At 40.3% G+C, this 57,671-nt stretch carries 55 protein-coding genes and 1 pseudogene (2 of these 56 running past the window's edge); 31 read left to right on the forward strand and 25 right to left on the reverse strand.

Annotation, left to right across the window (positions count from 1 at the left end; all coding sequences use genetic code 11):
- Together stlD and stlC are read right to left on the reverse strand one after the other, a co-directional pair.
- On the reverse strand, positions 1 to 498 hold the 5' portion of the coding sequence (gene stlD / locus AAC155_RS00535; RefSeq protein WP_113040608.1) for a beta-ketosynthase StlD. 651 nt of this gene lie to the left of the window's left edge; the window shows 498 of its 1,149 coding nt (coding positions 1–498); it begins with the start codon at positions 496 to 498; the stop codon falls past the left edge of the window.
- The gene (gene stlC, locus AAC155_RS00540) at positions 499 to 1,446 is read right to left on the reverse strand and encodes a stilbene biosynthesis aromatase StlC (protein WP_113040609.1); all 948 of its coding nucleotides are present in this window, start codon (positions 1,444 to 1,446) and stop codon (positions 499 to 501) included. It lies immediately after the preceding gene.
- A gap of 690 nt (positions 1,447 to 2,136) precedes the next feature.
- Between stlC and AAC155_RS00545 the strand changes: the two genes are divergently transcribed.
- The 3 genes from AAC155_RS00545 to AAC155_RS00555 all read left to right on the forward strand — a co-directional run bounded on the left by AAC155_RS00545 (position 2,137) and on the right by AAC155_RS00555 (position 4,032).
- The gene (locus tag AAC155_RS00545; protein WP_262405091.1) at positions 2,137 to 2,259 is read left to right on the forward strand and encodes a hypothetical protein; all 123 of its coding nucleotides are present in this window, start codon (positions 2,137 to 2,139) and stop codon (positions 2,257 to 2,259) included.
- Between the two features lie 4 nt (positions 2,260 to 2,263).
- Positions 2,264 to 2,395: a hypothetical protein gene (locus AAC155_RS00550; protein WP_262405092.1), complete on the forward strand. Its 132-nt coding sequence runs from the start codon at positions 2,264 to 2,266 to the stop codon at positions 2,393 to 2,395.
- A 245-nt stretch (positions 2,396 to 2,640) separates the two neighbouring features.
- Positions 2,641 to 4,032 carry an amino acid permease gene (locus tag AAC155_RS00555; protein ID WP_113040610.1) on the forward strand — a complete coding sequence of 464 codons (1,392 nt, stop codon included), beginning with the start codon at positions 2,641 to 2,643 and terminating at the stop codon, positions 4,030 to 4,032.
- A 393-nt stretch (positions 4,033 to 4,425) separates the two neighbouring features.
- Here AAC155_RS00555 and AAC155_RS00560 read toward each other — a convergent pair whose 3' ends face one another.
- The gene (locus AAC155_RS00560) at positions 4,426 to 5,268 is read right to left on the reverse strand and encodes an alpha/beta fold hydrolase (RefSeq protein WP_113040611.1); all 843 of its coding nucleotides are present in this window, start codon (positions 5,266 to 5,268) and stop codon (positions 4,426 to 4,428) included.
- Between the two features lie 532 nt (positions 5,269 to 5,800).
- Between AAC155_RS00560 and AAC155_RS00565 the strand changes: the two genes are divergently transcribed.
- The 6 genes from AAC155_RS00565 (at position 5,801) to AAC155_RS00590 (ending at position 12,147) form a co-directional block, all read left to right on the forward strand.
- Positions 5,801 to 6,331 carry a fimbrial protein gene (locus tag AAC155_RS00565; RefSeq protein ID WP_113040612.1) on the forward strand — a complete coding sequence of 177 codons (531 nt, stop codon included), beginning with the start codon at positions 5,801 to 5,803 and terminating at the stop codon, positions 6,329 to 6,331.
- Positions 6,332 to 6,444: 113 nt separating this feature from the next.
- On the forward strand, positions 6,445 to 7,119 hold the full coding sequence (locus AAC155_RS00570) for a fimbrial biogenesis chaperone (RefSeq protein WP_113040613.1): 675 nt from the start codon (positions 6,445 to 6,447) through the stop codon (positions 7,117 to 7,119).
- A gap of 37 nt (positions 7,120 to 7,156) precedes the next feature.
- Positions 7,157 to 9,697 (forward strand): fimbria/pilus outer membrane usher protein, encoded by a 2,541-nt coding sequence (locus AAC155_RS00575; RefSeq protein WP_113040782.1) that lies wholly within the window; start codon positions 7,157 to 7,159, stop codon positions 9,695 to 9,697.
- A gap of 19 nt (positions 9,698 to 9,716) precedes the next feature.
- Positions 9,717 to 10,709 carry a fimbrial protein gene (locus AAC155_RS00580; RefSeq protein WP_113040614.1) on the forward strand — a complete coding sequence of 331 codons (993 nt, stop codon included), beginning with the start codon at positions 9,717 to 9,719 and terminating at the stop codon, positions 10,707 to 10,709.
- A 211-nt stretch (positions 10,710 to 10,920) separates the two neighbouring features.
- A complete protein-coding gene (locus tag AAC155_RS00585) occupies positions 10,921 to 11,064 on the forward strand; it encodes a hypothetical protein (protein ID WP_158536453.1) in 144 nt (47 codons plus the stop codon).
- Between the two features lie 549 nt (positions 11,065 to 11,613).
- On the forward strand, positions 11,614 to 12,147 hold the full coding sequence (locus AAC155_RS00590; protein ID WP_113040616.1) for a hypothetical protein: 534 nt from the start codon (positions 11,614 to 11,616) through the stop codon (positions 12,145 to 12,147).
- 343 nt (positions 12,148 to 12,490) lie between these two features.
- Here the strand turns inward: AAC155_RS00590 and hrpA are convergent.
- A pseudogene (gene hrpA / locus AAC155_RS00595) lies at positions 12,491 to 16,222 on the reverse strand (ATP-dependent RNA helicase HrpA); the annotation flags it as partial.
- A 266-nt stretch (positions 16,223 to 16,488) separates the two neighbouring features.
- Here hrpA and AAC155_RS00600 point away from each other — a divergent pair.
- Positions 16,489 to 17,091: an FMN-dependent NADH-azoreductase gene (locus AAC155_RS00600; RefSeq protein WP_113040618.1), complete on the forward strand. Its 603-nt coding sequence runs from the start codon at positions 16,489 to 16,491 to the stop codon at positions 17,089 to 17,091.
- A 78-nt stretch (positions 17,092 to 17,169) separates the two neighbouring features.
- Here AAC155_RS00600 and AAC155_RS00605 read toward each other — a convergent pair whose 3' ends face one another.
- From AAC155_RS00605 to AAC155_RS00615, 3 genes are read right to left on the reverse strand one after another with little or no spacing between them, the layout of a single operon-like run.
- Positions 17,170 to 17,496, reverse strand: coding sequence for a YdbL family protein (locus tag AAC155_RS00605; protein ID WP_113040619.1), 327 nt, complete (start codon positions 17,494 to 17,496; stop codon positions 17,170 to 17,172).
- 12 nt (positions 17,497 to 17,508) lie between these two features.
- Positions 17,509 to 17,706 carry a YnbE family lipoprotein gene (locus AAC155_RS00610; protein WP_011146401.1) on the reverse strand — a complete coding sequence of 66 codons (198 nt, stop codon included), beginning with the start codon at positions 17,704 to 17,706 and terminating at the stop codon, positions 17,509 to 17,511.
- On the reverse strand, positions 17,703 to 20,330 hold the full coding sequence (locus AAC155_RS00615; RefSeq protein ID WP_191214672.1) for a YdbH family protein: 2,628 nt from the start codon (positions 20,328 to 20,330) through the stop codon (positions 17,703 to 17,705). Before AAC155_RS00615 ends, AAC155_RS00610 begins: the two co-directional genes overlap by 4 nt.
- A gap of 356 nt (positions 20,331 to 20,686) precedes the next feature.
- On the opposite strand from AAC155_RS00615, the gene AAC155_RS00620 reads away from it, so the two are divergent.
- The 3 genes from AAC155_RS00620 to AAC155_RS00630 all read left to right on the forward strand — a co-directional run bounded on the left by AAC155_RS00620 (position 20,687) and on the right by AAC155_RS00630 (position 23,070).
- Positions 20,687 to 21,691 carry a 2-hydroxyacid dehydrogenase gene (locus tag AAC155_RS00620; RefSeq protein ID WP_113040620.1) on the forward strand — a complete coding sequence of 335 codons (1,005 nt, stop codon included), beginning with the start codon at positions 20,687 to 20,689 and terminating at the stop codon, positions 21,689 to 21,691.
- A 21-nt stretch (positions 21,692 to 21,712) separates the two neighbouring features.
- The gene (gene hslJ, locus AAC155_RS00625; protein WP_113040621.1) at positions 21,713 to 22,126 is read left to right on the forward strand and encodes a heat shock protein HslJ; all 414 of its coding nucleotides are present in this window, start codon (positions 21,713 to 21,715) and stop codon (positions 22,124 to 22,126) included.
- Positions 22,127 to 22,449: 323 nt separating this feature from the next.
- Complete coding sequence (locus tag AAC155_RS00630; RefSeq protein WP_113040622.1) at positions 22,450 to 23,070, forward strand: hypothetical protein; 621 nt, start codon at positions 22,450 to 22,452, stop codon at positions 23,068 to 23,070.
- A gap of 68 nt (positions 23,071 to 23,138) precedes the next feature.
- Here AAC155_RS00630 and AAC155_RS00635 read toward each other — a convergent pair whose 3' ends face one another.
- From AAC155_RS00635 to AAC155_RS00650, 4 genes are all read right to left on the reverse strand, one after another.
- Positions 23,139 to 23,780: a hypothetical protein gene (locus tag AAC155_RS00635; protein WP_113040623.1), complete on the reverse strand. Its 642-nt coding sequence runs from the start codon at positions 23,778 to 23,780 to the stop codon at positions 23,139 to 23,141.
- Between the two features lie 189 nt (positions 23,781 to 23,969).
- Positions 23,970 to 24,401, reverse strand: a complete 432-nt coding sequence (locus tag AAC155_RS00640; RefSeq protein ID WP_112876029.1) for a YcgN family cysteine cluster protein — start codon at positions 24,399 to 24,401, stop codon at positions 23,970 to 23,972.
- 23 nt (positions 24,402 to 24,424) lie between these two features.
- On the reverse strand, positions 24,425 to 25,081 hold the full coding sequence (locus tag AAC155_RS00645; RefSeq protein WP_113040624.1) for a fumarylacetoacetate hydrolase family protein: 657 nt from the start codon (positions 25,079 to 25,081) through the stop codon (positions 24,425 to 24,427).
- Positions 25,082 to 25,142: 61 nt separating this feature from the next.
- Complete coding sequence (locus AAC155_RS00650; protein ID WP_113040625.1) at positions 25,143 to 25,415, reverse strand: YcgL domain-containing protein; 273 nt, start codon at positions 25,413 to 25,415, stop codon at positions 25,143 to 25,145.
- A 144-nt stretch (positions 25,416 to 25,559) separates the two neighbouring features.
- On the opposite strand from AAC155_RS00650, the gene minC reads away from it, so the two are divergent.
- The 3 genes from minC to minE are packed head-to-tail and all read left to right on the forward strand — an operon-like array spanning position 25,560 to position 27,352.
- The gene (gene minC, locus AAC155_RS00655) at positions 25,560 to 26,243 is read left to right on the forward strand and encodes a septum site-determining protein MinC (RefSeq protein WP_112876033.1); all 684 of its coding nucleotides are present in this window, start codon (positions 25,560 to 25,562) and stop codon (positions 26,241 to 26,243) included.
- A gap of 23 nt (positions 26,244 to 26,266) precedes the next feature.
- Entirely contained in the window at positions 26,267 to 27,079 is an 813-nt protein-coding gene (gene minD, locus AAC155_RS00660) for a septum site-determining protein MinD (RefSeq protein WP_113040626.1), read from the forward strand.
- Positions 27,080 to 27,082: 3 nt separating this feature from the next.
- The gene (gene minE / locus AAC155_RS00665; RefSeq protein ID WP_112876035.1) at positions 27,083 to 27,352 is read left to right on the forward strand and encodes a cell division topological specificity factor MinE; all 270 of its coding nucleotides are present in this window, start codon (positions 27,083 to 27,085) and stop codon (positions 27,350 to 27,352) included.
- Positions 27,353 to 27,494: 142 nt separating this feature from the next.
- Here the strand turns inward: minE and rnd are convergent, their stop codons facing one another.
- The 5 genes from rnd to AAC155_RS00690 all read right to left on the reverse strand — a co-directional run bounded on the left by rnd (position 27,495) and on the right by AAC155_RS00690 (position 34,712).
- Entirely contained in the window at positions 27,495 to 28,622 is a 1,128-nt protein-coding gene (gene rnd / locus AAC155_RS00670) for a ribonuclease D (protein WP_113040627.1), read from the reverse strand.
- A 90-nt stretch (positions 28,623 to 28,712) separates the two neighbouring features.
- Positions 28,713 to 30,401 (reverse strand): long-chain-fatty-acid--CoA ligase FadD, encoded by a 1,689-nt coding sequence (fadD, locus tag AAC155_RS00675; RefSeq protein ID WP_113040628.1) that lies wholly within the window; start codon positions 30,399 to 30,401, stop codon positions 28,713 to 28,715.
- A gap of 831 nt (positions 30,402 to 31,232) precedes the next feature.
- A complete protein-coding gene (locus AAC155_RS00680) occupies positions 31,233 to 31,814 on the reverse strand; it encodes a Slp family lipoprotein (protein ID WP_113040629.1) in 582 nt (193 codons plus the stop codon).
- A 98-nt stretch (positions 31,815 to 31,912) separates the two neighbouring features.
- The gene (gene tsaB / locus AAC155_RS00685; RefSeq protein ID WP_113040630.1) at positions 31,913 to 32,608 is read right to left on the reverse strand and encodes a tRNA (adenosine(37)-N6)-threonylcarbamoyltransferase complex dimerization subunit type 1 TsaB; all 696 of its coding nucleotides are present in this window, start codon (positions 32,606 to 32,608) and stop codon (positions 31,913 to 31,915) included.
- Positions 32,609 to 32,801: 193 nt separating this feature from the next.
- A complete protein-coding gene (locus tag AAC155_RS00690) occupies positions 32,802 to 34,712 on the reverse strand; it encodes an ATP-dependent DNA helicase (protein ID WP_113040631.1) in 1,911 nt (636 codons plus the stop codon).
- A gap of 100 nt (positions 34,713 to 34,812) precedes the next feature.
- On the opposite strand from AAC155_RS00690, the gene AAC155_RS00695 reads away from it, so the two are divergent.
- From AAC155_RS00695 to AAC155_RS00715, 5 genes are all read left to right on the forward strand, one after another.
- Positions 34,813 to 35,157, forward strand: a complete 345-nt coding sequence (locus AAC155_RS00695) for a RidA family protein (protein WP_113040632.1) — start codon at positions 34,813 to 34,815, stop codon at positions 35,155 to 35,157.
- 491 nt (positions 35,158 to 35,648) lie between these two features.
- Positions 35,649 to 35,981, forward strand: a complete 333-nt coding sequence (locus AAC155_RS00700; RefSeq protein WP_113040633.1) for a helix-turn-helix transcriptional regulator — start codon at positions 35,649 to 35,651, stop codon at positions 35,979 to 35,981.
- The gene (locus tag AAC155_RS00705) at positions 35,971 to 36,231 is read left to right on the forward strand and encodes a hypothetical protein (RefSeq protein ID WP_191214690.1); all 261 of its coding nucleotides are present in this window, start codon (positions 35,971 to 35,973) and stop codon (positions 36,229 to 36,231) included. Before AAC155_RS00700 ends, AAC155_RS00705 begins: the two co-directional genes overlap by 11 nt.
- A 526-nt stretch (positions 36,232 to 36,757) precedes the next feature.
- On the forward strand, positions 36,758 to 36,994 hold the full coding sequence (locus AAC155_RS00710; RefSeq protein WP_113040634.1) for a hypothetical protein: 237 nt from the start codon (positions 36,758 to 36,760) through the stop codon (positions 36,992 to 36,994).
- Complete coding sequence (locus AAC155_RS00715; RefSeq protein ID WP_146748031.1) at positions 36,960 to 37,205, forward strand: hypothetical protein; 246 nt, start codon at positions 36,960 to 36,962, stop codon at positions 37,203 to 37,205. Before AAC155_RS00710 ends, AAC155_RS00715 begins: the two co-directional genes overlap by 35 nt.
- A gap of 67 nt (positions 37,206 to 37,272) precedes the next feature.
- Here the strand turns inward: AAC155_RS00715 and mdtI are convergent, their stop codons facing one another.
- From mdtI to zwf, 3 genes are all read right to left on the reverse strand, one after another.
- Complete coding sequence (gene mdtI / locus AAC155_RS00720; protein WP_113040635.1) at positions 37,273 to 37,605, reverse strand: multidrug/spermidine efflux SMR transporter subunit MdtI; 333 nt, start codon at positions 37,603 to 37,605, stop codon at positions 37,273 to 37,275.
- Position 37,606: 1 nt separating this feature from the next.
- On the reverse strand, positions 37,607 to 38,023 hold the full coding sequence (gene mdtJ, locus AAC155_RS00725) for a multidrug/spermidine efflux SMR transporter subunit MdtJ (protein ID WP_112896147.1): 417 nt from the start codon (positions 38,021 to 38,023) through the stop codon (positions 37,607 to 37,609).
- Positions 38,024 to 38,522: 499 nt separating this feature from the next.
- A complete protein-coding gene (gene zwf / locus AAC155_RS00730) occupies positions 38,523 to 39,998 on the reverse strand; it encodes a glucose-6-phosphate dehydrogenase (RefSeq protein WP_113040636.1) in 1,476 nt (491 codons plus the stop codon).
- Positions 39,999 to 40,340: 342 nt separating this feature from the next.
- Between zwf and AAC155_RS00735 the strand changes: the two genes are divergently transcribed.
- From AAC155_RS00735 to darE, 8 genes are all read left to right on the forward strand, one after another.
- The gene (locus tag AAC155_RS00735) at positions 40,341 to 41,201 is read left to right on the forward strand and encodes a MurR/RpiR family transcriptional regulator (RefSeq protein ID WP_113040637.1); all 861 of its coding nucleotides are present in this window, start codon (positions 40,341 to 40,343) and stop codon (positions 41,199 to 41,201) included.
- Between the two features lie 674 nt (positions 41,202 to 41,875).
- Entirely contained in the window at positions 41,876 to 43,318 is a 1,443-nt protein-coding gene (gene pyk / locus AAC155_RS00740) for a pyruvate kinase (protein ID WP_113040638.1), read from the forward strand.
- Positions 43,319 to 43,711: 393 nt separating this feature from the next.
- Complete coding sequence (locus tag AAC155_RS00745; RefSeq protein ID WP_158536454.1) at positions 43,712 to 43,885, forward strand: hypothetical protein; 174 nt, start codon at positions 43,712 to 43,714, stop codon at positions 43,883 to 43,885.
- Positions 43,886 to 43,928: 43 nt separating this feature from the next.
- Entirely contained in the window at positions 43,929 to 44,099 is a 171-nt protein-coding gene (gene darA, locus AAC155_RS00750) for a darobactin family peptide antibiotic (protein WP_158536455.1), read from the forward strand.
- 581 nt (positions 44,100 to 44,680) lie between these two features.
- Positions 44,681 to 47,050: a darobactin export ABC transporter permease subunit gene (darB, locus tag AAC155_RS00755; protein WP_146748032.1), complete on the forward strand. Its 2,370-nt coding sequence runs from the start codon at positions 44,681 to 44,683 to the stop codon at positions 47,048 to 47,050.
- Positions 47,051 to 47,058: 8 nt separating this feature from the next.
- The gene (darC, locus tag AAC155_RS00760; protein ID WP_113040641.1) at positions 47,059 to 48,312 is read left to right on the forward strand and encodes a darobactin export ABC transporter periplasmic adaptor subunit; all 1,254 of its coding nucleotides are present in this window, start codon (positions 47,059 to 47,061) and stop codon (positions 48,310 to 48,312) included.
- Between the two features lies 1 nt (position 48,313).
- Positions 48,314 to 48,976, forward strand: coding sequence for an ATP-binding cassette domain-containing protein (locus tag AAC155_RS00765; RefSeq protein ID WP_113040642.1), 663 nt, complete (start codon positions 48,314 to 48,316; stop codon positions 48,974 to 48,976).
- Positions 48,977 to 49,002: 26 nt separating this feature from the next.
- Entirely contained in the window at positions 49,003 to 50,292 is a 1,290-nt protein-coding gene (darE, locus tag AAC155_RS00770) for a darobactin maturation radical SAM/SPASM protein DarE (protein ID WP_113040643.1), read from the forward strand.
- Between the two features lie 139 nt (positions 50,293 to 50,431).
- Here darE and lpxM read toward each other — a convergent pair whose 3' ends face one another.
- From lpxM to znuA, 3 genes are all read right to left on the reverse strand, one after another.
- Positions 50,432 to 51,400: a lauroyl-Kdo(2)-lipid IV(A) myristoyltransferase gene (gene lpxM / locus AAC155_RS00775; RefSeq protein WP_113040784.1), complete on the reverse strand. Its 969-nt coding sequence runs from the start codon at positions 51,398 to 51,400 to the stop codon at positions 50,432 to 50,434.
- A gap of 151 nt (positions 51,401 to 51,551) precedes the next feature.
- Positions 51,552 to 52,859, reverse strand: a complete 1,308-nt coding sequence (gene mepM, locus AAC155_RS00780) for a murein DD-endopeptidase MepM (protein ID WP_113040644.1) — start codon at positions 52,857 to 52,859, stop codon at positions 51,552 to 51,554.
- A 20-nt stretch (positions 52,860 to 52,879) separates the two neighbouring features.
- Entirely contained in the window at positions 52,880 to 53,827 is a 948-nt protein-coding gene (znuA, locus tag AAC155_RS00785; protein ID WP_113040645.1) for a zinc ABC transporter substrate-binding protein ZnuA, read from the reverse strand.
- Positions 53,828 to 53,903: 76 nt separating this feature from the next.
- Here znuA and znuC point away from each other — a divergent pair, with 76 nt between their 5' ends.
- Positions 53,904 to 54,662, forward strand: a complete 759-nt coding sequence (znuC, locus tag AAC155_RS00790; protein ID WP_113040646.1) for a zinc ABC transporter ATP-binding protein ZnuC — start codon at positions 53,904 to 53,906, stop codon at positions 54,660 to 54,662.
- Positions 54,659 to 55,444, forward strand: a complete 786-nt coding sequence (znuB, locus tag AAC155_RS00795; RefSeq protein WP_112876055.1) for a zinc ABC transporter permease subunit ZnuB — start codon at positions 54,659 to 54,661, stop codon at positions 55,442 to 55,444. The genes znuC and znuB overlap by 4 nt, the downstream gene beginning before the upstream one ends.
- Positions 55,445 to 55,658: 214 nt before the next feature.
- Here znuB and ruvB read toward each other — a convergent pair whose 3' ends face one another.
- From ruvB to ruvC, 3 genes are all read right to left on the reverse strand, one after another.
- Entirely contained in the window at positions 55,659 to 56,666 is a 1,008-nt protein-coding gene (ruvB, locus tag AAC155_RS00800) for a Holliday junction branch migration DNA helicase RuvB (protein ID WP_112876056.1), read from the reverse strand.
- A 16-nt stretch (positions 56,667 to 56,682) separates the two neighbouring features.
- Positions 56,683 to 57,300, reverse strand: coding sequence for a Holliday junction branch migration protein RuvA (gene ruvA, locus AAC155_RS00805; RefSeq protein ID WP_113040647.1), 618 nt, complete (start codon positions 57,298 to 57,300; stop codon positions 56,683 to 56,685).
- Positions 57,301 to 57,379: 79 nt separating this feature from the next.
- Positions 57,380 to 57,671: the 3' portion of a crossover junction endodeoxyribonuclease RuvC gene (gene ruvC, locus AAC155_RS00810; RefSeq protein WP_112896138.1), read on the reverse strand. It continues 230 nt past the right edge of the window; only the last 292 of its 522 coding nucleotides appear in the window; its start codon lies beyond the right edge, outside the window — the gene reads right to left on this strand; its stop codon occupies positions 57,380 to 57,382.

Below are 57,671 nucleotides of genomic sequence, written 5' to 3' on the forward strand. Positions count from 1 at the left end.
CTGGAAATTGCGGGCATGCAATACAGTGGAAGGTACTTCCGACGTTGTTGAAACCGCATTACTTGTCGCTCCCGAGAGAACGGACAAATAAGCATATTTCATCGCTGTCATACCGGCAGCACAAGCACCGGAAGTTGAGATAACTTCACAGGGTTTATTTTTGAGCTCTCCATGAACCATGACACCATGACCCGGTATAATTTGATCAGAAGTACCACTGCTTGCTGCCAGACTTTGCATATCATCTAAAGAAAAGTGTTCATCAACCAAGCCTTTTACTGCTTCAGCCGCTAATTGAGCAGATGTATAAGTTGTCTCACCTGTCTCCGGATCCAGTGCATAATGGCGATATTTGATACCATTATTGCGAAGGACTATATGACGAGATCTTGATGGACGACCACCAACAAAACCAAGGACAGATTCCATTGTATTATTATCTATTGGGTTTCCCGGCATAAACGCGGAAACTTTAGTGATATAAACGTTGTTACTCATTTACTTATTTATCTCCTTATCATCATAGCGGGCAGAACCAGAAGGTTGTTCATAGTATTTCTGTAACTCATTAAGACGTTCTTTAAGTAATGGGGTAAGCAAACGGCGAACAACCACTGAAATAGGAAAAACAACTAGTACCATCAATATTAAATAGGTTACAAACAACGCTAATAAAGAGCGTCTTACCCATATCCCTCGTTTGCCCACACGGCAAATCAACCCGGACCAAAATCTAAATCCTCGATGCGCCGCACGTTCACCGAAAATAAAAGCTTGGTCGACAACCGCTGCTCCCATACCTTTCAACATTGGAGCATCAACTTTCTCTTTATCCGTTTTGAGCGCTGCCAACAATGCATCACCAAAACGTGTAGCATCTTTAACGTCTTCCTCCGATACGCCCGCCCGCGGTAAGCTAGGGAATGGCTGTCTTTTTCCTGTCATTAGCCATATCGGGGTTGTGAATACTGTTGCAAAAAAGTTTGCTTTATCAACAAAGACCACATTATCGCGCAAATATGCTCCACTTTCATGCAACAATCTTTTGACAGTTTCCTGAGCTATCAACCACATGTTGCGGCAAGCAATAACTGTCACCACCGGTCGGCCATTAAGTAAACGCTTTCCTTCTTCACTCTTAAGAAATGCCACTATCGGAGGAGCAGGTGATAAATACCAAACTTGGTAGCCTAATATGACCAAATCAAAAGGTTCTTCGTCTTCCAGATTCAAAGGCGCTAGCTCAGGCGGATGTAACTGCACTGTTTCTGGGAAAACATCAACAAATTTAGAAAACTTCCAGGGAAATTCAAATTCTGGAATCGGTTTCAGAATAACTTCACGGATGTATATCTCTTCAGACTCTTGCAGGGGTGAAATTAAGCTTTTTACCACCTCGATCAATTGGCCACTTTGGGAATACGACACCACAAGAACACGTTTCATATGTTCTAACCTTTATGAATATTTAATACTGAGCCATTCATCGGCACCTAAAAGATAAAAATTTTAATGACAACTGTCCTCTAACCATCTAAGAATATTTTTTGGCATACGTACATATAATCATTCCTGAAAATTAAAAACATATACAAGAAAAATAAGTTAATAAATCACAGAGTAATATTTTCACAAACAATATAAATCAAAACAGTCGTTGTCAACATGATTTTTTTATTTTTATATAAGATTAGTTTTATATCACATTGTAGGAAATTAATTAGTTACTGATAGAAAAATCAATGAAAAATATATTAACTTGAATATAAGATTAACAAAATCAATTAAAATCGAAAAAATATTTAAATTAAATCAACGAATTAAAAAACATTACATCTTTTTAATTTAATAAGATATTCATAACATTATGAAATTACATATCTAATAGATTAATTTAATAATATGACATAAAAACAAGAGATTATTATTACTTAGCAATAATATTGCATAACAAAATGAAAACTAGAGGTAAATTAGAGATAAAACTTTATCTTTCACAATTATTTTTATTAAATTTTGAGATCGATCGAAAAAATTAAAATAAAAATTACTTAATTAGTAATAACACTATACCAATGGATTTCAAGATGTATCGCGACGGCAAGGGAGCGAATCCCCGGGAGCATAGGTAACTATGTGACCGGGGTGAGTGAGTGCCGCCAACAAAGAGGCAACTTGAAAGACGACGGGTATATATACCCTATGGATTTCAAGATGCATCGAGACGGCAAGGGAGTGAATCCCCGGGAGCATAGATAACTATGTGACCGGGGTGAGCGAGTGCAGCCAACAAAGAGGCAACTTGAAAGATGACGGGTATAGTAATTCATGCTTATTACCTATTTACCTTAGTACAATAAACAGCATGATAAAAGTAACTCATATCAGCTTATAAAAACAAATTGTATCTCACTAAATTTACCATCAAATAATGCATAAATTTTATAGTTATTTGCATAGAAAACCATTGCATCCAGCTCATACCCTTCGTAGAATCCCCCCCTATTTCTAGGTTCAATCAGTTTGTTTCTCCGCCCTGTACAGCTTGGAAGCGATGAAAACCCGATACCCAGTTCACCTTTGTGATCAGGATAACAAACTGGTTAATAATGCAGTTTATGTCATATTAGGAACATATTTTTGGAAAAGAAACTAGGTCTCACAGCTCTTACTGCTCTGGTACTCAGCTCTATGGTCGGTGCGGGTGTTTTCAGCTTACCGCAGAATATGGCTGAAATCGCCAGCCCGGCAGCGTTAATGATCGGCTGGGGAATAACAAGTGTCGGTATCCTGTTCCTGGCTACCGCACTGTTACTGCTCTCTCGTCTTCGTCCGGATCTTGATGGAGGGATTTTCACTTATGCCAAAGAGGGCTTTGGTGAGCTAATAGGCTTCTGCTCTGCCTGGGGATATTGGTTATGCGCAGTCGTTGCCAACGTTTCCTATCTGGTTATCGTTTTTGCCGCTCTAAGTTTTTTTACTGATAAAGAAGGCATTGTCATCTTTGGTGACGGCAATACTTGGCAGTCCCTATTGGGAGAATCTATTCTACTCTGGTTCGTACATTGGTTAGTACTCCGCGGCGTTCAAACCGCAGCCGGAATCAACAAATTGGCGACAATGGCAAAATTACTGCCTTTAGGTGCTTTCATCATACTTGCCGCCATAGCTTTCAAAATGGATATCTTTCATTTCGACTTTAAAGGCATCGATCTAGGGGTTCCTGTCTGGCAACAAGTAAAAGATACCATGTTAATTACCCTTTGGGTTTTTATTGGTATTGAAGGTGCTGTTGTGGTTTCAGCCAGAGCGAAAAAACGGACAGATGTGGGTATTGCAACCATGCTGGCTGTCATTGCGGCGTTAGCAATATACATCTTGGTCACCCTACTCTCCCTTGGATTAGTACCACGACCTGAGTTAGCAGCAATGCGCAATCCATCAATGGCAAACCTGATGGTAGGACTTGTTGGTTCCGCAGGTGAAATCATTATTGCTGCCGGATTGATTGTCTCCGTCTGTGGTGCTTATCTGAGTTGGACAATCATGGCAGCCGAAGTGCCATTTATCGCTGCCCAACACGGCTCTTTTCCAAAAGTATTTAACCGGCAAAACCGCAATAATTCGCCATCATCTTCATTGTGGTTCACTAATGGCGCGGTACAACTCTCTCTCGTTTTGATCTGGTTGAGTGGAAGCAACTACAATTCATTGCTGACAATTGCATCAGAAATGATTTTAGTACCCTATTTCCTTGTCGGAGCATTTCTTTTAAAAGTCGCTTTTGATCGTAGCAATAAGGGGTTATTACTCATTGCTGTTGGAACATGCATTTATGGCATATGGCTGCTTTATGCATCCGGTTTGATGAATTTGCTATTGTCTGTTGTTCTCTATGCGCCAGGTCTTATTGTTTTTTTGTATGCACGCCGCCAAAACCCGCAGAAAAATAGCTTACATCTGGCTGAAAAGCTCACTATTGTCGCATTGCTGATAACAGCAATCCCTGCCACTGGGTTGCTAATCAAGTAATCTCGTCAGATCCAGCCATTATTTTCTTGTAATGGCTTTCTGGATTTTCATATAGCAGTTTGTTTGGTTTTTCGTTGTTCTGTCATATTTTTGTTGTTGTTATCTTTATAAGTATGTTGTAACTAATATTGTTAATACAACTTGATTGGTATGATTCTTTAATCAATTCGGTTGAATTTGAAAGGTAGAGAAAGTCATATATAACAGATACATAATCTCTTAGCGTGGTTTTTTGCGTGGCTGGACCTCAACCCCCTATTCCAGATCATCATCGGCAAAGGTGTAAAACTGGTATCTATATTTGTCCTATTGGAATCGTCTCTGCCTAGAGCATTCGCACCAAAACAAAATTCGTTACGAATGCCCTGATAGAAACCAGATATTGTCCTTAAGTTATTTCAATTTGTCGGACCAATCCGCAATTGCATCCGCTGCTTCGATCGGCTTCTCAGCAGGTAGCGCGTGGCTGGCCCCGTCAATCACTGCGACAGTAACACGGTTACCGAACTCATCCTTCGCCTCCATCCGAGACGATTCAGGTCGGAACGGGTCGGAACCAGCCCGTAGATCGAGGATTGGCACCGCCCCGCCAGCCCACCAATCCTTGCGATTGGTTAGCTCGCGCGCCGAAGACTGACTTTTTATGACATCAGCATGCCAACCCTCAAGCCAAGGCGTTGGATCATTGCCTGCCGCGAAGAAGGCAAGCCTAAGTTTCGTCAGCCGCTCCTCACGAGTGGATTCAGGATCACTAATCACCATGATCGCATCCGAGAGCTCCGAGGGCCAAGATTTCGCCGCCCCTGCCAGAAGTACTATGCCACGCGTCATTTCGGGATAATCCGAAGCAATCGTCTTGGCGATCCAATGGCCATAAGCGTGCCCCACCACAATTGCCTTACCTCCCTCCGCCGCAACTACTGCCGCAAAATCGCCGGCAAAGTCGTGGAAAGTCACATTTTCCATGGGTCCGGTCGACCCCGAGATTCCGCGCGGCTCGGGCAGAGCAACGCGATAGCCGCGTGCCACTAGTTGATTCGCGAGTGGCGCAAACTCCGCTGTTCCCCTCCCGGTTGAAGCAATCATCACAATCAGCGGTCCCTCCCCGCGCATCGAATATTCGATCAGCGCCGCACCATTGGTGACGGTTTTCTGCTCTACTTCCGTGGCTAAGACGGGCTGCGCGACTGCAAACACGATGGACAAGAATCCTAATGCAAAGACGAACTGTTTCATTTTTTTCCTTACAGAGTTAATTATAATAGAAAGTTCACATGAGAAAACTATAGAGCCATTTAATCCAGATGACTTACTTCTTAGAATAAACATTCTCAAGGAGAAAAAATATTAGCGAGAAATGATAGAACAGCAAAAAAATAACTTTTTAAGTGTAATAAATTAATTGTGATATAAATCACAATTAATTTTCTAACCAATTATTAATTAAAAGATATTCTCATTGACCAGCATAATGATTTATTACATATAATAAATAACATTAATATTAAAAAATAATCCTGTTTAAGTAAAAGATGCAGATAAAAATCTTAAATATAATATATTATCGAGTCATTCTTTGGATTTTTCATAATTAATCGCTATGATCGCCTAACTTTATCCCTAAAAAGACACATTTTGAGTTATCGTTGTTGTTATCGGATAAAAGCTATGAATATTTACATGCTGTATTGATGTTTATACAGTTCCAATTAAATCAATATTTCTACTTCCCTGACGCCATGCACGTTAGGGTTAGGATCTATTTACAATGAAAGCTAAACTGATTATTTCATCCTTACTTGTATCTTCTGTACTTATTCCTGTAGCAAATGCAGCGGACGGAAAGATTAACTTTACCGGTAATATCATCTCTAATGCTTGTAAAATCGATACTGACTCTGCGAACCAAAACGTAAACATGGGAACAATTAGCTCAACTGCATTTAGTGGTGTAGATAGTACTGCGGCTGCCACCCCCTTTAGTATTAAAATGAGTGATTGCCCACCAGAGCATACCCATGCACAAGTTAAATTTGACGGGCAGATAGACAGTAAAAATAATAATCTTCTGGCTTTATCCAATGATAAAGGTCAAGAAGTTGCTGGTGGTGTTGCTGTTGGTATCTATGAAGAAGATAATTCAACGCTAATTCCTTTGGCACAAGCTTCCAAACTCCAGGCTTTTACTGATCAAAAAACCGCAGAACTGAAGTTCATTGCAAAATATGTTGCAACAGCTCAAGCAATTAGCCCAGGATCGGGTGATGCAGTCGCTAATTTTACGATTGTTTATAACTAAAGCAGGCCAAATTTAGAACAGAACTTCATCCGCGTTTTGTTTCTAATAAAGAAGTACGGGGCATGGATGCCCGCAAATCCCACAAAATAATATAATAAAACGGAGATGTTACTGTGCAGTATCAACGTCTATTGACAATAATTTTTCTATATATCATCAGCATAAATTTCGCTATCGCAGGTGTCGTCATTGGTGGAACTCGTGTTATTTACATGAGTGACAAAAAAGAAGCGTCTATTTCTATAAATAACCCGGAAAAAGACGCCCCTTACCTGATTCAATCTTGGATCCAAGATGAAAATGACAATACGAAAACCCCTTTTATCGTTACTCCTCCCATCTTTAAACTCACAGCAGGCCATGAAAATATCCTGCGTATTGTAAAAATAGAAAGTAACCTGCCTCAAGATCGGGAATCACTTTTTTGGTTAAATGTAAAGTCTATTCCTACCTCGGTGAAATCAGATCAGAATCAATTGCAAATAACAGTTAAGTCAAAGTTTAAATTGTTTTACCGCCCTGCAAATTTAGCAGAAAAGTCAAGTACCGCATACAAAAAGCTCAAATTCCGTACGGAAAATAATTCATTGATCGCAGAGAACCCCACCCCTTACTTCATTTCATTCTCTTACCTTAAAGTAGATCAACATGAAATAAAACCTGCGGGCATGATTAAACCCTTTAGCCAACTAAGCTGGCCTCTGCCAGCAAAGAACATAAAACAGGTAAATTGGAAAGCAATTAATGATTTTGGTGGTGCTACTGCCGAGGAAAAAACAACCATTTAATAAAACTATTACATTACTCTACGCCAGAAAATTAATTATGGGAAAGTACTCACAGCATAAGATTAATAAGCAACCATACAATATTGAACATTCATGGCTCTTATTAGTGCCATTTATAGCTGTTGGCGTACTTTTTTACCCGGCTAAAACTTATTCTGAAGATTATTTCAACATTCATGCACTGGAAATAGGTACTGATTTTGGTTCACCTGAAGACATTGATCTCTCTATTTTCACGCAAGATGACTATCCGCCCGGTATTTACTGGGTAGATATTTACCTTAATAGAGATAAAATAGATACCAGGAACGTAACCTTTGTCACGATAAATAATAAATTGCTACCCAAGCTGACAATTCAGCAATTACAGGATATGGGAGTAAAAGTTGATAGCTTTCCAGAGCTGATCAGTTTACCACCAGAAACAGAGTTGTCTGATTTAAGTCAATATATTCCATCAGCAAGCACCATCTTCAATTTTAGTCAGCAAAGGCTGGATATCAGTATTCCACAAGCAATATTACACAATCAGGCAAGAGGTTATGTTTCGCCTGAATTATGGCAGCAAGGATTAACTTCATTACTGATTAACTATAATTATAGTGGTTCAAATACCTGGCAAGATAATCCATCCGGCTCTACGCAGACCCATTATCTAAATCTTCGAACAGGCGCTAATTGGCAAGCATGGCGCCTACGCCATTATTCTACCTATACCAGTCGTGATAAAAGTTGGAAAAGTATTAACACCTATTTACAACGGGATATTCACGCACTAAAAGGACAATTAACGCTAGGTGATAGCTTTACCTCCTCCTATATTTTTGAGGGTGTTCAATTCCGTGGCTTACAATTAGCTTCTGATGACAATATGTTACCAGACAGCTTACAAGGTTTCGCTCCTAGTGTCCGAGGAATTGCTCAAAGTAATGCTCAAGTTACAATCAAACAAAACGGCTATATCATTTATCAAACTTATGTTTCACCGGGCCCATTTGTCATTAATGACCTTTTCCCAACGACAACAAGTGGAGATTTGGAAGTTATTATCAAGGAAGCAGATGGTCAGGAATATCGATCAACTCAGTCTTTTTCGACGATACCGATTATGTTACGGGAAGGAGGCTTGCAATATTCGATAACACTGGGCCAATATCAATTATCAAATAATCATGGGAGAGAACCTAATTTTACCCAAGGCGCATTAATCTATGGTTTTTCTAATAATATCACTACCTATGGTGGTACGATTTTTTCAAAAGATTATCAATCCGTTGCTTTAGGATCAGGTTATAACTTTGGTATATTGGGTTCTCTCTCTTTTGACATCACTCACGCTAACACCGATTTACCATCTAATATCAGTACCAAAGGGCAATCCTACCGTTTTCAATATGCAAAAGACCTTTCATTAACAGGAACTAATTTTACTCTGGCAGGTTATCGTTATTCGACACGTGGTTTTTATGATTTTAAAGAAGCCAATGACATAGATGATGCTAATAAAAGTGACTGGCGTTACCGCACTAATAAAAGAAGTAAATTACAACTGCATATTAATCAATCTCTGGGAAATTTTGGCAGTTTATATCTGTCCGCCTTTCAACAAAATTACTGGCAACAATCTGGCTATGAACGTAATATCAACGCAGGTTATAGCACCAATTATAATAATGTTAATTACAGCTTAAATTATACCTACAGCCAACTTCCAGATACGGATAAAAATGAGCAGATCTTTTCATTCAGCATACAGATTCCATTAGATCGCTGGCTAAAAAATAGCTGGACTAGTTATAATTTTAATACCAATAAAAACAAAGATATTTCCCATCAAGTAGGTTTAAGTGGCACAGCGCTGGAAGACGATAATTTAATCTATAGTTTACAGCAGAGTTACACGAATCACGGTACTGGCGCTGGCGGTCATATTCATGCGGAATATAAAGGCGCTTATGGTCAACTTAATACTGGTTATAGCTATGATCGTCATTCGCACCAATTAAATTATGGTCTTCAAGGAGGTATTGTTGCTCACCCATACGGCATTACGCTTTCACAACATTTGGGAGATACATTGGCATTAGTCCGGGCTGATGGCGCTCAAGGAATAAAGATCCAAAATAATGTTGGTATTGCCACCGATTGGAATGGCTATGCGATTATTCCTTATGTTAGCAGTTACCGGAAAAATCGGATTGCACTGGATACGCATTCATTAGCAGATAATGTCGATATTGACGTTAATGCCCAAACCGTTATTCCTACTCGTGGGGCATTAGTCCTGGCCGATTTTAAAACCCGGATAGGTCACAGAGTTCTCATCAATCTCTATTATCAAGAAAATCCTATTCCTTTTGGTGCAGTTGTCACGTTAGAAAAACGCCATGATATCGATGAAGTAAATAGCGCTATTGTTAGTCATGAAGGGCAAGTTTACCTCACTGGTCTACCCGATAGTGGACGATTATTCGTTAAATGGGGTTATAAAGATATTCAGGAATGTGTTGTTAATTACAAATTACCGGAAAAAAGTCCTTTATCCGGTATTTATATAATAGCAGCTCACTGTAAATAACCACCCACAGGAAAACGCTATGTTTAATATTTACAATAAACTTAAATATTTTCTCATTATCACCAACTTATTAATTGGTTTGATAGTCAGTTCTTATAGTTTTGCCGCTAACTGCCAGTTTGAGAAAGGATTTAAATCAGAAATCACTCATCTCTCTTTTGGAACCTTATATGTTCCAAGGGATCAACCTATTGGCACAACAATTTATGAATATCGGGCAGATGAATTAGACAATAAAAACAATATCTTCTATTGCGATACAAATGTTAATACGTCATGGGGATACACATCCTACAAAAGTGCAGAATACAACAAGGATGCTATTTACGAGTCCGGTATTCCCGGTGTAGGTATAAGAATAAATACTTGGAGTCCCGGCTATGGTATCGACTGGTTACCCCGTATTGCTAATAACCCCGTAAGCTGCGACAATTCTGGTCGTTGGTATTGTGGTAAAACATGGGGTTATTTGACCATTCAGCTAATAAAAATAGCACCAACAACAGGTTCTGGTTTTGTCAAAAATGAGCAGTTAATTCAAGCACGGGTAAATAACCACATCGTGCATACTTACCGTTTGGGAAATACCCGAATTATTACTAAAAGCTGTTCGCTGAAAGATACCAATATTACTGTTCCTATGGGAGATATCAAAAAAATAGATTTTTCTGGTATTAATAGCACCGCAGGATGGAAAGATTTTGAGATTATTTTAGATTGTGATGATGATGTCCAGATTCAATTAATGCTCGACGGAAAGAAAGCAAAAAATAACTTATATCACGTATGGGCGCTTGATCAAAATGATAATCATACAACTGCTTCCGGTGTAGGTATGCAAATTCTTTATAACAACCAACCTGTCATTATCCATTCACAAATCAATATTGGTAATAGCTATTCAGGTGGGAAGTTATCTATCCCTTTACACGCCCGCTATTTTCAGACCGATCGCAATATTACCCCTGGGCAGGCAAATGTAACCGCAACAATGACATTAACTTATCAGTAATTAATTTATCTGCATCAGTTATAGAAAGTTTATTTCTTGGCTGATGCGCTGTTATTTGATTGTTTTTATCTGAAAAATCTTTGAGAAAATTTCTCTTCGTGAAATCACAACATTATATATAAAATATTTTTTCTTTATTAGAGTCAATAAATGCAATAGTCGGAGTAATATAACGGCAAGGGAACGAATCCCCGGGAGCATAGATAACTATGTGACCGGGGTGAGTGAGTGCAGCCAACAAAGAGGCAACTTGAAAGATGACGGGTATATAATATTTATCAACATTATTATCAACTACCAGAGTAATACATTAGAGCGTAAGATCACTGCCTTGGTCAATAAAAACAATCGATAAAACAGCCATTAGTCGATCATTTAATGAGCGACTATATGAAATATATTTGTCAACTAGAAAATATTTTGATAAAGAATTGTTGGGGCAAAGAGGCTGAATATGAAAATAACAGCCATTAATAACGATATCCATATGGTTTTTTTTACATTTCGTTCTAATATGAAAAAATAGTTAACTAATATAGTTAAGAAGAAAAACGTTATAATTGACATAAAAAACATGGCGATGAATGGCATTTTGCACACCTTGTTTAAAAAAAATCCATAATGTCATCATAAATGAGAATGAAATAAAGTATTAGTGGTAAAAATAGCGTTTTCTAACACAATTAACAATTATTTTCAATAAATTTTATTGACGTGTTGTTTAGGTTCAGGTAAGTCAAATACGTCACAGATAAATTTGTGACCGGGCGTGGAAACCCAATTAGCTGAATGACGCAACTACATAAAATTTGGAACCCGCTCGCATATTAGATAATTAGAAAGAATAGTGACAAAGGAATTTTGGTATAATAAACCACTATTCAAACAGCAACAGTGTTAAAGAATGACCAAGTATCATAGTCTCAAGAATAAAACCATTGGTGGAATCGGTAAGATTAGCAGTTACGATATTGAATTCACTTTTAACGGCAAAAAACCACAAACCTTTCGGTTGGTATTCTTTCCATTAACTGACGATGTTGTCGGAGCCGAAAGAATTGCTGAAGTGTACGATGTTAATCCCAAAATTTTATTTGCTGTGTCTATTATCTTTTTCGATCAAGCTTATGAATTAATCCCTACAGACGAATTAAACGGTAGGACTCCATTTGATAAAATAGATAAAGCTGTTCATTACAATAGAAATGAAAATAACTACTTTTTTAATGTTTTAATATCATACATTCTGGATTATATTGAAGAATCTAAAGTTCATTACTTGTACTTTAGTGGTTACAGTGATTCTCATAAAAGAACCTATGAAAGACTTTTACAAAAGGTACAGTCAAGATTAATATTAGAGTATGAAGATTTAGGAGGAGGCGATTATGTTGTTAAAACGTGCTACAGCAACCAAGAAGAAGGCAACTCAGGCTGACTACGCTCGTAACCGCAAAAATAAAACCGCTATGGTTAATGCTTTCATTGAAGCTAACAAAGCCAAACATACGGAAAGTACCTGCTAACCAGCTCATTCGTTTTATACCCAATGGATTTCAAGATGCATCGCGACGGCAAGGGAGCGAATCCCCGGGAGCATAGATAACGATGTGACCGGGGTGAGTGAGTGCAGCCAACAAAGAGGCAACTTGAAAGATGACGGGTATAGTCTATCTAAATAAAAAGCCACCTTTAGAATAGGTGGCTTTGCTGATCTATAAAAAACTGCATCACAAATGTAAAATTTTGGACGCAGTTTAGAATATGACCGTCCTCTTTGATCAGGAAGCAATTTGCTCCATTGTTTGCAAGATTCGTTTATCAGAAACTGGATATGGCGTACCCAGTTGTTGAGCAAACAAGCTGATCCTCAGTTCTTCAATCATCCAACGAATCTCTTGCACCTCAGGTAACTGTTTCTGTTGCAGTGATAATTTCGCCAGCCATTGCTGCCACTGTTGCTGAACATTTTCGACACGCCCCATTTGTGCTCTATCTCTATGCGGATCAATTGCCAATTTTTCAAGACGGCGCTCAATACCTTGCAGATAACGCAGGACATCCGGCAAGCGTTTCCAACCATTAGTGGTGACAAATCCTTTGAAAACCAGACCAGAAAGCTGCTCTTTGATATCCGATAATGCCAAGGCAAATGAAATATCCACTCTCCCCTTGAGACGTTTATTGATAGCAAAAATAGTGGTGAGTATCTGTTCCACCTGCTTGGCTATTTCCACAACAGTATCATTCAACTCAGCCCGAACCTTGTCCTGTAGCTGAATAAAATGCTGTTCATTCCAAGCCGGCCCACCATTCCCTGCCATCAATTTATCCACACCACAGGCGATACAATCGTCAATCAAATCCAATACCTTGCCATAAGGGTTAAAATAGAGTCCCAATTTGGATTTATTCGGCAATTTCTCATGTAAGTATTTAATTGGTGAAGGAATATTGAGTAACAACAGACGACGGGTACCTTCCCACATGGCAATTTGTTGCTCCGGTTCGGTTTCAAACAATTTGATACCGATACTCTCTTTTTCATCCACCAGCGCTGGAAATGCTTTAACAGAGTAACCACCACGTTTCTGCTCATACCGTCCCGGTAATTCACCGAAACTCCAAATATGCAGCCCACTCTGTTCAATCCCATCATCAGCAACAGCGGAAAGTGTTTCCTGAACTTTCTCTTTCAAGCGTAATTTCAGCGCAGATAAATCTTTACTTTCAGCGATAGTCCGGTTCTTCTCTCCTACCACTCGGAATGTCATTTTGAGATGCTCTGGGACTTGCTCTAACTGCCAATCATCACGTGACACCGTAACACCAGTCATCCGCCGTAACTCTTTCTCAAAGCTATCTAACAAGGTCGATTGTGGTTGAGGTACCCGCTCCATAAATGCCTGAGCATAGTTTGGTGCAGGGACAAAATTACGACGAACCGGTTTCGGCAATGATTTAATCAGCGCAACAACCAGATCATAACGAATACCGGGGATCTGCCAATCAAACCCTTCATCCTTAACCTGATTCAACACCGGCAGCGGAATATGAACTGTCACACCATCAGCTTGCGTACCCGGTTCAAACTGGTAACTAAGCCGTAATTTCAATGCCCCTTGATACCAGTAATTAGGGTAATCCAGCGCACTGATTTTATCGGCATCGCCTTTGATCAACATATTTTTTTCAAAATTAAGCAAGTCCGGTTGCTCTTTACCTGTCTTCAGCCACCAGCGATCAAAATGGCGAGCAGAAACCACACTCTGAGGTATCCGTTGATCATAGAAACTAAACAAGGTTTCATCATCCACCAAAATGTCGCGACGACGGGATTTATGTTCCAGCTCCTCAATTTCCTCACGTAATTTCAGATTCACTCGGAAAAATGCATGTCGAGTTTGCCAATCGCCTTCCACCAGCGCATAGCGGATAAACAACTCACGGCAGAGCATTGGGTCAATTTTGCTGTAATTAACCAGACGACTAGCCACAATTGGCAAACCATATAAAGTGACTTTTTCTCTAGCCATTACCGCACCCTGAGATTTTTGCCAGTGTGGCTCGCTATATTGATATTTCACCAGATGCCCGGCTAACGCTTCAACCCATTCAGGTTCGATCCGCGCAACAATCCGCCCCCACAAGCGACTGGTTTCAACCAATTCCGCCGCCATTGACCATTTAGGCGGCTTCTTGAATAAACCAGAACCAGGAAAAATAGCAAAACGGGCATTACGCGCACCGGTATATTCCTGTTTATCTGTATCTTTTTGGCCGATATGAGATAACAGCCCAGAAAGTAACGCAGTATGAATACCACGGTAATCTGCATCCTGACTATTTACCGACAGACCAATTTCTTTTACAACTTGTCGTAACTGGGCATAGATATCCTGCCACTCTCTGACTCTCAGGTAGTTAAGATAATCTTGACGGCAAAGTTTGCGAAATTGCGAAGAGGAGAGTGCCTTTTGCTGCTCTTTCAAAAAATCCCATAATTTCAGAAATGCAATAAAATCGGAGTCTTTATCAGCAAATCGACGGTGTTTCTCATCAGAAGCCTGCTGTTTCTCCAGTGGCCTCTCTCTTGGGTCCTGAATAGATAGCGCAGAAGTGATCACCATCACTTCACGTACACAACCATGATGACGAGCTTCCAATACCATACGCGCCAACCGAGGATCAACCGGGAGCTGAGCAAGCTGTCGCCCTATTGATGTAAGACAGTAATTACTCTTAGCCGTTGTGTTCTGGTCAATAGCTCCAAGCTCCTCCAGAAGCCGAACACCATCCTGAATATTACGTTTATCAGGCGGTTGCACAAATGGAAATGCACTGACATCCCCAAGACCAATTGCCGTCATTTGCAGAATGACCGATGCCAGGTTAGTACGCAGGATTTCTGGATCAGTAAACTCTGGCCGAGAAAGGAAATCGTCTTCTGAATACAGCCGGATACAGATCCCGTCAGATACACGTCCGCAACGCCCTTTCCGCTGATTAGCCGACGCCTGTGATATAGGTTCAATCGGCAATCTCTGTACTTTCGTACGATAACTGTAACGGCTGATACGTGCATACCCGGTATCAATCACATATTTAATTCCCGGTACCGTCAACGAGGTTTCTGCCACGTTAGTTGCCAGCACAATTCTCCGCCCCGTATGTGATTGGAAAATTCGATTCTGATCACTGTTAGAAAGACGCGCAAATAATGGCAATACGTCGGTATGACGCAGATTCTGTTTATTCAGCGCATCTGCTGTATCACGAATCTCCCTCTCTCCACTCATAAAGATCAGGATATCTCCAGGCCCTTCACGGTTGAGTTCATCAACAGCATCAATAATTGCCTCAAGCTGATCCCGCTCTCCATCATTATCTTCCCCCATGACAGAACGATAACGCACTTCTACCGGATAGGTTCGACCAGAAACTTCGATAATTGGCGCATGATTAAAATGGCGAGAAAAGCGCTCAGGATCGATAGTCGCGGAGGTAATGATCACTTTCAAATCGGGACGTTTTGGCAGTAATTGGCGCAAATAACCCAGAATAAAATCAATATTCAGACTGCGTTCATGCGCCTCATCGATAATGAGCGTGTCATACTGTTTAAGTAGCCTGTCATTTTGCAGTTCCGCCAGCAAAATACCATCGGTCATCAGTTTAACTAACGTGTTATCGCCCACATGATCACTAAAACGGACTTTATAACCAACAGCAGAACCCACTGAGGTTTCCAATTCTTCCGCCAGACGATTGGCAACCGCACGAGCAGCCAATCGACGGGGTTGAGTATGACCGATAAGTCCTTTTATTCCCCGACCTAGTTCAAGACAAATTTTCGGGATCTGTGTTGTTTTACCCGAACCGGTTTCACCGGCAATAATGACAACTTGATGGTCACGAATAGCTTTGTAGATATCATCTTTCTTCTGGCTGACGGGCAAGTTTTCCGGATATTTGATCGTTGGACAAGCAGCCTGACGGTTAATGATTTTCTGAGACTCTTTCACCTTATATTGATCCTTGTAACTTCTTACTTTGCTAATTAGCCAGTTTTTATTGGCGATATAGTAACACATCCTATTTATTGGCAATAATTTCAGCTAGTATTTCCACCACGTTATATCAACGTGGATAAAAGTCTTTCAATAAATTTGAATTTTATTCTCTAAATATTGATCTGTTACCATAAGTCAATAACTCATAAAATAACTATATCGTGATTAACAAGTGAACTATCAAAGGTTAATTTTAAGGAATAAACATGAGTAAAGTTCTGGTTCTTAAATCCAGCATTATGGCGCAGCATTCACATACTAACCAAATGGCCGATTTCTTCATTGAAAAGTGGCAAGCCAATCATACTGATGACAGCATTACAGTACGCGATCTGACTGCACAACCCATTCCTGCTCTGGATAATGAACGGGTTTATGCATTGCGTCCGAGTGGCAATGAAATGACCGCTCGCCAAAAAGAGACGTTAGCATTATCTGACGAACTTATTGCGGAATTGCAGGATAATGACGTTATTGTTATCACTGCGCCTATGTACAACTTCCACATTCCAACCCAACTGAAAAGCTATTTTGATATGATAGCCCGTGCTGGCGTGACTTTCCGTTATACCGAGAATGGCCCTGAAGGTCTGCTAAAAGGCAAACGAGTCATCATCCTGACCAGCCGTGGCGGCATCTATAAAGACGGCCCCAGTGATCTGTTAGTGCCTTATCTGCGTCTGTTCCTAAGTTTCATTGGGCTCACTGATATAGAGTTCGTATTTACCGAAGGTGTAGCATTAGGCCCTGATGCCGCAAATCAAGCGCAACAAACCGCCCGTGAAGTTTTGCAAGCAATAGCTTCCTGATAGCCACGTTTTTGTTCATAATTCATACATTGCCTATATCTTTATATTGTTGTCTTTTGCGCGTCATTCGACGCGCTTTTATTTCTTCAACCACTTACCATTAATACCAAGCACATACTCACCAGGTTCAGCTCTGTTCACCAATTTTTCGCCAGTAAGTTTAGCCACTTGCTTTGTAGAAATATTATTGCCAGCCGCTATTTCTGCGTATTTTTTCTCACGGGCTTGATTAATTTCTGCCACCAAAGCTTGTGCCTGACTATCTGTTTTCACTATAGCCAGATAACCACTGAAAGTTTCACCGACCAACCCTTTCTGCTTTGCCTCATTCAGGGTCATTCCTACAACGGAAGAGCTGAACAATACACCAGCCAATAACAATATCCCCGTACCTGTTCTCTTCATAATGCCAACCCCCTAGAATAAACCCGTGTTATTCTTAAGCATCTCTTCAACTTGCCTGTCTACTTTTATCTGAATTTCATGCTCAATTTTGACATTCATATTAATATTAATGGGCTTCTCCGGTGTTGCCACTTCAAGGCGTATACAACCTGACAGCATTAAAGGCCCCATTGATAGTAAGAACAGCTTCATTCCAGTTTGTTTTGTCATTTATCACTCCCATTTAATACAGATATATTCTGCTGTAGCCAATCTTCAAGATTGTTGCCAAACCGTAAACTACGCCATAAGTGAAAGATATTCTCTCCATGATGGTAATTCAGTTTGACTTGCCGTTTTTTATCTCTTAATGAATTAACACCTTGAATTTCAGCATTAAGTGTCAGAACCCCTAAATTATCAAGACTGACTTGCGCCCGTAAACGACTGATTTCTAAATAGCGTAACCAATCCATAGCGGCACCAGCGGAAATATTATCTTTGTTAATGGAATCTATCGTGTCTTTATCCAGACGTAAGGTCATATGGTCGATATTGGCAATCCGCCCTTGCTGAACTATCCAACGTTCATTATTAATAAACAATGGCAATTTTCCGCTGATTTTGCCGGACATCGCAAATTGTTTAACTTTCAATACCGTAAAAAGGCGACTTAACTCCAATTTATCAAGCGTCAAAATAGCAGGATGCTGCTGAGGAAGCCTTAATTTATCTAGGTTAATATGTCCATCCAATATACTTATATTCACATTAGTCAATTCCAGCGGTTTTTGTTCCGATGGTGGATAAAATCCCTGTAAATCCGCCGTCAAGTTACGCATTACAAACAGGTTATTAATCGTTTTCACTCGTAGCTGTACCGGCGATTTAACACCAAATTGCCAGATACTATCTCTCAGTCGCCACGGTAAGACAAAATCAAGCCCACTGATTTCACCATCTTTAAGCCACATGCTGCCATTTTTTACCACCCAGTGACCACCCGCAACAAAACCTTGCCCCTGTGTGACAGAAAAAGCGGCCTGTGCATAAAGATCACCTGATCGTAAGTTTATCCCTAAATCTTTAGGTACCAACGGCTGAAATGCGAGTAAAGATTGAGTAGGCCAACGCGCTTCACCACGCAATCTTGCTCCATCCCAACGACTGTAAAAAGGGATCGGACCCATATTTCTTGATGAAAGATCACCATTAACAATAAAATTGTTCGGGCTTTCTCCTGTCAATTTTGCTGTCAGCTCAGCAGGGGGCAAAAAGCCACCGGACTGAAACGATGTTTTCTTCGCTGTCAGCCGTAACTCACCATTAAAGGCGGGCGATTTCTCTGAACGTTGCCATTCCAATGGTTTTGTTAATTGTAGACGCGGCGTATCCACCCGGATCATGCCGTGCTTAATCACATTAAAGCCGGTAGCCATTTCGTTGACACTAATCAATGTATCATGCCAGCGCCCTTTTCCGGCAATATCCCATTTAGCCTGTAGTGACGGCAAATCGCCATTTCCCCAATAATTCCAACGCCAATAGCCTTTATCCGGCATAAAATTTTCGGCATGACCATCAAGATGCAAATGGAATTTTCCCCAGTCACGGTGTTGTGTATTTACAATTGCCTGTAACCGACCAGTAAAACCTTCACGTGTCAGATAAGTTCCCGCCAACGGTGACCGGGCATCTTTAACAATAAACTCATCAGACAAACGCCCCCAAGCACGAAACAACGAACCTGACTGAAAAGTCATTTTCGGATTAACCAACGGACCATTAATTATCGCAGGCAATGACATAGCCATAATCATATCCTGCACATTAATCTGACCTGTTAATTGAAAAGGAAGTTGCGTATTTAATGAGTTTATCCGGCCCGGTTTTATCGTTAATACAATATTCGCTTTACCACGTTCACCCTGAGTGACCAAATTTATACGGCCACTAATTAGCAGGTTATCCAACCCTTGTTGCCAATGAGCAATCTTAATATTCACGCCACCCGCAAGAGGTTGCCCCGCCCCAGTCCACCGCCATTTACCATCAGTAATATCAAGCTGTTCTTGGTTAAACTGCCAAGGTAATTCAGCCAAAGATAGTGTCGCCCCCTCTTCTCTGATAATAAGTTTGCCGGATTTCCCTCGCCAACCTAACTTGATATTTAGCGGATGCGCATATTGCTTGGCAATAATTTTACCTTTTACTTCACCATGAGGAGGGAGTTTATCCATATTAAGAGGTAAAGTCATTTCACCATTAAGGCTGATTTCCTGTTCTGGTAATTTAATTGCCAGTTGGTCAATAACTAGCGATTCCTTACCATAAATATGCGCTGACAATTTAACCTTCTTCCCCTGATAACTTAGTTTTTGCCCCTGAGAAGAGGAATTGAATTTTAGTCTTCCAGCAAAATCTTGCCAAGGATGAAAAGAAAGATTTTCCACGGACAAACTTCCTTGTGGAATATGAGCTAAAATATCAGCAACAGACAATGGAGCAAGACCTTGTGTAGATTCAGGTAACTGATTTAGACAATTGATATCCCCACTAATATCTGCGGCATTTAATTGCCAATGATAACTGTTATCTATCTCTGAATATGGGTAACTAACAGATAATCGCGATACACGAATAAGCCTGCAATCCTTCACCTGCAATGAAATATCAGCCAGTTGCAAAACTCCATTTTTCCATTCTGGTTGTTTCAATGAAACCGTCATACCTGGAGGTAACCAGTGACCGGTAACCTTAGGTAACCAATGAGGAATCGAAAACCATCCCGCCGCCATCAATAATACCAACAGAATAGGTATGGTAATGAATATTTTTAATCCTTTGGTTATCAAATCCTTGCCTCTCCTTATTAAGCCTTAGATCGGTTACTTCTATACCCGTTATCTTTCAGGTTGCCTCTTTGTTGGCTGCACTCGGTCACATAGTTACCTATGCTCCTGGGGATTCTCTCCCTTGCCGTCGCGATCCATCTTGAAATCCATAGGGTATATTGTTATTCCATAATTTAGCAGACAAACCTTAAACTAAGACATTGATTATTAAGAAAATTATGTTGAACATATAGGGGAACAACAAGCAATACACTTATAGAGTTAATTAATTTATTGTTTATTTAACCCTTTACGTCAGCAATAATTTAAGCCCAAAACAATGTATTAGCTACTTAAATTATAGCGGAGATAATTCCATGAAATTAGTCGTTTACAGTACCAAACAGTATGACCATAAACATCTGGAGCAGGTCAATAAAAAACTCGGATTTGGTTATAATTTCGAGTTTTTCGATTTCCCTCTTAGTTCAAAAACTGCCAAAAACGCTATTGGTGCAGATGCTGTTTGTATTTTCGTCAACGATAATGCTGACCGTAAAGTACTCGAAGAATTGGCTGAAATGAATATAAAAATCCTCGCATTACGTTGCGCAGGTTTTAATAATGTCGATCTAGATGCAGCTGAAGAATTGGGTATTCAAGTTGTACGGGTTCCAGCCTATTCCCCTGAAGCTGTTGCTGAACATACCGTCGGATTAATGTTGTGCTTAAACCGCCGTATCCACCGAGCTTACCAACGCACCCGTGACGCCAATTTCTCTCTTGAAGGCTTAATTGGCTTCAATATGCACAGCCGCACAGCGGGAATTATCGGAACCGGCAAGATTGGTATTGCAACTCTACGTATTCTTAATGGATTTGGTATGCGTTTGCTAGCTCATGATCCCTACCCCAATCAAGCTGTTTTGAATCTCGGTGCTCAATATGTCGATCTGGATACGCTGTATGCACAATCCGACGTCATATCGCTTCATTGCCCGTTAACACCAGAAAACCATCATCTGCTGAATGACGTTGCTTTCAGCAAAATGAAAAACGGCGTAATGATCATCAATACCAGCCGAGGGGCTCTAATTGATTCCATCGCAGCCATTAGCGCATTAAAACAACAAAAAATTGGCGCTCTGGGTATGGATGTTTACGAGAATGAACGCGATCTCTTCTTTGAAGATAAATCTAATGACGTGATTCAGGATGATATTTTTCGTCGCTTGTCTTCATGTCATAACGTGCTGTTTACCGGTCATCAGGCATTTCTGACAGAAGAAGCCTTAACCAGTATCAGTGAAACTACGCTGAGAAATATCCAGCAATTAATCAATGGGAAAAATTGCCCAAATATTGTTAGTAAGTACCCTTAAAATAATATATAGGAGATAAACATGAAAAAAATACTACCTTTGGCAACAGCAACTTTATTGTTAGCCACATTCCAAGCGTCTGCGGTAGAAAACGTGTCAATTGATGATTTACAACGTCACAAATTTGTTCTGGTGAGCGTTAATGGCGAAGGCGTGAAAAATCAAGATGGTCGCGTACCAACCATTGAATTCGGGGAAAAAATGCACATTTCTGGTTCCATGTGTAATCTCTTTATGGGTCAAGGTAAACTGAAAAATGGTGTACTGACCGTTAAAAACCTAGCCAGCACTCAGATGCTTTGCTCTGATGAAAAATTAAATAGATGGGATTACCTGATTGGTCAAGTGTTAGCAGATGGCGTTAAAGTGAAGTTGAAAGATCAAAAACTGACACTATCTCACCCCGACAATACATTGGTTTATAAAGTTCAGTAATCAAAAAAATCATTTATAAAGTTAGCATTAAACATTTAGCAGAATGAAATTCCTTGAATGGACTCAAGATTAAACTCTGCTTATCCAAATGTTTTATGTTTTAGGTGCCGGGAATTATTCTCCGGCACTTCCAGATATAATATCTAAGCAATAAATTTACCGCCGATATTAAACTTTTAAACATTATAGGAGAACCAAAATCGACATAAATAAATATAGATAATATAACTTATTTTTAACTTATTCCTTCCAACTTAAATAAAGAGTTTTACACTTTTTACATTTAATAGATAGTTTACTAACTAAATAAAAGGAAATAATTTATGTCCAATATTGCACTGACTGATATTCAATTTATCGACCTCATGAACGAAATGCGCCAACACGCAAAACGGATGTTAAATGATTCTAAAATTGAACCATTTATGCCATCGACACCTGAACTCCAGGCATATGCAAATATGCTTGGGGAACAATATGAAAGCATAGATATTACCGAAAATAAGGAAATAGATGGTATTATTGATGAATTGAAAGATTCTGTGAAATCTGGTGCTAATTCAACAACAAACGTTTCTAAGGCAAGTGTAACTGATAGCACACAGAAATATCAGAAAGCGATTATCGCTGATCCAGACAACGCAGACCAAGACTGGATCGATAACATGAACAAATCTCGTCAAAGAACCAAAGATGAGAACAACAGACAAATTGATACAAGTTACGATAAAGCCATTCAATTTGGGTTACAATTTCCTAACTCTAGAGCAGCAATACAAAGTTTTATGGAAAAAACTAATGCATTCTTCTCCAGTTTATTTGGCAGACTTTCAAATTTTATACTTGATGCAGCCAGGCAACTCTCTGAATGGATAAGCAGAGCGTGGGAATCAATTAAATCGTTCTATGATAAAATTAATGTTTGGATTTCCGGTGCATTTTAATTAATTGATAATGGTTCGAGTTAGTTCGAACCATTATATTCACCTCAGATATAACCTGGGGAAATTAATTACTTATTAGGCAGTTTGATCCTGGAAATAATTGCCAGTCTATCCATATAATATTCCACATTACCCCACAACCAACTCTGCTCTTTACTAACATCATCTTCAGCTAAAATATTTCTTAATTCACAAGTCATAACGTCATAGCCGTAAACATAAAGCCCAAACTGTAACGCCTCATACATTCTGGCTTGCCAAAAAGAGGTGCCTTCTATTATTTGACTCATATTTGAAGCAACAACATCATAGGTTTTAATCAGATAGTGGAAAAAGATTTTAGCGGCCAAATCACTTAATGCCGCTTTATGTTGTGGCTTCCTCGTTCGCCACACAAGTATCTGCGAAGCGAGACGACAGCTAAGCACCAAGTCACTTATTATTATAACTTTGTTGTAATAAACGACTTCTTTTGTTTCGTCACTAAGTAGCGCTAATTCAAAGTAGGGCTCATCTATATCATCCAAATCTAGCCTGTTATCAACCCTGATCAACCGGTAACCTGGTGGAAAAATGAGTTCATCCACATCATGCACAATATTAGTACCAGAGGAATCAAGAGCATCATACAGAACACGATTGAACTCTAACTCACTCAATTGGATGAAATCATTGGTAATCTTTTCTATGTTTCCCACATGTATTGGCATACTTTATGCCTCCTATAATAGACCACAGGTTCAATTACCTAATGGTAATAGTATAGATGCAATTATATACAATCAACCTTTAGTTCATTTTTGGTGGATATGCCTACTGGTTAACTTAGTTCTAGAGCAAGCCCCCAACTTAGGAAACACAGAAAATAATTTATTAAATTATAGTTAGTTACATCATTATCAAGGTTTATTAATAATATGGTCTTCCCATTCCACAACATCAATTTCCCGTACAGCGATATGCCTAACAGAAATTCTTTCGCTATGCATTGCTGATTTAGAACCTTTAATCAGAGGATGCCACGGTAATAATGGCTTCCCTTCTTCAAGCAAACGATATGCACAAGTTATTGGTAACCATGCAAAAGTCGGCAAATTATGACGGGTTAATTTGATACAATCCGGTTCATATCTGAAACGATCTTCGTAATTTTTGCATTGGCACGTTTTTATATTGAGTTGATTGCAAGCAACATTAGTAAAATAAATTTCATCGGTATCATCATCCATCAATTTATGTAAGCAACACTGCCCACAACCATCACATAATGACTCCCATTCTTCATCCGTCATCTGATCTAAGGTTTTTACCTGCCAGAAAGGTTGAGACATAACTCTACTATTCCTTATATTATTCAAATCACCCTGGTAGTGAGTGAATTATCATTCAGAGTAACCTTTAGCACATCACCGGGTTTCAGTGCTCCAACACCTTCCGGTGTACCAGTGAGAATGACATCTCCCGGCCGCAAAGTGAAAAAGTGCGACATATGGCTGATCAGGGAAACAATGGGTGTCAACATATCGTTACTATTACCGTTCTGCCGTAGCTCATTATTGACCGTCAGTGAAAACTGGACATTCCGCGGATCACCAAAATGACTTATTCGAATAAACCCAGATATCGGGCAAGAGCCATCAAACGCCTTACTTTTTTCCCACGGTTGACCCGCTTTCTTGAATTTAGATTGCAAATCACGCAAGGTGAGATCCAATGCAACAGCAAAACCCGCGATAGCGGCGCCAACTCGCTCTTCATTTGCTTGTTTCAACGGCGTACCAATCAGTACAGCCAGTTCAACTTCATGATGAACAACACCAAAATCCTTTGGAATTGCAATTGGCTGATGTATATCACACAGTGCAGTTTCCGGCTTAATAAAAATGACTGGCTCTTCCGCTGGCTGAGATCCCATCTCTTTAATATGTTTAGCGTAATTACTACCAACGCAAACCACTTTATTGACAGGAAGATCCAGTAATGCCCCCTGCCAGTCTCTGTGTTGATACATATTCGTTTCTCACTCTGGTTTATTAGGCAACATACCCATAATTATAGCACTTAGATTCTTCTTATTTTTCCATCTGGTTCAGATGTGCATTCATTAAATTTTCAACCGGAGGGGGGATTTGCAGGTAAAAACCCTGCTCAATTAACGATATTTTTACCTTTTCGATATCGGCACCTGCCAGTTTTTTTCTGTCTGCCAGAGAGATCGTCATTGTATATTGGGGCTGTCCAAAACTTTTCAGTAACTCTTCGGGAACGCGAGAGAAATTATCTCTTTTTTCAACATAAAGATATGTTTGCTCCCTTTTCGGACTGCTGTAGATCGTACAAATCATTATAATAAACTCTTTTAAATTCAGGTCACAACTTGCTTGAATAATTCAGTAATTATAACATGTTTATTGTATTTCTAAATATCGTATCCCAGGGGATGTTCTGGGGGGATCTCAAATTTGCTGAATCTGAGTCAGGCAGGATAGATGTCACAGTCGCCAATTGAGCTAAAAGGCAGTAATTTTACGCTTTCGGTTGTTCATTTACACAATGACCAACCAGAAATCATTCTACAGGCCCTACAGGAAAAAGTGGAACAAGCACCGGATTTCCTGAAAAATGCGCCTGTTGTCATTAATATCTCCGCTCTGCCGGCAAGCGCTGATCTGAAAGCACTGCATTACGCTATTGATTCAGCGGGATTCCGTATTGTCGGAATAAGTGGTTGTCGTGATGAGCAACAACGCAGGGCGGTAATAAAAGCATCCTTACCACTACTAAGTGAAGGAAAAAAACAAAAAACCTCGGCAAAGGAAGATAAACCGGCTGAACCCGCGATTAAAAAAACCCGTGTAATTAATTTACCTGTTCGCTCAGGTCAAAGGATTTATGCCCAAGGCAGTGATCTTATTGTTACCAGTAATGTAAGCGCCGGTGCCGAATTGATTGCAGACGGCAATATTCACATCTACGGTATGATGCGTGGTCGGGCATTAGCTGGTGCATCCGGTGATCAGGAGTGCCTGGTTTTTTGCACCCATTTAAACGCTGAACTTGTCTCTATCGCAGGGCAATATTGGCTCGGCGATAAAATCCCAACTGAATTAGCAGGAAAAGCCGCAAAACTTAGCCTGGTAAATAATGAATTAACTATTGAACCTTTAATCTAGCCCTTTTAATAAGGAATCACTTCATGGCACGCATTATTGTTGTTACATCAGGTAAAGGTGGCGTTGGCAAAACCACTTCAAGCGCGGCCATTGCTACCGGCCTTGCTCAAAGAGGTAAAAAGACCGTCGTTATCGATTTTGACATCGGCCTGCGTAACCTCGATCTGATTATGGGATGTGAACGCCGCGTAGTTTATGACTTCGTGAACGTTATCCAAGGAGACGTCTCGCTTAATCAGGCATTAATTAAAGATAAACGTACCGAGAATCTTTATATCCTGCCTGCATCGCAAACCCGCGATAAAGACGCTCTCACTATTGAAGGCGTTGAGCAAGTTTTAGTTGATCTGGATAAACAAGGTTTCGAGTTTATTATCTGCGACTCCCCAGCAGGGATTGAAAGTGGTGCGTTGATAGCACTCTATTTTGCTGACGAAGCCATTATCACAACAAATCCTGAGGTCTCTTCCGTACGTGATTCAGACCGTATTCTGGGTATTCTGGCCTCAAAATCTCGACGAGCTGAACGGGGTGAAGATCCCATTAAAGAACATCTGCTATTAACCCGCTATAACCCAGGCCGTGTAAGTCGTGGTGATATGCTGAGTATGGAAGACGTTCTGGAAATTTTATGCATTCCTTTAATCGGTGTTATTCCAGAAGATCAATCTGTACTGCGTTCATCTAACCAAGGGGAACCAGTCATTCTGGATACAGAATCTGATGCAGGAAAAGCGTATACAGATACTGTTGAACGTTTATTAGGGGAAGAACGTCCTTTCCGCTTCATTGAAGAAGAGAAAAAAGGCTTCTTAAAACGCCTGTTTGGGGGATAAAACATGGCCTTGCTAGATTTCTTTCTGTCGAGAAAAAAAACGACAGCCAATATCGCTAAAGAGCGGCTGCAAATCATCGTGGCAGAGCGTCGCCGCGGTGATTCTGAACCTGCTTATCTGCCTGATATGAAACGGGATATCTTGGCAGTAATCTGTAAGTATATACAGGTCGATCCAGATATGCTCTCTGTACAATTTGAGCAGAAAGGTGATGATATTTCCGTCCTGGAGCTGAATATAACATTACCTGAGGTAGAAGAACCTCAAAAATAACGCGGGTAAACAGTGCTGTTTTATCACTACCGCCATCAAAGTAACCACAAACGAATTATGTGGCAATCTGAGATGGGGAACCCCTAACCGGGAACCCCTTCTCATGCTTTAGACTGCCGTCAGGCTAAGGCTCTGATATGGGTTAATCAGGATAGTTCGCCAGAATCTCTGAGACTGGCTCAGCCAGCAACTCTCCCCGCCACCCACTAAGCAGTTCAGGTTTGCCATTTAATTGTTTCAATTTCCAGTGAACACTGAGTAATTGATTAATCTGACGACGAGATGCCAATAATTCAGAATTAAATCTATGCTGCTCACTTACCTGATGGATCAGCGCTTTAATATCCTTAAATGCTTTACGATAACCAGGTTGATCAATCAGGTTCGTCATTGGCGGCGGGCATTCACTTTCTGGAATATTTCCACTTTCAGCGACCATTGCCAATAGGCGACGACCATGACAACGAATCTCCTGCCCGCTTAGCCCTAACGCACCCAACTCTGCCAAAGAAGTTGGCATGTAACGCGCTACCTGCCATAGGTTTTCTTCACGAATGACGAAGTTCACGGCTAAATCGCGTTCTCTGGCCTGACTCAAACGCCATGCGGCCAGTTTTTTCAAACACGCAAGCTGTTGGGGACGTAATTGACAGATATTGCCTATCTGTTTATAAGCACATTCCGGCGCCAATATCTCTTTACGGCGTCGACAGATAAGTTGACACTCACCCGTCGCAGCCTCCATATATCCAGCCTGCTCTGTTGCAGTCATTAGGATATCCGCTAAAGGCAACAGATAATAAACATCCGCGGCTGCATATTCGCACTGTTTTTCACTTAACGGACGGGCAAGCCAATCAGTGCGGGATTCGCTTTTATCCAGCTCGACATGGATATATTCAGCCACCAGCGCGGCAAAGCCACATGAAAGCGGGTGCCCAATAAAAGCCGCCAAGACCTGAGTGTCAATCATCGGTTCCGGCAAGCATTGAAAAGCATTCAGAAAAACTTCCAAATCTTCACTGCCTGCATGTAACAGCTTCAATATTTGAGGATGAGTAATTAACTCACGGAAAGGTTGCCAGTTGGTGATATTAAGTGGATCAATCAGAGAAAGTTGTTCGCCATCATACAGTTGTATCAAACCTAATTGTGGGTAATACGTCCGTGTGCGTACAAATTCAGTATCCAATGCTACTTTTGAGTATTTTTTTGCCCCTTCGCAAACTTGCTGCAACTGAGCATCTGTGGTGATCAACTGATAATTCAAAACATAGTTCTCTTAGCCATTCATGGAATAAGCACGACAACGCCGGCTAATACCGGCGTTGTCGTGCTTATCAATATTATGAAGAGGAGCTCAGGCTATAGCTACATTCCTGACCTTTTCCTCTTCATCACGCAGTTCCCTACGAAGAATTTTACCTACATTAGACTTAGGTAATTCATCCCGGAACTCAATGATCTTTGGTACTTTATACCCTGTTAGATAACGACGACAATGGGTTTTAAGTTCATCCTCGGTCAAACTAGGATCTATCCGAACCACAAATACTTTGACAGTTTCACCGGAACTTTCGCTTGATACCCCTATTGCTGCTGACTCTAGCACTTTAGGGTGAGCTGATACAACATCTTCAACTTCATTAGGATACACATTGAAACCAGAAACCAAAATCATATCTTTTTTACGATCTACGATACGAATGAAACCTTGTTCATTAATATTCGCAATATCACCCGTTGCTACCCAACCATCTTTCAACACTTCTTCTGTTGCATCAGGACGATTCCAATAACCAACCATCACCTGTGGGCCACGTATCCACAATTCTCCCTGCTGGCCCATCTCTACCTCATTACCATCATCACCCATAAGTTTGATTTCCGTTGAAGAGACCGGGAAACCAATACTGCCAGTGTAATGTTTCGAATTATAAGGATTACAGGAAACCAAAGGTGAACATTCTGTCAGACCATAACCTTCAAGCAGATTGGTGCCTGTCACTTTTGCCCATTTCTCAGCAACCGCTTTCTGTACCGGCATACCACCACCAACAACCAGACGCAGTGTAGAAAAATCAAGCTTCTTAAATTCTTCATTATTCAACCAAGCATTGAACAATGTATTTACCCCGGTGACAGAAGTGAACGGATAACGACCTAATTCTTTAGCTGTACCCGTAATATCACGCGGGTTAGTGATCAGAAGATTGCACCCACCCAAGTAAATAAGTAACAAGCAATTTACCATTAACGCAAATATGTGATAAAGAGGCAACGCCGTAACAATCAGCTCTTGGCCTACACGTAATAATGGAGAATAAACCGCTTTTGCCTGTTCAAGATTTGCCAAAATATTACGGTGAGTCAGCATAGCCCCCTTAGCTACGCCAGTGGTGCCACCAGTATATTGCAGAAAAGCCAAATCATTACCGTTAATTTCTGGTTTTACATATTGCATGCGATAACCTTTCTGTATCGCACAACGAAATGAAATGGCATCAGGCAGATTATACTTCGGTACCAGCCGTTTAACATATTTCACCGCAAAATCAACCAACGTACCTTTAGGACGAGATAGTTGGTCCCCCATACGCGTCAAAATAACATGCTTAACTTTAGTATTAAAAACGATCTTTTCCAATGTATGGGCAAAATTGGAGACGATCACAATAGCGGAAGTGCCGCTGTCATTAAGCTGATGTTCAAGCTCACGTGGCGTATACAGCGGGTTGACATTTACGACAATCATACCTGCACGTAGAACACCAAACAGTGCAACGGGATATTGCAGCAGGTTTGGCATCATCAGCGCAACGCGATCTCCTTTACTTAATCCCAAACCATTTTGCAAATATGCTGCAAATGCCCGACTACGCTCTTCCAACTTACGAAAGGTCATAATCTCACCCATATTGATAAATGCAGGTTGATCCGCATAGTGCGCTACGGCATTTTCAAACATCTCAACCAATGATGCATAACGATCCGGGTCAATTTCCGCAGGAACATCCGCCGGATAATGTTTTAGCCAGACTTTCTCCAAGGTAGTACTCCTGAAATTTTAATTGCTATGTTATCACTCGCCTAATAAATAACGCACGCTTTGATTTAACAAATTATTAACTCAGCGTACCAGTTTAAAAAAGAAACATTGTTCAGGTTGAGATACACATCACTAATTTCACGTTAATCCTGATACATAAAAACAAAGAGAACTGTGTTGTCTGTAAATTATTTTTATTTATCAGTATATTATTGCAAAAGTTAATATTTAACTTTGTAGCTATTGATTATACATTGACCTACTTATTTTTTGCTTAAGATAGCATTTTTGAAATAGCATTTATTGCTTTCGTCTATTCCAATGCATTATTAAAAAACCAATGGTAATAAAAAATGATTATAAATAACATTACGGTCAGAAGAGCAACCTATAAAGATAGTGCTACTATCAGCGACATAGAGCGCCAAGCTGCGTCCCTTTTTCCAGAAGAACTCTTACCAAAAGTACTCGGTGATCAAACCCTACCCGCGTATGAAATTGACTATTCCTAATGAACTACAGAAAATTCTAGTAGAAGAGATGACTGCGGGTTTGGGCACAAGAATTGCGATGAAATTAACGATCAATCCAAATATATACCCTATGGATTTCAAGATGCATCGCGACGGCCAGGGAGCGAATCCCCGGGAGCATAGAGAACTATGTGACCGGGGTGAGTGAGTGCAGCCAACAAAGAGGCAACTTGAAAGATGACGGGTATAGATAGGAAATAACAGATGAATTACCGCCACATATTATTGCGGCGGCTCAAACTGGAAAGAAAGTTACAATGTCACAAAGTGTATATCAACAATCCCGATTGAAATAACTCTATCTGGTCAAAATAGTCTCAACCGGTGTGGGGTCGGGGTAATACCAATTCCATCCCCAACCTGAATAATATGGATAGCCATAATAATTCCAAGGCCCCGGACCATAAGGCATTAATACTCGCTGAACAACTTTCCAGCGTTGATAACCCATTGCATTAATCACAACATAAGCGTAATCCGCACAACCAATTTTTCCCTTTTTTAATCCCACTATCGGACCTACGACAGTGACGTAATTTCCTTTAAAATCGTCAGGATCAAGGAAATCATTAACATAAACATAGATACGGCCAAGGGAAGGCTCATCTAATTCTGGACTGGCATCCGATGCTAATGGCAATGACGATATTTCCAGACGAGTACGGTGATTTTCATTTACTACATCAAGTACCTTGCCGCCGAATCGCCCTTCCTGCCCGATAAACAGCTCAGGCGTACTCTTAACAGAAAGCAGATCTTGAACAGGCGTTGGTGACGTTCCTTTTATTGAATCAGGAACGGTGATACAGCCTGTAAGCATTACAGCGCCTAATAAGATTAGCGCGTTAATACTCGTCCGGTAGTTTATTACTCTTAACATAACCACCTTCTCCTGAAAATTGTCCCAATCATGATGCTTAAAATAACTCTGTCTATTATTTGATACTTTCTTTTACTACAAGTTTCATCAATAGATACTTAACGGCCCGGTAATTTTTTCCAAGTAACTTCATTACGCAAGTATACCGGTTCAGCATGTTCTACGGCCGTCACCTCACCGTTTTGCCACATCTGTATTGCCAGAGGTAACATATCTTCAGCATGAGGTAATGTGATACTACTATCAGTTAGCGTCAAATGACTTGTCATCAACTGAGGATAAGCCTGCCAGCCAGTACCAGCAGCCACCCAATCGCCACTTAATGAAGCCATGAATGCCTGTACCTGTTCCGGTTTCAACACTGCTTCTGTTTCACTTCCTTGCCATTCACCTTGCTGATTACGGATATATTGCCCCCAGTAAACTTCTCCCATCCGGGCATCAATGGCGGTTAATACCTGAGTTGCACCTAGCAGACGAAAAACACCTTGAGCCATTGCATTGAGCGTTGACACACCAATCACCGGCAGTTCAGCCCCCAGTGCCAAGCCCTGAGCAATACCAACACCAATACGTACACCGGTAAAACTACCCGGTCCACGGCCAAAAGCTAAAGCGTCAAGCTGTTGTAAACTCATCCCCGCTTCTGCCAGAACAGATTGAACCATAGGTAAAATACGTTGCGTGTGTTCACGTGGAGAAATTTCAAACTGTGCCAAAACGGCACCATCATTCCAAAGAGCAACAGAACAGGCTTCCGTTGCAGTATCAATAGCCAGAATTCGTACAGGCATGCCTTAAGCACCTCGGCAAGAAATATATACCCGTCATCTTTCAAGTTGCCTCTTTGTTGGCGGCACTCGCTCACCCCGGTCACATAGTTACCTATGCTCCCGGGGATTCGCTCCCTTGCCGTCGCGATGCATCTTGAAATCCATAGGGTATAATCCAAAATTAAGGTGCTATTTTATCATAACCCAGTCGATTTTACCCAGATTGCCGGGCTTGCAAGAAAGCGACCGCTTTCGTTAAATCTCGGGTTCGTGGTGAAGGTGGTAAACTATTCAAAAACACCTCACCATATGGACGCATAACTAAACGATTATCACAAATGACAACAACACCATAATCATCAATATCACGAATAAGCCGCCCGACACCCTGTTTCAGACTAATCACCGCATCCGGCAACTGAACTTCATTAAATGCATCACCACCTCTAAGTTGGCAATCTTCAATACGGGCTTTTAGCAGTGGATCATCCGGTGCCGTAAAGGGCAATTTATCGATAATGACACAGGAAAGCACCTCGCCGCGCACATCGACACCTTCCCAAAAACTGCTGGTTGCCACCAATAAAGCGTTGCCGGCGGCAATAAATTGCGAAAGTAGCTGACCTTTGCTGGTTTCACCTTGAACCAAAACCGGCAATGTCATGTTGGCACGGAACGATTCAGCCAGACTTCGCATCATCTGGTGTGAAGTACATAAAAAGAAACATCGACCTTTATTAGCTTCAATGAGTGGCTTGAGCATCTCTGCCAACCATTTTGCACTACCAAGCTGATTTGGTGATGGTAGATGACGGGGAACACAAAGTAGTGTCTGACTTTGATAATCAAATGGACTTGGCAGTAATAACGTTTTCGCCTCTTTTAAACCTAGTCGTTCAGTGAAATGGGAAAGTTGCTCGTTAACAGAGAGTGTCGCTGAGGTAAACACCCAACAACCAGATTGCTCATTAATTATCTCACTAAATTTGTCGGCAACAGACAGCGGTGTGAGTGCTAAAAGAAAATGACGACCATAACTTTCAAACCAATAGCTATAACCGGGAATAGTCACCTCTTTCAAGCGCTTAAGACGATTACGATAAATTGTTGCCCTTTCAAATGCCGCATCCAACATGACTGAACGCCCTAAAGATAATTTTATCACGTCATAACAAAGCTCAAGCGCATCATCAAGCAATACTAATGCTCGCTGGACTTGCGGATTTTGCAATAACTCCCGCAAATTACCCCGATAACCATTCTCTCCCAACGCTAGCCGGAAATCTTGTGTACTCTGACTCAGACGATCTGCGCTCTTTTGTAATTGAACTTGATCTCGAACTTCCGTGCGATACGCCATAGTGATATCTCTTGAGAGATCCATCAGTTGGCGGCTACTTAATTGCTGACCAAAATATTGACTAGCAATATCAGGGACTTGATGTGCCTCATCAAATATCTTGACTTCTGCTTGCGGGATCAACTCACCAAATCCCGTTTCTTTCACCACCATATCCGCCATAAACAGATGATGGTTAACAACGATAACATCTGCCTCCATTGCCCGACGGCGGGCTTTGAGTACAAAGCATTCCTGATAACGTGGGCAATCACTGCCAAGGCAGTTATCGTTCGTACTGGTGACCAACGGCCAAACCTGGCTATCTTCCGCCACTTGGTGACAAGTACTGACATCACCCTCTTCAGTTTGTGACGACCAGCCTCTTAGCCGAACAATATCTGACAGAATTTCTGCTTCCAATTGCCCGCCCCCAAAAGAGTGCTGTTCCAACCGTTCCAAGCACAGATAATTCGCGCGACCTTTCAACAACGCCAATTTACCGGTGAAATTAATTGCTTCAGCGACTGTCGGTAAATCACGATTATAGAGCTGATCCTGTAATGCCTTAGAACCGGTGGAAATGATAACTTTCTGCCCAGAACGCAACGCGGGTGCTAAATAGGCAAATGTCTTACCTGTTCCCGTGCCTGCTTCTACAACCAATTGTTGATGGTTTTTAATCGCACACTCAATAGCCACTGCCATTTCTCTTTGAGCATCACGGGGTTTAAAACCTGTTATTGCTTTAGCAAGGGCACCATTTTTCGCAAAATCGTCTGACACAAACCGTCTCTTTCAATAGAATGGATGGAGATTATGCCAATAGTATGTTCTGATCACCACCCAAAATCAGGCAGATAGTTATTCACAGGAAGAAGTATCCATGACAATTGAACGTATTTATCCACAGGATCGCTGGTCTGAAGCGGTAGTTTACAATAAAACCATTTACTACACTGCCGTACCGGAAAATCTGGATGGTGATATTACTGAGCAAACAGCGAATACGTTGGCCGCTATTGATACCATGTTACAGCGTCTCGGTTCTGATAAAAGCAAAATTATTGACGCTACTATTTTTCTGGCTGATGGAAAAGAGTTTGCTGGCATGAATGCCGCCTGGGATGCATGGGTTGTTGCAGGAAGCGCACCTGTACGCTGCACAGTTGAAGCTAAGCTAATGAATCCCAAATACAAAGTCGAGATAAAAGTTATCGCAGGTATTTAATATTAATTTGGGATATTCTCTATCGCCTACATTTATATTTTAATTATATGGAGGTTATTCAGAATATCCCAATATACCCGTTATCTTTCAAGTTGCCTCTTTGTTGGCTGCACTCACTCACCCCGGTCACATAGTTATCTATGCTCCCGGGGATTCGCTCCCTTGCCGCCGCGATGCACCTTGAAATCCATAGGGTATAGGTGTTATTAATATAGGTAAGATATGATTTCCCCTGTTAATTTAGTTGCAATAACATTTTAAAATAAAATATTAATCGATATTTTCATGAACTACATTATCCATTGTTCCAAGTGGAATATTATATACCCAACATTTCTAACCTTCCTCCTATGCCTTTGCCTTGAACTATAAGATGACCATTATAATGATCATCTAATGTTGACATTCTTATTTTGATAAACCATGATAATGACTATTATAGTGGTCATTAATGGCCTTAATGACCATTATAATGGTCATAAGGAGGGAATATGTTAAAACATAGAGCCTATTCAAAATTCTCTAAAGAAGCAGTCATGTTACTCGGAGAACAAATCAAGTTAGGTAGAAAACGGCGCCATTGGTCAGAAAAGAATTTGGCAGAACGTGCTGGTATATCCAGAACCACACTGCAAAAAATTGAAAGCGGAGATATGGGTTGCTCTATAGGATTAGCATTTGAGCTAGCTAACCTTGTAGGTATCAACTTGTTTGACAGCGATAAGCTTCCTATCTCAGCACGTATAGAACAAACGAGAGATAAGCTAGTTTTGTTACCACAACGTATTCAGGAAAAAGAGAGAGAAGTGTACGATGATTTCTAACAACAAAGAAGCTTATGTCTGGATATGGTTACCAGAACAAACTGAGCCAGTGGTGGCTGGCCGCCTAGAAGAATTTAATGGCCGCATTTTATTTAACTATGGTAAAAGTTTGGAAACTGCGCATAATTTTAATATTTCAGAGAAAAAAGCAAAAGAAATCTTTAATAAACAAATATCAATAATCCAAGATAATTGGAACAGTATCTGTGAAGAAGCTGAATTAAGTGAAATAGATAAAAAGTTGCTCTAGCATAGACAATTTTTAAATCCATTTTCTATAGCTTTTTGAGAATTTTAAGAGCCTGTATACCCTATGGATTTCAAGTTGCATCGCGGCGGCAAGGGAACGAATCCCCGGGAGCATAGATAACGATGTGACCGGGGTGAGTGAGTGCAGCCAACAAAGAGGCAGCTTGAAAGATGACGGGTATATATAAACTTATTATAAATCAATCTTACAGGCCAAAACACCTACTTTAGTAATGGCCCATTTTAGGAATAATTTTAAATTAGACTATTTTTAATTCGTAGATAAACCTTCGATGACTAAGTGTAATAAAATAATTTCCAATATTACTTATCACAAATCGCATTAATTTCATCTGGCAGAGTTAACTCACCAAATGGACTTTCTATTTATTTACCTTTTCAATGTTGAATTATACTTATGCGTCGTCCATACTTTCTAATAAGCACATCAGTGTCTGGTCACTGTTTAGTGAATATAAACATGGCCTAATCTTCAATAACTTTTATCACTTGGTATGGAGCATGTTATGGATGTTTGTTCAGGTTGTCATGATTCCCTTCATGATTCCGTTGTTGCGGAAGTAGAAGGCAAGATCTATAAAAGTTGCCCATGTTGTTCCGCCTCAATGGGTCAACATGTTTTTTATCACTATGAAGACTTTGGTATGAGGGATATGGGTGATGGCCGCTATATTGTTCAATCTTGGTGTCCTGGTTGTCGAGTAAAAGATGGTCATAAACCAGACGTCTGTTTTACCTGCTAAAAGTCACTTATATACCCTATGGATTTCAAGATGGATCGCGATGGCAAGGGAGCAAATCCCCGGGAGCATAGATAACTATGTGACCGGGGTGAGTGAGTGCAGCCAACAAAGAGGCAACTTGAAAGATAACGGGTATATTCGTATCTGCTGGTTATTATGCAAAATAGTTGCTAGTTGCATGCCAGCAAATAATATAAGAAATAAACAATAAAATTCGTTAGTTAAAAACCTAAACGCCAATAACGTATCTTTGTCCTGACTTTAAAAATTAATATGGCTTAAGCCATCTTGATCATCATTACACCCAACAGCAACAAGGCAATTCCACCCCAACCTTTACAATTCAAACGCTGATTAAACATAATCCAGCCAGCAGCAACTGTCGCGATAATACCGAAAGCACCCCATAAGGCATAAGCAACGGAAAGCTCAATTCCCTTCACTGCCTGAGCAAGCGCACTGAACGCCCCAAGAACAGTAATAAGCGAAAGAATACCCATCCAAGGACGTCTAAAACCATCAGAAATTTTCAGTAAAATATTCGCTAAAATATCCAACGCTATAGCAAGGAATAAGAACGCCGCATGCCACCATTCAAATTGTTGCAACATGTTATGCCTCCTTTATTTTACCGTTTTTGGTTGTTGCGACACTGACAGCCTTATTTGCCATCTGCTTCACTACCTCTGCCGATTTTTTGACTGCGGCTTTTCTAGTACCAGATTTAATCAACATAATCCCTGTTATCAGCAGAACCAATCCCCCTACTTTCATCAATGACAGTGATTCATCAAACCACATGACACTAAAAACAGTAATAAATAGAATACCAACCCCTTCCCACAAAGCATACGCAACGCCCAGTGCCACTTTTTTCACCGCCATTGCCAACAAGATATAGGATGTGGCGATCATGATGTACATAACGGCCATGCCAACTACACCACCGGAAACGCTGGCATGTTTCATCGATAAGGTACCGATAACTTCGGTAATAATTGCCATTGCAAGGAACAACCAATAAATCATTTTCTTTCTCCCGACCACGCAAATACGCACGTCAAGACGCAGCTATAAATAACCTAAACCCACCCATATATAAGATGAGAAATAATAACCTGCGTTTTTGACGAAACAGAAATACCGGTTGAAAACCGGTTAACAGGAGTCAGACGCTATAATGAACTGCACCAGTAATGCTCACTGGATAAAATGGCAGAAAGGAAAAGCATGTGAGTGGAACTTTGAAACTTGACGCTTTTGGCGCTGTTCATGATATTTCATTCCTTCATCGCACCGATATTCTGCGCGATATACTAAGAATCCTCATAAATAAATAGTGTTAATTTTCTTAGTACTTCTACCATATAAGATAATAGAAAGCAACCACCAAATCTCATTTATTTTTTTATCTGATAAACAACGTTGAATAGAAAAACAGAATTGATACTAATATAAGCTGATACCTTCACGATATAACCCAAGCCGCTTATAGCGCGGCTTGAGCTTCAACAGAAAGGTTTGTCAATTATTCAAATTCATTCCACGAACGACCATCGCGGGTGATCATAGCAACAGAAGCAACCGGCCCCCACGTTCCCGCCTGATAAGGCTTAGGCGCATCATTATCCGCCGCCCATGCATTCATAATAGAATCAACCCATTTCCACGCTTCTTCCACTTCATCACGACGAACGAATAGCGCCTGAATACCCCGCATAGCCTCCAGCAGTAACCTCTCATAAGCATCCGCCAATGGAATATGGTTAAACGTTTCAGAAAAACTCAGATCCAGCTTAGTGGTTTGCAGGCGATGCTTGTGTTCCAGTCCTGGGGCTTTGTTCAGCACTTCAATATCAATACCTTCATCCGGTTGCAGACGAATCGTTAGCTTGTTCTGCGGTAGTTGTTGATAAGATTCAGAGAACAAATTCAGCGCGGGCTTTTTAAAATAAACTACCACCTCAGAACATTTCGTTGGTAGACGTTTACCGGTTCTCAGATAGAAAGGAACCCCGGCCCAACGCCAGTCATCAATATCGACACGGATAGAGACAAAAGTTTCCGTCCGGCTGGACTGGTTCGCCCCCTCTTCTTCCAGATACCCAGGTACCTTATGCCCCTGAACAAAACCGGCAGTGTATTGACCTCGTACCGTCTTCTCCCGCACATTCGTGTGATCAATACGGCGCAGAGAACGCAATACTTTTACTTTTTCATCACGGATACGGTCTGTCGTCAGATCTGCCGGAGGAGACATAGCAATCATGGTCAATATTTGCAACAGGTGATTCTGAATCATATCGCGCATCTGTCCGGCTTGGTCAAAATAACCCCAACGGCCTTCAATACCGACTTCTTCAGCTACCGTAATTTGTACATGATCAATTGTCCGGTTATCCCAATTATTCACAAACAGGGAATTGGCAAACCGCAGCGCCAACAGATTCAATACGGTTTCTTTACCCAGATAATGATCAATGCGATAAACCTGACGCTCATTGAAATATTTTGCCACTTCATCATTAATGGCTTTGGATGATTCAAGATCGACCCCTAAAGGCTTTTCCATCACAACTCGATTTGGCTCTTTATTTAGCCCTGCAAGGCCCAACCCGTGACAAACCGAACCAAAAGTACTTGGTGGCATCGCAAAATAATGGATTGCAGGCCGATTCTCCTGCTTAAGAATTGCCTTCAATTTGGCAAAGTCTTCCCTTTGATTAACATCCAGATTGCAGAACGCCAAACGCTCACTCAATGTCTTCCATAATTCTGAATCTAATTTTTCTGGCAAGAATGTATTTAAAGCTTCTTCAACAACCTTGGTATAAGCTGTTTTATCCCAATCAGCCCGGCCAACACCAATAATCCGGGTTTCTGGGTGAATATAACCCGCTTTCTCAAGCTGATAAAGGGAAGGCAATAATTTCCGGCGTGCCAAATCCCCTTTAGCGCCAAAAATGACTAAATCACAAGCCTGAGCTGTAGAAGTAACCGCCATATGTCTCTCCTCGTTGCGGGATATTGTAATTTTGTTACAGCATTAACCAGTAATGTACTCTTTTGACCATGGCGCGTAAACAGCGATAACGAATAACCATCACCTTATGTTAACAATGTGTTTTATCTATGATAAAGATGTGATAAATTTATGTAATTTTGCAACGTTTATGAAAGATAATTACCAATGTGAAAGTTAGACACTTGTCATACTTTTATGAAAAACATTAAATTATTGTAACTTCCTACTGCCAGCTTCAATTTGCTAATAGTATATTTTCATAAAATTTATATAGATTTCTTCTCTGAATGAAATCGTCAAAACCACAGGTAACTGCGTTTTATGAATACACTGGAACGGGTCCAAAACAGTATCGAATTTTTGAGTAAGTCAGAAAAAAAAGTGGCGCAGACAATCCTGGCTTCACCACAAACTGCGATTCATGCCAGTATCGCAACACTGGCAAAAATGGCAGAAGTCAGTGAACCCACGGTTAACCGTTTTTGCCGCCGTCTGGATACTAAAGGTTTTCCCGATTTCAAACTCCATCTAGCCCAAAGTCTTGCCAATGGTACGCCTTATGTAAATCGCAATGTTGAAGAGAGCGATACAGTTAGTGCCTACACCAATAAGATATTTGAATCGGTAATGGCAACTCTGGATACCGTCAAAAACAATTTGGATATTACAGCCATTAACCGAGCTGTTGATTTACTGACTCAAGCCCGGAAAATCTCATTTTTTGGCTTGGGGGCTTCTGCGGCCGTCGCCCATGACGCAATGAATAAATTTTTCCGGTTCAATATTCCCGTTATCTATTTTGATGACATTGTGATGCAACGGATGAGCTGTATTAACAGTGCCGAAGGTGATGTCGTCGTACTCATCTCCCATACCGGCAGAACTAAAAGTTTGGTTGAAGCAGCACAACTTGCGCGAGAAAATGATGCGACAGTTATCGCAATTACCTCCCAAGATTCTCCCCTCGCCCACGAAGCAACGCTCGCCATTCTTCTGGACGTCCCGGAAGATACAGATATTTATATGCCAATGGTCTCAAGAATCGCTCAATTAACTGTTATTGATGTTTTAGCTACGGGTTTTACCCTGCGCCGTGGTTCAAAATTCAGAGATAACTTGAAAAGAGTCAAAGAAGCGCTACGAAATTCACGCTTTGATAAAATTGACTTTCCCCCGACCTGAAAATAGTCCTCTCTCTATTAGGCTGACTCGCAATAATTGCGTAGTCAGCGATCGTTTATAGCCCATTGAGCATTGATAAATAATCTTCACTAGCCAAGTGAAGCGAGAAATTACATAATTATATCAAGAAAATCCTATGTTATTTAGTTAACCTGAGCTTCGCTTAAGAAGGGAACTAAGTGCCTGAGGCACGATTAAAGTTTTTGATAAAGAAAACACGATCATGGAGAACCTCAGGCATGAATAATTTAGATGAAATTTATTGTGAAATCGACGATTTTTGACTTGTCATTTATACTTTACAACATACCCATCCTGGAGTTTCCCCTCTTCCAATTCCAAGTATTGCCAGATTTCAGTAAATGTGACTACCACTTTCCATCATTGCCAGAACTTCCAAGACACTATTAGATTATCGATAAACCGGGAACAAATCGTGATAGGATAGAAATGCGGCAACGGTCATATCAGGATGTGTTGATACGAGTCACAAAAAGCCCCACGATAGTCGCTTACGGCCTTGCCACAGAGGTAAACCACAAAAGTAATCTATAAACAGCCTTGATAGTTGGATTGCCGAAGAGGTTTTTTTACTCGTTTTATAGGATAATTAATAGATTATTGATTATTTTTATATCACAAATACCCATACTCACAGGTCAACGGAGTAAAATATGTCCAGACGGCTCAGAAGAACGAAGATTGTTACTACACTTGGCCCGGCTACCGACCGCGATAATAATCTTGAAAAGATTATTGCTGCGGGTGCAAACGTAGTCCGCCTTAACTTTTCCCACGGTACCGCCGAAGATCATCTCCAGCGCGCCAACAAAATCCGCGAGATCGCAGCCCGCCTGGGGTGCCATGTTGCCATTCTTGGCGATCTTCAAGGACCTAAAATTCGCGTATCAACGTTTAAAGAGGGCAAAATTTTCCTGAATGTCGGAGATAAATTTCTGCTTGATGCCAATCTTGGTAAAGGCGAAGGCGATAAGGAGAAAGTCGGTATCGATTACAAAGGATTACCCACGGATGTTGTACCGGGTGACATTTTGTTGCTGGATGATGGCCGTGTTCAACTGAAAGTATTAACAGTTCAGGGCATGAAAGTATTCACTGAAGTGACAGTGGGTGGCCCGCTATCCAACAATAAGGGCATCAACAAACTGGGCGGTGGATTATCCGCTGAAGCCCTGACCGAAAAAGATAAAGAAGACATTATTACGGCGGCCAGAATTGGCGTTGATTACCTTGCTATCTCTTTCCCCCGCACCGGTGAAGATCTTAACTATGCTCGCCGCCTGGCGCGAGACGCGGGCTGTGAAACGCAGATCGTGGCAAAAGTTGAACGCGCAGAGGCCGTTAGCAGCGATAAAACCATTGATGAAATCATTCTGGCTTCTGATGTCGTCATGGTCGCCCGTGGTGACCTTGGCGTAGAAATCGGTGATCCAGAGTTAGTTGGTGTTCAGAAAAAACTCATTCGCCGGGCCCGCCAACTGAATCGTGTAGTGATTACCGCGACCCAGATGATGGAATCGATGATCACCAACCCAATGCCTACCCGTGCAGAAGTGATGGATGTGGCAAACGCCGTTCTTGACGGCACTGACGCCGTGATGCTCTCCGCTGAAACCGCTGCGGGCCAATACCCTGCCGAAACGGTTGCCGCAATGGCGCGAGTCTGTCTCGGAGCAGAAAAAATGCCCGGACTCAACGTATCGAAACATCGGCTAGACACAATTTTTGACAGTATCGAAGAAGCCATTGCGATGTCTACCATGTACGCAGCAAACCACCTAAATGGGGTTAAAGCCATTATTGCAATGACCGAATCAGGTCGCACCACTCGTATCATGTCTCGCATTAGTTCTGGTCTCCCCATATTCTCTATGTCTCGTCATGAAAAAACCTTAAACCAAACGGCTCTTTACCGTGGTGTAACACCCGTTTATTGCAGCAGTCATACTGACGGTATAACAGCAGCCAATGAAGCAGTTAATCGTCTGCGTGATAAAGGTTATTTGGTTTCCGGCGACCTTGTTCTGGTTACTCAGGGTGATCAGATGGGAACAATTGGCAGTACTAATACCTGCCGTATTCTTGAAGTGGAATAAAACTTTATTACATTTAGCGCCAAGTTTTCGACAATCAGGTTAGAATCAGAAAACTGGCGCACTTTTATTTGAAATCCATAGGGTATAAATCCTTTACCTCAAAAGAATAATTTTAATCTTCTCTAATGTTTTATTATGGAAATATTTCAATTAGATATTATAAAAATATGATGTTAAATTTATTCTTAAAATATTCACCTTAAACATAGCAATAAGAATAAGTTAAATAAATTCTCATTGCCAAAAATTTCTATTTTATTAAAGTCATAGCTGTCCGACATACCAAAAATCGGGACTTACCTCTGCCAAATGATGTCATAAAAAACAACAAAGAATATTGACAATCATTTAATATAGTACTATTAATTAAATACTGATATCAGCATTTTCCATATGGAAATACAATATTTCCTAATAATATATACCCAATGGATTTCAAGATGGATCGCGACGGCAAGGGAGCGAATCCCCGGGAGCATAGATAACGATGTGACCGGGGTGAATGAGTGCAGCCAACAAAGAGGCAATTTGAAAGATAACGGGTATATCTCTATTAGAAGGAAATAGCAGGTTAACTAATTAACCATCTAAAAATAAAGTGGAGATTATCATGCATAATACCTCAACCTATAAAACTCAAGAAGCACTAAATTCCCTTGCTGCATCATTCAAAGAGACCGAACTCTCAATTACTGAAAAAGCACTGAAAGAATTAAGCAGTAAACCAAAGGTCCCTGAGATCACCGCCTGGAACTGGTCAAAGAGCTTCCAAGAGATTTAAAACCTATCCTATCAGGTTATTTTATTTTCCTGAAAAAAAATACCTATTAGGATAAATACTGCATCCGTTCAATTAAAAATTTTTTGAACCTTGACCATAGGGTAATCGTATGAATTTTTTGGGATTACCCTAAATAATTTCATTATGTGAATATAATAATTTTAACAATATAGATAACTGATTTCACCTCCGAAGAAAATTTTGTCTTTTTCGAAAAGAGACAATATACTCATTGGATTAAATTTTTTCATCTCTACATATAAATATAATAGATTTCAGTAACTCAAAAGTGTAAAAATATGAGAAAAAACACATATTGACAGAAAAAAACACTTTAATTGGATCTTCATGTAAGTTATGTGGAATACTCAAAGGCAAGGATATCGGTATCTAAACACGGTACCTCAACATTTATATTAAAACTTGTCCCTATACCCTATAGATTTCAAGATGGATCGAGACGGCAAGGGAGCGAATCCCCGGGAGCATAGATAACGATGTGACCGGGGTGAGTGAGTGTAGCCAACAAAGAGGCAACTTGAAAGATGACGGGTATATACAATAAGGAATAGTAGCCACAAATGAACGCTATTAACATCTCAAAATCCATGAAGCGTTTCAATATTTCAGTATCGATACTCTCAGTGTCAATAGCGATATTAGCCATTTATTTACTCTCCACCGCCTTCTATTCAGATATGCAGGTCGATAACGACTATCAAAACAATAGCAGTTTTTACCGGGTAGAAACGACCTTTAATTTACCTAACGGAGAAAAAGTCAGATCAGCAAAATCACCCTTGCCACTCATAGACGAACTGAGAAAAGATGAGAGAATAAGCCACGTAAACTACTTTTTTAAACTTAATACGACTATTGAATTAAAGGGAAAAAAGATCACTAAAGTTCCAGTGTTTGCGGTAAATGATGAATTCCTGAATACCCTATCTCCCTTTAAGAAAGTGGATACCTCTCTGGGAGCAAATGAGATTTATATCACAGAAGAGTTCAATAACCACTATCTCGGCTTAGAAAAGCCCAAAGGAAAATCCCTCGTTTTAAACAATGAAACCTATATCATCAAAGATATTTTAGAAAGACGTCGCGATTCCAGCCTTAATATTCAAGCTATTATTGCATTTAAACCAACGCTGATTAAAGATTACAATAAAGAACTATTCAATTGGTATGATACCCAGGCTTATGTTTTTATAAAATTTGCTAATGAAAAGGCAATATCTAATCTCAATGCACTACTCAAGCATATTATTGAAACCAAAGCGCCCAATCTTCCAGGCGCGCCATTTACTGCCAGTGAATTTATTCATCTATCACTAAAAAAATTAAAAGATATGCATTATCAAGATGGATTACCTGATGAAATATCTATTGGTTTATCAAAGGAAATAATCTATAGTTCATATATTGCATTCGCGTTTATCTTATTTTCGGCACTCACCAACTACTATAATTTAACTTCTGCGGATTCAGCAGAAAAAAGGGATATCTATCAGTTAAAGAAAGCATTAGGTGCTTCAACTTTCAATATTATAAAAGATTCATTACCTTCTATGCTGATAAGAATCATATTCTCTACCCTTATATTCTTATTGCTTATTATCACAATATTCAATACATCACATTATATCAAAAATATATTTTCCCTATTAGAAATAAAGAGTTTAATATATCTGGGGATATTCTCTATTTTTATCACTTTTATTTTTATTTCATCAATACATTTTTCATTCTCATTACGTTTCTATATTTATCAAAGAAATAGAAAAATGGATATGAGATATGAATCAACACTTGCCTCTTGGTTTAGAAAATCATCATTAGCTATTCAATTACTTGTTTCTGGAGTGTCTATTTATTTAGTCACTGGATTAGCAAATCAATATATTCACCTTGTTGATTTACATACGCCGTATGATAATACCAAGACAATATCGGTAGCAATTAATAACGATAATAGCAAGAAATTAGCGATTAATGAATTAAGCTATAATCTTATCAACCAATACAATACATCAAACATAACCCTAAGTAACTGGCGACCATTTGACATGTCAAGGGAAAATATCACTGTTTACTATTCCGGCCAACAAAACAAGAATAACTATATTTCGTCTAATGTTATTACCGCGGACGAGAATTTTACTAATGTATGGAAAATGAAAATCTTAGCCGGCGGAAATAATCGAGTATATCAAAGTGATAATGCCAATATAGTCAATGCATTAGTCACAAAAGAATTTTTAAAACAGAATGTCATCACTCAATACGATGATATTTTTAATAATTACTATTGGTACATAATGGAGGATAAAAAGATCCAAATTAGATTTATTCAGATTATAGATGATTTTAATTTAGGCGCGGTAGATGAACCTTTTAGACCCATCATTGTTTTCATAAAAAAAGATCACAGCAAATATGCCTCGCTGAATCTAAATGATATTAGTCACCTTGCTCCGGTACTCAAAAAATTATCAGAACAGGGTTTTGATAAAAATGAAATTGATTTAACCAGTGATTTATTTTATGCTTATTATGATAACTATTTAAAAGTAATAAAATTATCATCGGCTGTCGCTATATTTTCCATCCTATTATTAATCATTGCCTGTTTTACTACCAGTATGACCGACTTTAACTCTATGAAAAAAGAATTAAGTATAATGGAGTCCATTGGTGGTTCCATTTATACAAACCTTACTCACTTTTTATCGAAAAGCGTCATCCCTATCATCGCATCAATTTTCGTAGCATATCTATTGGGAAGAACAATTTTAGTTTATCTACTCAATGAATATAGCGTAATTTACACTGACTCTTTTGTATACAGTGCTCTCGCGCTATCTGCTACAATGATATTCACCGTTATTATCATGATCACTACCTATTTGGTGAATTATAGAAAACTCTCTGCTACTAAATTTTTGTGAGATTAATCATGGATATAGAAATTAGAAAAAAAAGAATACATAATAAGGAGAAATTATTAATTCTCATTTTCTTTATCGCTTTTATTTCATTTATCGCCTTTATTATCTATTACGTCACTTCAGCCAAAGAGGCTGTCGTCAATGAAAATGAAGTGACTCAATTTCATGTCAGCAGCAAAGTAGATAGTGATGTTCTGAAAACAAGAGCGGTTGTTGTTCCTAATAAAAGTGTATCTATCTCAACAGAGATTGGCGGAATCGTTACCGATATAATGAAAAAACCATCACAAGATGTTTTAAAGAGTGAAGAAATCGTTAAATTATCTAATTTTAATTTCACATTGAATAATTCTGCAATGTTAGCGGATGTTACAGATAAATTGAATAATTTGATCAATATCAGAATAAATTTGCAATCTGATTACAGGAATATCAATAACAGATTCTTAGAAGCCGATAAAGAGTTGAAAGAGGTAGAAGACAAGTTAAGACGATATCATGATCTTGTACACAAAAATTATGTTTCTAAAGAAACTTTGTCTGATTTAAAGATTAAAAGAGATTACTGGCACGATGTTTATTTATTTTATAAAAAATTGAAAAATGATAAAGATCGTGACATATCAAAGCAATTAAAAGAAATAGACGAATTTGTCGAAAAACAGCGAAAACTTTCTGAAATTATTGAAAATGGTTTTGAACAACTTTCAATAAAATCACCTATAGCCGGTAATATCAGTTCATTAGATTTAATTCTAGGTCAGCGCTTAAAGCCTGGTGATCAAATTGCTATTGTGGATGATTTATCAAGTTTCTATTTTGAATCAGAGATTAACGAATATTATTTAAATAAAATAACCTACCATTCATCTGCCAGCTTAATCTATAACAATGGAAAAATACCTTTGCTTGTGAAGTTAATTTCATCTGAAGTTAATAATGGAACATTCAAAGTTAGATTTGAATTGGAAGATAAGAAAGCCATTAACTTCAAACGGGGGCAATCCGTTGATGTCATCATTAAACTTAATGAAGATCGAAAAATATTCTCCATCCCCTCATCAATGGTCTTTTCTATTGATAATAAGAGCTATGTATTTGTTTACTATCCAGATAAAAAAATTGCTCAACGTATTCAAGTGTCCATCGGGCAGGATACTGGTTCCAATATTGAGATTAAAAATGGTGTTACTGAAGGACAAACGTTAGTGAGCTTTGGTAAAAATAGATTGGTTAATAATGATACCGTAAGGATTGAATAAAATGATTAGCATGATGAATGTCTGTAAATCATATAAAACGAAATTTATTCAAACAAATGTTTTGAATGAAATAAATCTCAATATAGATAAAGGTGAATTTATCTCCATAATGGGCGCATCTGGATCAGGGAAATCAACATTACTCAATGTTATTGGCATGTTTGAAACGATCGATAGCGGTCAATTCACACTGAATAATAGCAATATTTTAACAATGAAATATTCTGAAAAAATATCATTCAGACGAGAATTTATTGGTTATATTTTTCAATCATTCAATTTATTACCCAATCTAACTGTATTTGAAAATATAGAACTACCATTGAAATATAGAGGTTTTTCTAAAAAACAGAGAAAAAATAAAGTATTTGATGCAATAAGTCATTTTGGATTAGAAAACCGAGAAAATCATAAACCGGTACAATTATCTGGCGGACAACAACAACGTGTCGCTATTGCCAGAGCAATGATATCAAATCCCACTATTTTATTGGCTGATGAGCCAACGGGAAATCTGGATAGCATAAATGGTCAAAATATCTTGTCTTCACTGAAAGATCTGAATGAAAACGGCACGACTATTGTTATGGTAACTCATTCCATTGAAGCGGCTGCATTTTCTCACAGAACATTAACCATGAAGGATGGCCATTTACTTGCTTGAGCATAAATAACATGAAGGAGTTCTTTATGGACACAATAATCCCAATAAAACATTTAGATTCAGATGAATCATCGATTCTCAAGAAATCGCCTAAGATTAATTACAGACAGTTGGCTTGCAGAATTATCGGCGAAATCCCGGCTGAAAAGATATTAGATGATGATGAATTGGCTTTATATAATGAGGAGATGGGCATACACTTTAGCCCTGAAATTATTAATGCCAATAAGCTAGTCGTTGTTGTTAAAGCTACCAGGCTTTGCAATTTAAGATGTACTTATTGCCATTCCTGGGCAGAAGGAAAAGGAAATACGTTAACATTCTTCAATTTAATGCGCTCTATTCACCGTTTCCTATCTATACCCAATATAAAGCGGTTCGAATTTGTCTGGCATGGAGGTGAAGTAACTCTATTGAGTGTTAATTATTTTAAAAAACTTATCTGGTTGCAAGAACAATTTAAAAAACCAGATCAAGTCATTACCAATTCTGTACAAACCAATGCGGTCAATATTCCCGAAGATTGGCTGGTATTCCTTAAAGGGATCGGGATGGGGGTAGGTATAAGCGTTGACGGTATTCCAGAAATACACGATAGCAGGAGATTAGATTATAGAGGTAGACCAACATCTCATAAAGTTGCCGCAGGTATGAAGAAATTAAGAAGTTATGGCATCCCTTACGGTGCTCTTGTTGTTGTCGATAGAGATGTTTACGAATCAAATATAGAAAAAATGCTCTCTTATTTTTACGAAATTGGTTTAACGGATATTGAGTTTTTGAATATTGTTCCAGATAACCGTTGTCAACCCGGTGACAATCCTGGAGGAAGTTATATAACTTACCATAATTATATTAATTTCCTTTCCAAGGTTTTCCGTGTTTGGTGGAATGGTTATCAAGATAAAATCAATATTCGTCTGTTTCATGGATTTATTGACAGTATTAAATCATCTCAAAAGAAAATATCAGATTGTTATTGGGCAGGTAATTGCTCTCAGGAAATTATCACTCTGGAACCTAATGGTACTGTATCAGCATGTGACAAATATGTTGGCGCCGAGGGAAATAATTATGGTTCGATTATCGATAACGATCTTGGACATTTATTAGCTAAATCAAACACAAATAAGAATCATCTTAAAGAAGAAATGGAATCATACGAAAAAATGCATCAATGTAAATGGTTTCACTTATGTAATGGTGGATGTCCTCACGATAGAGTGACTAACAGAAAACATAATCCGAATTATAATGACTCATGTTGTGGAACCGGAGGTTTGTTAGAGACAATAAAACAAACCATAGCTGCATAAATGCTATCCTGATATTTTAAGTGCAAATATAAAATGCCTCGTCAAAATACCCCCTAACTATTGGATGCCATATCCAACATTAGGGGGACAATAAAAACTTTCAAACCGTGATAATAACTTTACATCTTTGCGACTAAAATCACAGATCTTCTCTGTTATACGGCCCAATATCACCCGCTTTCCGAGTCTTAAGCAATTTAAGTATCCAGGTGTACTGCTCAGGATTTGGTCGCACCAATTGTTCTAATTCTTCATTCATCCGACGAGCAATAAAAGCATCATCTTTGCCATCAATATCATCCATTGGTGGTCGAATATAAATATCAAGCTGGTGGGTACGGTAATTATAAACCGGAAACAGGGGCACAATAGCGGCACGACAAACCTTCATCAATCTCCCAATTGCCGGTAACGTTGCTTTATAAGTTGCAAAGAAATCGACAAATTCACTGTGCTCCTCACCATGATCTTGATCAGGCAGATAATATCCCCAGAAACCCTGGCGAACAGTGGCGATAAAAGGTTTAATTCCAGCATCACGGGAATGTAAACGACCACCAAATTGACTGCGAGCTTTATTCCACAAATAATCTGATACTGGGTTTTTTTGATGATGAAACATAGCCGCTGCTTTTTGTCCACCCGCCGTCAGCAATATCGCAGGAATATCCACAGCCCAGCCATGAGGAACCATGAAAATAACATTCTTCCCCTGCTCTTTCAGTTGAAGAATAATCTCTTCCCCATGCCACTGCGTCCGGCTTAACGTTGATTTTGTACCACGTAAACAAAGTTCAGCCAACATAACAAAAGGTTGAGGTGCGGTAGAAAACATCTTATCAATCAATGCTTCACGCTGTTGCTCCGTGAGTTCCGGCATACAGTAACACAGATTTATTCTTGCTCTACGACGTGCCCCTTTCGCAAACTTACCCGCTAGCCAGCCTATTTTAGCTAGCAGAGGATCACGCACTTTAACCGGCAGGTAAGCCAGCCCGGCCAACACACCAATGCCCAGCCATAATCCCCAGTAACGAGGATGCAGGTAAGATTTATGAAATGTCGGCACATAACCAGCTTTACTGTCTTTATCTGTCTCTTTATGCATGAGATAACTCTTTAAAACAAAACGATAATTTGCCATTTTAATACAGGGATCTATATCAACAAATGTCAACATATCTTGTTCTGCAATACAAAACGACAGCGGATGATATCAATCATCCGCTTTAAAGTCTGTTACTAATGAACAATTAAACTCAATCTAACAGAAGCTGAGGCGTTACCTCTTTTATCGTTGCCAGGAATTCTGTGCGTTCTTTACCACTCAAACCTCCAGAACGCGGTAATTTAGCCGTTAATGGGTTTACCGCCTGCTGATTGATCCAGAATTCATAATGCAAATGTGGGCCCGTAGAACGTCCAGTGCTACCGGACAACGCAATACGATCACCCCGTTTTACCTTCTGCCCTGATTTCACCAGCAGCTTTCTCAAGTGCATATAACGCGTGGTATATTGGCGGCCATGGCGAATGGCAATAAAGTTACCTGCTGCTCCGTTATATTTGGAGACAATCACCTCACCGTCACCCACCGCCAAAACAGGTGTTCCCACTGGCATGGCAAAATCCACACCTTTATGCGGCGCAACCCGACCAGTGACTGGATTCACACGCCGAGGATTAAATTGGGAAGATACCCGAAATTGCTTGGTGGTTGGAAAACGCAAAAATCCGCGCTCCAGACCGGAACCTTGACGATCATAAAAACGCCCATCTTCCGCCCGGATAGCATAATAATCTTTACCACCACTATTTAGGCGAACACCCAGTAATTGGCTCTGTTCACTGTGACCATCCAACATTTCACGGGACAGCAATACAGAGAAACGATCACCTTCATGTAATTTACGCAAATCAATTTGCCATTGCAGTGCTTTAGTGACTTCACGCGCTTCACTGCTGGTTAAGCCGGCATTTAAAGCACTGCTGGTAAAGTTACTATCAACAACGCCAACGACGACGCTGTTTTTCCACTCCCCTTTCTGAAACTCTTTTGTTTCTTTAAACAGATCGCCTTCACGGGTATAAATGCGCATTTCACGGCGGGAAACACCCCAAGTCAGCGTTTGCAAGTCACCCGCTTCATTGACTGTCCATGACAATGGCTGACCAATGTTCAGTCCCCGTAACGCTTTATGCTGACTCGCGAGTAACGCTACATCAGAAGAGTCGATACCAAATTGGGTCAGAATATTACTGAGGGTGTCACCGTCGGAGACAATATATTCATGCGGAGTTTGAGCCGTAACCTCTGAGTTCGTCTCTTCATCAGGAATACCCTCGTCCGGTAGCTGTTCACTGCTATCTGCAATAATCTCATCACTATTTACGGGAAGATTGATGGCGATGCTACCGACTGTTGTTTCTTCTTGTTCATGATGATAAGCAATAGGTTGCCACATAGTGACAACCAATGTTGCTACAGTCAGCGAACCCAACATAATTTTATGCGGTCGCGGTAACTCCTTATACACCAGAACGATAGTTTTAACTATCTGTTGCACTCATTGAATTCCTTATTACTTTAATTCAGGCAACCCGCGTACTGTTCCGACAACTGAGTTATAAATTTCATATAGCTGTCCTTATCCAATACGATGCGGCCTCCTAACGGATCTAACGTGCCCATACGCACTCCCGTATCCTTCGCCACAGCATTAATAACGGTCGGCCTGAATTGTGGCTCAGCAAAAATGCAGGTTGCTTTCTGCTCAACCAATTGTGTTCGTATATGATGTAATTTTTGTGCGCCAGGTTGTATTTCAGGATTAATCGTAAAATGTCCTAATGGCGTCAGGCCATAATGCTGCTCGAAATAGCCATAAGCATCGTGAAAAACAAAATACCCCTTACCACGCACCAGCTTAAGAATATTAGCAATATTTTTGTCAGTTTGCGCAAGCTGAGTATTGAATTTACGTAGGTTTACGTCCAGCGCTGCTTTTTTATGCGGATAACGCGCTTGTAATTGGTCATAAATCCCCTGTGCGACCTGTTTTGCTATTTCTGGTGATAACCAGATGTGCATATTATATTCACCATGAGAATGATGTTCATGACCATCTTCATGTTTATGTTGATCCGATTCGAGTAAATCTTCATTATTTTTCAGCAATAATGGCCTAATCGTTGGCAATTGTGCTAAAACTAACTGTTTATTTTGTGGAACTTTGGCTAACGGTTTAGACAAAAAGATTTCCATCTCAGGTCCAACCCACACAACTAAATCTGCCTGGTTAACTTTCTTAAGATCAGACGGTTTCAATGCATAATCATGCGGTGATGCCCCATCAGGTAACAGTACCTGCGTATCAGTTACACCCTCAGTTATTGCCGCAGCAATAAAACCCAACGGACGGATTGATGTTACAACATCGGCATTAACCGATTGTATCGTTCCTGACATGAAAACAGCAGTAATCGCAGTCTTACAGAGAAACTTGTGCGCTAGTTTATATGATTTGTGTAACATAATGTAAATATCTCGTGGACAGAAACCAGAATTGTTATATTATAACATCTCAATGTTCACGCAAGATATATTTAACATGTCGACACTCATCACTTTAAAAAATATTGCTGTTAATTTCGGCGATCGTCGGGTATTAAACAATATCTCTCTACATTTGCAACGAGGAAATATTCTGACGTTGCTAGGTCCTAATGGTGCCGGTAAATCAACTTTAGTCCGCGTTGTTTTAGGGCTTATTGAGCCATCATCCGGCACTATTGAATATACCGATGGATTGAAAATCGGCTATGTTCCACAGAAGTTGCATCTTGACCCCACCCTGCCATTGACAGTTAAACGCTTCATGATGCTAAAACCCGGGGTAAAATCTGGCGATATATTACCGGCACTTGAATGGGTGAATGCTGCTCATCTATTGCAGCAGCCCATGCAAAAATTATCCGGTGGGGAAAGCCAACGGGTTTTATTAGCCAGAGCACTATTAAATCAACCTCAATTACTCGTCCTTGATGAACCAACACAAGGGGTCGATGTTAATGGTCAATTAGCACTTTATGATTTAATCAATCAAATCAGGACCGAATTGCATTGCGCTGTATTGATGGTTTCCCATGATTTGCATCTGGTCATGGCGAAAACAGACGAAGTTTTATGCCTTAATCAACATATTTGTTGTTCCGGCACACCTGAAGTTGTTTCAACCCACCCTGAATTTATCGCGATGTTTGGTCATCATGGTGCTGAACAATTGGCGATATACCGCCACCAACACGACCATCACCATGATCTGAAAGGGAAAATTAGCTTGGAAAATAACAGGGAATGCCACTCATGATCGAATTATTATTCCCCGGTTGGTTGGCCGGCGTATTATTGGCTATTGCTGCCGGGCCATTAGGTTCATTTGTTGTCTGGCGCAGAATGTCCTATTTTGGCGATACTCTGGCTCATGCTTCATTACTGGGCGTTGCTTTCGGATTATTGCTAAATATTAGCCCTTTTTACACAATTATCGCCGTCACTTTGATACTGGCAATTATTTTAGTTTGGCTGGAGAAACGTCCTCAACTGGCAATCGATACTTTGTTGGGGATTATGGCTCACAGCGCATTATCATTAGGGCTAGTGGTTGTCAGTTTAATGTCTAATGTGCGAGTTGATTTGATGGCTTATCTGTTTGGTGATTTGTTATCAGTCACCTATGAAGATATTTGGTTGATTGCCATCGGTGTCACCATGGTCACCACGCTCCTGTTCTGGCAATGGAACGCCTTGCTCTCTATCACCGTCAGTCAAGAAATGGCTTTTGTGGATGGAATTAAAATACAGCGGTTAAGAGTGCTGTTAATGCTGGTAACAGCGTTGACAATCGGCTTGGCAATGAAGTTTGTCGGCGCACTGATTATCACCTCCCTGCTCATTATCCCGGCCGCTACTGCTCGCCGTTTTGCCCGTACACCGGAACAAATGGCCGGTATTGCTATTGCGGTTGGTACGCTTGCCGTCACCGGTGGATTAGCTTTCTCCGCCGTTTACGACACACCAGCAGGGCCCTCTGTCGTGCTATGTGCTGCGGTGATGTTTATTATCAGCCTGATCAGTAAAGCAAAAAATTGATCCACTGAGTGGGTATAACCCAATGGATTTCAAGATGCATCGCGACGGCAAGGGAGAGAATCCCCGGGAGCATAGGTAACGATGTGACCGGGGTGTGAGTGCAGCCAACAAAGAGGCAACTTGAAAGATGACGGGTATAACCCAGTTATCAGGAGAACGGGATAGGTTTCCCTTGCGGGAGTACCCATCCCGATTTTTCAGGTAATTAAACAAGTCATTCCTGATCTCTGACCATACCAAAATGGCGATAAGCATGTTCGGTGGCAATTCGTCCACGGGAAGTGCGTTGAATAAAACCCTGTTGAATCAAAAAGGGTTCCAGCACATCCTCAATCGTTTCCCGCTCTTCACCAATAGCAGCGGCAAGGTTATCTACCCCAACCGGCCCGCCCATAAATTTATCAATGATGGCAATCAGTAATTTACGATCCAGATAATCAAAACCGGCAGCATCTACGCTCAACATATCCAGCGCTCTGGTGGCAATATTGCCATCAATCGCACCATTCCCTTTTACTTGAGCAAAATCACGTACCCGGCGCAGTAAACGGTTTGTAATCCGTGGCGTTCCACGAGAACGCATGGCAACTTGCCGGGCGCCCTCATCAGTGATCGCTACCCCCATAAAACGAGCGCTGCGAGAAACGATACTTTGCAAATCGTCCACATTATAAAATTCAAGACGCTGTACGATACCGAACCGATCACGCAGTGGAGAAGTCAAAGAACCTGCGCGAGTAGTCGCCCCAATCAGGGTAAAAGGTGGCAAATCAATTTTAATCGAACGGGCTGCCGGCCCCTCGCCAATCATAATATCTAGCTGGTAATCTTCCATTGCTGGATAGAGAATTTCTTCCACTACCGGCGATAAGCGGTGAATTTCATCGATAAACAATACATCGTGCGGTTCAAGATTGGTCAGCATTGCCGCCAAATCACCCGCCTTTTCCAACACCGGGCCTGAAGTTGTGCGAAGATTAACACCCATCTCATTGGCAACAATATTCGCCAGCGTTGTTTTCCCCAATCCCGGCGGACCAAAAATCAGTAGATGGTCAAGAGCATCACCACGCTGTCTGGCAGCCTGAATAAAAATCTCCATCTGCTCACAGACCTGCGGTTGTCCGACATATTCAGACAACAATTTAGGTCTGATGGCGCGGTCAACGGCTTCATCATCTGGCAAAACTTCCGCAGAAACCAGACGGTCAGCTTCAATCATGGCTTACCCCTGTAACTTAGAGAACAGCGCGAAGCGCTTCGCGGATAAGTGTTTCACAATCCGCCCCCGGTTTAGCGACTTTATTTACCATGCGGCTGGCTTCCTGTGGTTTGTAACCCAAAGAGACTAATGCCGCAGCGGCTTCCGCTTCGCTATCAGCGTCAGAAGTTGTCTGTTTGGCCGTTGCCGGCAAATTAATATCACTGCTCTGATTGAAGAGATCGCCATTCAGCCCTTTAAAGCGATCTTTCATTTCAACCACCAGCCGTTCAGCGGTTTTCTTACCCACACCCGGCAGTTTAACCAGAGAAGCGATCGCCTCTTGTTCAATAGCAGAAACAAATTGCTGCGCAGACATGCCCGAAAGAATAGCCAACGCCAATTTAGGCCCAACACCATTCACTTTAATTAATTCACGGAATAGAGACCGCTCTTGCTTATCATTAAAACCATAAAGTAATTGCGCATCTTCACGCACAATAAAGTGAGTAAATAGAACAGCTTCCTGTCCAGCATCAGGCAATTCATAAAAACAGGTCATTGGCATATGAACTTCATAACCAACGCCATTCGTTTCCAGTAAAACCAAAGGTGGTTGTTTTTCCAGCACAATTCCTCTGAGACGCCCTATCACTCGTTTATCCCCTAAAAAATACAACTGATTGTTCTATTTATGGTTATAACATAAAAAAAGCTGGATGCATATCCAGCCGTTATCTTAAACGCCCACGCGCCAGGATTAATCTGGGATCACCAACCCGTAAAAGATTCTGATTAAAGTGACAATGGGTTATCGCAATCGCCAATGCATCTGCCGCATCGGATTGCGGATTAGCAGATAATTTCAGCATAGAACGCACCATATGCTGAATCTGACTTTTTTCAGCCGCCCCGGTTCCCACAACCGTCTGTTTAACCTGTCGGGCAGCATATTCAAAAACCGGCACAGATTGATTGACAGCGGCAAGAATAGCAACGCCTCGCGCTTGCCCTAATTTCAGCGCT

This window comes from Photorhabdus sp. HUG-39 (genome assembly GCF_963878365.1).
In the GTDB taxonomy this organism is placed as follows: Bacteria; Pseudomonadota; Gammaproteobacteria; order Enterobacterales; family Enterobacteriaceae; genus Photorhabdus; species Photorhabdus kayaii.

What these genes read in the sequence shown, in the direction of transcription:
- AAC155_RS00630 (WP_113040622.1), top strand. Translation starts at nt 22,450, where the DNA reads ATGTCCAATATTGCACTGACTGATATTCAATTTATCGACCTCATGAAC.
- mdtJ (WP_112896147.1), bottom strand. Translation starts at nt 38,023, where the DNA reads ATGATTTATTGGTTGTTCCTTGCAATGGCAATTATTACCGAAGTTATC.
- AAC155_RS00560 (WP_113040611.1), bottom strand. Translation starts at nt 5,268, where the DNA reads ATGAAACAGTTCGTCTTTGCATTAGGATTCTTGTCCATCGTGTTTGCA.
- zwf (WP_113040636.1), bottom strand. Translation starts at nt 39,998, where the DNA reads ATGGCGGTTACTTCTACAGCTCAGGCTTGTGATTTAGTCATTTTTGGC.
- darC (WP_113040641.1), top strand. Translation starts at nt 47,059, where the DNA reads ATGGATATAGAAATTAGAAAAAAAAGAATACATAATAAGGAGAAATTA.
- darB (WP_146748032.1), top strand. Translation starts at nt 44,681, where the DNA reads ATGAACGCTATTAACATCTCAAAATCCATGAAGCGTTTCAATATTTCA.
- pyk (WP_113040638.1), top strand. Translation starts at nt 41,876, where the DNA reads ATGTCCAGACGGCTCAGAAGAACGAAGATTGTTACTACACTTGGCCCG.
- minE (WP_112876035.1), top strand. Translation starts at nt 27,083, where the DNA reads ATGGCCTTGCTAGATTTCTTTCTGTCGAGAAAAAAAACGACAGCCAAT.
- AAC155_RS00590 (WP_113040616.1), top strand. Translation starts at nt 11,614, where the DNA reads ATGACCAAGTATCATAGTCTCAAGAATAAAACCATTGGTGGAATCGGT.
- AAC155_RS00600 (WP_113040618.1), top strand. Translation starts at nt 16,489, where the DNA reads ATGAGTAAAGTTCTGGTTCTTAAATCCAGCATTATGGCGCAGCATTCA.
- mdtI (WP_113040635.1), bottom strand. Translation starts at nt 37,605, where the DNA reads ATGTTGCAACAATTTGAATGGTGGCATGCGGCGTTCTTATTCCTTGCT.
- hslJ (WP_113040621.1), top strand. Translation starts at nt 21,713, where the DNA reads ATGAAAAAAATACTACCTTTGGCAACAGCAACTTTATTGTTAGCCACA.
- AAC155_RS00735 (WP_113040637.1), top strand. Translation starts at nt 40,341, where the DNA reads ATGAATACACTGGAACGGGTCCAAAACAGTATCGAATTTTTGAGTAAG.
- AAC155_RS00640 (WP_112876029.1), bottom strand. Translation starts at nt 24,401, where the DNA reads ATGTCTCAACCTTTCTGGCAGGTAAAAACCTTAGATCAGATGACGGAT.
- AAC155_RS00745 (WP_158536454.1), top strand. Translation starts at nt 43,712, where the DNA reads ATGGAAATACAATATTTCCTAATAATATATACCCAATGGATTTCAAGA.
- AAC155_RS00645 (WP_113040624.1), bottom strand. Translation starts at nt 25,081, where the DNA reads ATGTATCAACACAGAGACTGGCAGGGGGCATTACTGGATCTTCCTGTC.
- AAC155_RS00695 (WP_113040632.1), top strand. Translation starts at nt 34,813, where the DNA reads ATGACAATTGAACGTATTTATCCACAGGATCGCTGGTCTGAAGCGGTA.
- AAC155_RS00650 (WP_113040625.1), bottom strand. Translation starts at nt 25,415, where the DNA reads ATGATTTGTACGATCTACAGCAGTCCGAAAAGGGAGCAAACATATCTT.
- ruvB (WP_112876056.1), bottom strand. Translation starts at nt 56,666, where the DNA reads ATGATTGAAGCTGACCGTCTGGTTTCTGCGGAAGTTTTGCCAGATGAT.
- AAC155_RS00705 (WP_191214690.1), top strand. Translation starts at nt 35,971, where the DNA reads ATGATTTCTAACAACAAAGAAGCTTATGTCTGGATATGGTTACCAGAA.
- znuA (WP_113040645.1), bottom strand. Translation starts at nt 53,827, where the DNA reads ATGTTACACAAATCATATAAACTAGCGCACAAGTTTCTCTGTAAGACT.
- AAC155_RS00680 (WP_113040629.1), bottom strand. Translation starts at nt 31,814, where the DNA reads ATGTTAAGAGTAATAAACTACCGGACGAGTATTAACGCGCTAATCTTA.
- AAC155_RS00580 (WP_113040614.1), top strand. Translation starts at nt 9,717, where the DNA reads ATGTTTAATATTTACAATAAACTTAAATATTTTCTCATTATCACCAAC.
- AAC155_RS00610 (WP_011146401.1), bottom strand. Translation starts at nt 17,706, where the DNA reads ATGACAAAACAAACTGGAATGAAGCTGTTCTTACTATCAATGGGGCCT.
- AAC155_RS00710 (WP_113040634.1), top strand. Translation starts at nt 36,758, where the DNA reads ATGGATGTTTGTTCAGGTTGTCATGATTCCCTTCATGATTCCGTTGTT.
- AAC155_RS00565 (WP_113040612.1), top strand. Translation starts at nt 5,801, where the DNA reads ATGAAAGCTAAACTGATTATTTCATCCTTACTTGTATCTTCTGTACTT.
- AAC155_RS00620 (WP_113040620.1), top strand. Translation starts at nt 20,687, where the DNA reads ATGAAATTAGTCGTTTACAGTACCAAACAGTATGACCATAAACATCTG.
- tsaB (WP_113040630.1), bottom strand. Translation starts at nt 32,608, where the DNA reads ATGCCTGTACGAATTCTGGCTATTGATACTGCAACGGAAGCCTGTTCT.
- AAC155_RS00605 (WP_113040619.1), bottom strand. Translation starts at nt 17,496, where the DNA reads ATGAAGAGAACAGGTACGGGGATATTGTTATTGGCTGGTGTATTGTTC.
- znuC (WP_113040646.1), top strand. Translation starts at nt 53,904, where the DNA reads ATGTCGACACTCATCACTTTAAAAAATATTGCTGTTAATTTCGGCGAT.
- znuB (WP_112876055.1), top strand. Translation starts at nt 54,659, where the DNA reads ATGATCGAATTATTATTCCCCGGTTGGTTGGCCGGCGTATTATTGGCT.
- AAC155_RS00575 (WP_113040782.1), top strand. Translation starts at nt 7,157, where the DNA reads ATGGGAAAGTACTCACAGCATAAGATTAATAAGCAACCATACAATATT.
- minC (WP_112876033.1), top strand. Translation starts at nt 25,560, where the DNA reads ATGTCACAGTCGCCAATTGAGCTAAAAGGCAGTAATTTTACGCTTTCG.
- minD (WP_113040626.1), top strand. Translation starts at nt 26,267, where the DNA reads ATGGCACGCATTATTGTTGTTACATCAGGTAAAGGTGGCGTTGGCAAA.
- AAC155_RS00700 (WP_113040633.1), top strand. Translation starts at nt 35,649, where the DNA reads ATGTTAAAACATAGAGCCTATTCAAAATTCTCTAAAGAAGCAGTCATG.
- darA (WP_158536455.1), top strand. Translation starts at nt 43,929, where the DNA reads ATGCATAATACCTCAACCTATAAAACTCAAGAAGCACTAAATTCCCTT.
- AAC155_RS00635 (WP_113040623.1), bottom strand. Translation starts at nt 23,780, where the DNA reads ATGCCAATACATGTGGGAAACATAGAAAAGATTACCAATGATTTCATC.
- stlC (WP_113040609.1), bottom strand. Translation starts at nt 1,446, where the DNA reads ATGAAACGTGTTCTTGTGGTGTCGTATTCCCAAAGTGGCCAATTGATC.
- AAC155_RS00715 (WP_146748031.1), top strand. Translation starts at nt 36,960, where the DNA reads ATGGTCATAAACCAGACGTCTGTTTTACCTGCTAAAAGTCACTTATAT.
- AAC155_RS00765 (WP_113040642.1), top strand. Translation starts at nt 48,314, where the DNA reads ATGATTAGCATGATGAATGTCTGTAAATCATATAAAACGAAATTTATT.
- lpxM (WP_113040784.1), bottom strand. Translation starts at nt 51,400, where the DNA reads ATGCATAAAGAGACAGATAAAGACAGTAAAGCTGGTTATGTGCCGACA.
- darE (WP_113040643.1), top strand. Translation starts at nt 49,003, where the DNA reads ATGGACACAATAATCCCAATAAAACATTTAGATTCAGATGAATCATCG.